Source organism: Sphingobium sp. V4, from assembly GCF_029590555.1.
Lineage (GTDB): Bacteria > Pseudomonadota > Alphaproteobacteria > Sphingomonadales > Sphingomonadaceae > Sphingobium.
The window spans coordinates 221,133-276,832 of sequence record NZ_CP081001.1; the positions used below are offsets into that span (position 1 = coordinate 221,133).

58 protein-coding genes (2 of these 58 cut by a window edge) are annotated in these 55,700 nt (G+C 66.2%); 41 read left to right on the top strand and 17 right to left on the bottom strand.

What is annotated here, in order from left to right; all coding sequences use genetic code 11:
- The 17 genes from K3M67_RS01140 to cobA all read left to right on the top strand — a co-directional run.
- Positions 1–753 carry the end of an RNA degradosome polyphosphate kinase gene (locus K3M67_RS01140; RefSeq protein ID WP_066863947.1) on the top strand. Its footprint begins 1,386 nt before the window's first position, so 753 of the gene's 2,139 nt are visible here — the last part of the coding sequence; the start codon falls outside the window, past its left edge; its stop codon occupies positions 751–753.
- A 5-nt stretch (positions 754–758) separates the two neighbouring features.
- Complete coding sequence (locus tag K3M67_RS01145; protein ID WP_066863944.1) at positions 759–2,276, top strand: Ppx/GppA family phosphatase; 1,518 nt, start codon at positions 759–761, stop codon at positions 2,274–2,276.
- 129 nt (positions 2,277–2,405) lie between these two features.
- Entirely contained in the window at positions 2,406–3,077 is a 672-nt protein-coding gene (locus tag K3M67_RS01150) for a queuosine precursor transporter (RefSeq protein ID WP_066863941.1), read from the top strand.
- A 243-nt stretch (positions 3,078–3,320) separates the two neighbouring features.
- Positions 3,321–4,238: an acetylglutamate kinase gene (gene argB / locus K3M67_RS01155; RefSeq protein ID WP_066863938.1), complete on the top strand. Its 918-nt coding sequence runs from the start codon at positions 3,321–3,323 to the stop codon at positions 4,236–4,238.
- Positions 4,239–4,246: 8 nt separating this feature from the next.
- Positions 4,247–4,813: a DUF1993 domain-containing protein gene (locus K3M67_RS01160; RefSeq protein ID WP_066863935.1), complete on the top strand. Its 567-nt coding sequence runs from the start codon at positions 4,247–4,249 to the stop codon at positions 4,811–4,813.
- Between the two features lie 150 nt (positions 4,814–4,963).
- A complete protein-coding gene (locus K3M67_RS01165) occupies positions 4,964–5,254 on the top strand; it encodes a YggT family protein (RefSeq protein ID WP_066863932.1) in 291 nt (96 codons plus the stop codon).
- A complete protein-coding gene (locus tag K3M67_RS01170) occupies positions 5,251–5,574 on the top strand; it encodes a DUF167 domain-containing protein (protein ID WP_066863928.1) in 324 nt (107 codons plus the stop codon). The genes K3M67_RS01165 and K3M67_RS01170 overlap by 4 nt, the downstream gene beginning before the upstream one ends.
- Positions 5,571–6,467, top strand: a complete 897-nt coding sequence (folD, locus tag K3M67_RS01175; protein WP_066863925.1) for a bifunctional methylenetetrahydrofolate dehydrogenase/methenyltetrahydrofolate cyclohydrolase FolD — start codon at positions 5,571–5,573, stop codon at positions 6,465–6,467. Before K3M67_RS01170 ends, folD begins: the two co-directional genes overlap by 4 nt.
- A complete protein-coding gene (locus K3M67_RS01180) occupies positions 6,464–7,135 on the top strand; it encodes a YybH family protein (RefSeq protein WP_285832048.1) in 672 nt (223 codons plus the stop codon). Before folD ends, K3M67_RS01180 begins: the two co-directional genes overlap by 4 nt.
- A complete protein-coding gene (locus K3M67_RS01185; protein ID WP_066863920.1) occupies positions 7,132–7,752 on the top strand; it encodes a MarC family protein in 621 nt (206 codons plus the stop codon). Before K3M67_RS01180 ends, K3M67_RS01185 begins: the two co-directional genes overlap by 4 nt.
- Positions 7,753–7,884: 132 nt before the next feature.
- Positions 7,885–8,466 carry an ANTAR domain-containing response regulator gene (locus tag K3M67_RS01190; protein ID WP_066863917.1) on the top strand — a complete coding sequence of 194 codons (582 nt, stop codon included), beginning with the start codon at positions 7,885–7,887 and terminating at the stop codon, positions 8,464–8,466.
- Positions 8,463–9,677, top strand: coding sequence for an ABC transporter substrate-binding protein (locus tag K3M67_RS01195; RefSeq protein ID WP_285832049.1), 1,215 nt, complete (start codon positions 8,463–8,465; stop codon positions 9,675–9,677). Before K3M67_RS01190 ends, K3M67_RS01195 begins: the two co-directional genes overlap by 4 nt.
- Positions 9,678–9,892: 215 nt before the next feature.
- On the top strand, positions 9,893–11,137 hold the full coding sequence (locus K3M67_RS01200; RefSeq protein ID WP_066863911.1) for a nitrate/nitrite transporter: 1,245 nt from the start codon (positions 9,893–9,895) through the stop codon (positions 11,135–11,137).
- Positions 11,138–11,398: 261 nt separating this feature from the next.
- Positions 11,399–13,906: a nitrite reductase large subunit NirB gene (nirB, locus tag K3M67_RS01205; RefSeq protein WP_285832050.1), complete on the top strand. Its 2,508-nt coding sequence runs from the start codon at positions 11,399–11,401 to the stop codon at positions 13,904–13,906.
- 5 nt (positions 13,907–13,911) lie between these two features.
- Positions 13,912–14,247, top strand: coding sequence for a nitrite reductase small subunit NirD (gene nirD / locus K3M67_RS01210; protein ID WP_066865199.1), 336 nt, complete (start codon positions 13,912–13,914; stop codon positions 14,245–14,247).
- A 112-nt stretch (positions 14,248–14,359) separates the two neighbouring features.
- On the top strand, positions 14,360–16,978 hold the full coding sequence (locus K3M67_RS01215; RefSeq protein WP_285832051.1) for a nitrate reductase: 2,619 nt from the start codon (positions 14,360–14,362) through the stop codon (positions 16,976–16,978).
- Positions 16,965–17,747 (top strand): uroporphyrinogen-III C-methyltransferase, encoded by a 783-nt coding sequence (gene cobA / locus K3M67_RS01220; RefSeq protein WP_066863901.1) that lies wholly within the window; start codon positions 16,965–16,967, stop codon positions 17,745–17,747. Before K3M67_RS01215 ends, cobA begins: the two co-directional genes overlap by 14 nt.
- A gap of 53 nt (positions 17,748–17,800) precedes the next feature.
- Here the strand turns inward: cobA and mobA are convergent, their stop codons facing one another.
- Positions 17,801–18,337, bottom strand: coding sequence for a molybdenum cofactor guanylyltransferase (mobA, locus tag K3M67_RS01225; protein WP_066863898.1), 537 nt, complete (start codon positions 18,335–18,337; stop codon positions 17,801–17,803).
- 60 nt (positions 18,338–18,397) lie between these two features.
- On the opposite strand from mobA, the gene K3M67_RS01230 reads away from it, so the two are divergent.
- The 6 genes from K3M67_RS01230 to fdhD all read left to right on the top strand — a co-directional run bounded on the left by K3M67_RS01230 (position 18,398) and on the right by fdhD (position 25,336).
- The gene (locus K3M67_RS01230) at positions 18,398–19,300 is read left to right on the top strand and encodes a LysR family transcriptional regulator (protein WP_066863895.1); all 903 of its coding nucleotides are present in this window, start codon (positions 18,398–18,400) and stop codon (positions 19,298–19,300) included.
- Positions 19,301–19,410: 110 nt separating this feature from the next.
- Positions 19,411–19,863, top strand: a complete 453-nt coding sequence (locus K3M67_RS01235) for an NAD(P)H-dependent oxidoreductase subunit E (protein WP_285832965.1) — start codon at positions 19,411–19,413, stop codon at positions 19,861–19,863.
- Positions 19,860–21,434: a formate dehydrogenase beta subunit gene (locus K3M67_RS01240; protein ID WP_285832052.1), complete on the top strand. Its 1,575-nt coding sequence runs from the start codon at positions 19,860–19,862 to the stop codon at positions 21,432–21,434. The genes K3M67_RS01235 and K3M67_RS01240 overlap by 4 nt, the downstream gene beginning before the upstream one ends.
- Positions 21,431–24,292, top strand: a complete 2,862-nt coding sequence (gene fdhF / locus K3M67_RS01245; protein WP_285832053.1) for a formate dehydrogenase subunit alpha — start codon at positions 21,431–21,433, stop codon at positions 24,290–24,292. Before K3M67_RS01240 ends, fdhF begins: the two co-directional genes overlap by 4 nt.
- Positions 24,293–24,302: 10 nt before the next feature.
- The gene (locus K3M67_RS01250) at positions 24,303–24,536 is read left to right on the top strand and encodes a formate dehydrogenase subunit delta (protein ID WP_066863886.1); all 234 of its coding nucleotides are present in this window, start codon (positions 24,303–24,305) and stop codon (positions 24,534–24,536) included.
- Entirely contained in the window at positions 24,533–25,336 is an 804-nt protein-coding gene (fdhD, locus tag K3M67_RS01255; protein WP_285832054.1) for a formate dehydrogenase accessory sulfurtransferase FdhD, read from the top strand. Before K3M67_RS01250 ends, fdhD begins: the two co-directional genes overlap by 4 nt.
- Before the next feature lie 66 nt (positions 25,337–25,402).
- Here the strand turns inward: fdhD and K3M67_RS01260 are convergent, their stop codons facing one another.
- Positions 25,403–25,822 carry a GtrA family protein gene (locus K3M67_RS01260; RefSeq protein WP_066863884.1) on the bottom strand — a complete coding sequence of 140 codons (420 nt, stop codon included), beginning with the start codon at positions 25,820–25,822 and terminating at the stop codon, positions 25,403–25,405.
- A gap of 45 nt (positions 25,823–25,867) precedes the next feature.
- Between K3M67_RS01260 and K3M67_RS01265 the strand changes: the two genes are divergently transcribed.
- Positions 25,868–27,766, top strand: coding sequence for a hypothetical protein (locus K3M67_RS01265; RefSeq protein ID WP_285832055.1), 1,899 nt, complete (start codon positions 25,868–25,870; stop codon positions 27,764–27,766).
- Here K3M67_RS01265 and K3M67_RS01270 read toward each other — a convergent pair.
- Positions 27,728–28,186, bottom strand: coding sequence for a nucleoside deaminase (locus K3M67_RS01270; protein WP_066863879.1), 459 nt, complete (start codon positions 28,184–28,186; stop codon positions 27,728–27,730). The genes K3M67_RS01265 and K3M67_RS01270 overlap by 39 nt on opposite strands.
- Before the next feature lie 176 nt (positions 28,187–28,362).
- Positions 28,363–28,584, bottom strand: a complete 222-nt coding sequence (locus K3M67_RS01275) for a hypothetical protein (RefSeq protein ID WP_066863877.1) — start codon at positions 28,582–28,584, stop codon at positions 28,363–28,365.
- A 145-nt stretch (positions 28,585–28,729) separates the two neighbouring features.
- Here K3M67_RS01275 and rpmB point away from each other — a divergent pair, with 145 nt between their 5' ends.
- On the top strand, positions 28,730–29,023 hold the full coding sequence (rpmB, locus tag K3M67_RS01280; RefSeq protein WP_066863875.1) for a 50S ribosomal protein L28: 294 nt from the start codon (positions 28,730–28,732) through the stop codon (positions 29,021–29,023).
- 74 nt (positions 29,024–29,097) lie between these two features.
- Here rpmB and K3M67_RS01285 read toward each other — a convergent pair whose 3' ends face one another.
- The gene (locus tag K3M67_RS01285) at positions 29,098–30,081 is read right to left on the bottom strand and encodes an esterase-like activity of phytase family protein (RefSeq protein WP_285832056.1); all 984 of its coding nucleotides are present in this window, start codon (positions 30,079–30,081) and stop codon (positions 29,098–29,100) included.
- A 190-nt stretch (positions 30,082–30,271) separates the two neighbouring features.
- On the opposite strand from K3M67_RS01285, the gene K3M67_RS01290 reads away from it, so the two are divergent.
- On the top strand, positions 30,272–30,700 hold the full coding sequence (locus tag K3M67_RS01290) for a glycine zipper 2TM domain-containing protein (protein ID WP_066863869.1): 429 nt from the start codon (positions 30,272–30,274) through the stop codon (positions 30,698–30,700).
- Between the two features lie 51 nt (positions 30,701–30,751).
- Here the strand turns inward: K3M67_RS01290 and K3M67_RS01295 are convergent, their stop codons facing one another.
- Positions 30,752–31,000, bottom strand: coding sequence for a hypothetical protein (locus tag K3M67_RS01295; protein WP_285832057.1), 249 nt, complete (start codon positions 30,998–31,000; stop codon positions 30,752–30,754).
- A gap of 74 nt (positions 31,001–31,074) precedes the next feature.
- Positions 31,075–31,290: a circumsporozoite protein gene (locus tag K3M67_RS01300; protein ID WP_066863864.1), complete on the bottom strand. Its 216-nt coding sequence runs from the start codon at positions 31,288–31,290 to the stop codon at positions 31,075–31,077.
- Positions 31,291–31,505: 215 nt separating this feature from the next.
- On the opposite strand from K3M67_RS01300, the gene K3M67_RS01305 reads away from it, so the two are divergent.
- The 5 genes from K3M67_RS01305 to K3M67_RS01325 all read left to right on the top strand — a co-directional run bounded on the left by K3M67_RS01305 (position 31,506) and on the right by K3M67_RS01325 (position 37,740).
- Positions 31,506–32,477: an ArsR/SmtB family transcription factor gene (locus tag K3M67_RS01305; RefSeq protein ID WP_066863862.1), complete on the top strand. Its 972-nt coding sequence runs from the start codon at positions 31,506–31,508 to the stop codon at positions 32,475–32,477.
- Positions 32,474–33,397 carry a methylenetetrahydrofolate reductase gene (metF, locus tag K3M67_RS01310; protein ID WP_285832058.1) on the top strand — a complete coding sequence of 308 codons (924 nt, stop codon included), beginning with the start codon at positions 32,474–32,476 and terminating at the stop codon, positions 33,395–33,397. The genes K3M67_RS01305 and metF overlap by 4 nt, the downstream gene beginning before the upstream one ends.
- A complete protein-coding gene (locus K3M67_RS01315) occupies positions 33,394–34,440 on the top strand; it encodes a homocysteine S-methyltransferase family protein (RefSeq protein WP_066863856.1) in 1,047 nt (348 codons plus the stop codon). Before metF ends, K3M67_RS01315 begins: the two co-directional genes overlap by 4 nt.
- Positions 34,441–34,548: 108 nt before the next feature.
- Entirely contained in the window at positions 34,549–37,149 is a 2,601-nt protein-coding gene (gene metH / locus K3M67_RS01320; RefSeq protein WP_285832059.1) for a methionine synthase, read from the top strand.
- 156 nt (positions 37,150–37,305) lie between these two features.
- Entirely contained in the window at positions 37,306–37,740 is a 435-nt protein-coding gene (locus tag K3M67_RS01325; RefSeq protein WP_285832060.1) for a DUF488 domain-containing protein, read from the top strand.
- A gap of 79 nt (positions 37,741–37,819) precedes the next feature.
- On the opposite strand, the gene K3M67_RS01330 is transcribed toward K3M67_RS01325, so the two are convergent.
- The 3 genes from K3M67_RS01330 to K3M67_RS01340 all read right to left on the bottom strand — a co-directional run bounded on the left by K3M67_RS01330 (position 37,820) and on the right by K3M67_RS01340 (position 40,595).
- Positions 37,820–39,544 carry an ATP-dependent nuclease gene (locus K3M67_RS01330; protein WP_285832061.1) on the bottom strand — a complete coding sequence of 575 codons (1,725 nt, stop codon included), beginning with the start codon at positions 39,542–39,544 and terminating at the stop codon, positions 37,820–37,822.
- A 225-nt stretch (positions 39,545–39,769) separates the two neighbouring features.
- Positions 39,770–40,006, bottom strand: coding sequence for a hypothetical protein (locus K3M67_RS01335; protein WP_066863847.1), 237 nt, complete (start codon positions 40,004–40,006; stop codon positions 39,770–39,772).
- Between the two features lie 280 nt (positions 40,007–40,286).
- Positions 40,287–40,595, bottom strand: a complete 309-nt coding sequence (locus K3M67_RS01340) for a hypothetical protein (RefSeq protein ID WP_285832062.1) — start codon at positions 40,593–40,595, stop codon at positions 40,287–40,289.
- Between the two features lie 99 nt (positions 40,596–40,694).
- On the opposite strand from K3M67_RS01340, the gene K3M67_RS01345 reads away from it, so the two are divergent.
- The 3 genes from K3M67_RS01345 (at position 40,695) to K3M67_RS01355 (ending at position 42,472) form a co-directional block, all read left to right on the top strand.
- Positions 40,695–40,994 (top strand): terminase small subunit, encoded by a 300-nt coding sequence (locus tag K3M67_RS01345; RefSeq protein ID WP_066863842.1) that lies wholly within the window; start codon positions 40,695–40,697, stop codon positions 40,992–40,994.
- A gap of 300 nt (positions 40,995–41,294) precedes the next feature.
- On the top strand, positions 41,295–42,233 hold the full coding sequence (locus K3M67_RS01350; protein ID WP_285832063.1) for a right-handed parallel beta-helix repeat-containing protein: 939 nt from the start codon (positions 41,295–41,297) through the stop codon (positions 42,231–42,233).
- Between the two features lie 44 nt (positions 42,234–42,277).
- The gene (locus K3M67_RS01355) at positions 42,278–42,472 is read left to right on the top strand and encodes a hypothetical protein (protein WP_066863839.1); all 195 of its coding nucleotides are present in this window, start codon (positions 42,278–42,280) and stop codon (positions 42,470–42,472) included.
- A gap of 36 nt (positions 42,473–42,508) precedes the next feature.
- Here K3M67_RS01355 and K3M67_RS01360 read toward each other — a convergent pair whose 3' ends face one another.
- Positions 42,509–43,528, bottom strand: a complete 1,020-nt coding sequence (locus K3M67_RS01360) for a class 1 fructose-bisphosphatase (RefSeq protein ID WP_285832064.1) — start codon at positions 43,526–43,528, stop codon at positions 42,509–42,511.
- A 213-nt stretch (positions 43,529–43,741) separates the two neighbouring features.
- Between K3M67_RS01360 and K3M67_RS01365 the strand changes: the two genes are divergently transcribed.
- Complete coding sequence (locus K3M67_RS01365) at positions 43,742–44,527, top strand: TerC family protein (protein WP_285832065.1); 786 nt, start codon at positions 43,742–43,744, stop codon at positions 44,525–44,527.
- A gap of 58 nt (positions 44,528–44,585) precedes the next feature.
- On the opposite strand, the gene K3M67_RS01370 is transcribed toward K3M67_RS01365, so the two are convergent.
- The 4 genes from K3M67_RS01370 to K3M67_RS01385 form a co-directional block, all read right to left on the bottom strand.
- Entirely contained in the window at positions 44,586–46,271 is a 1,686-nt protein-coding gene (locus K3M67_RS01370) for a putative bifunctional diguanylate cyclase/phosphodiesterase (protein WP_066863830.1), read from the bottom strand.
- 96 nt (positions 46,272–46,367) lie between these two features.
- Positions 46,368–46,898, bottom strand: coding sequence for a Smr/MutS family protein (locus K3M67_RS01375; protein ID WP_285832066.1), 531 nt, complete (start codon positions 46,896–46,898; stop codon positions 46,368–46,370).
- A 10-nt stretch (positions 46,899–46,908) separates the two neighbouring features.
- A complete protein-coding gene (gene mltA, locus K3M67_RS01380; RefSeq protein WP_066863824.1) occupies positions 46,909–48,156 on the bottom strand; it encodes a murein transglycosylase A in 1,248 nt (415 codons plus the stop codon).
- 19 nt (positions 48,157–48,175) lie between these two features.
- Entirely contained in the window at positions 48,176–48,829 is a 654-nt protein-coding gene (locus tag K3M67_RS01385) for a Tim44/TimA family putative adaptor protein (RefSeq protein WP_285832067.1), read from the bottom strand.
- 185 nt (positions 48,830–49,014) lie between these two features.
- Between K3M67_RS01385 and secB the strand changes: the two genes are divergently transcribed.
- The 5 genes from secB to K3M67_RS01410 all read left to right on the top strand — a co-directional run bounded on the left by secB (position 49,015) and on the right by K3M67_RS01410 (position 53,671).
- Positions 49,015–49,521, top strand: a complete 507-nt coding sequence (gene secB, locus K3M67_RS01390; protein WP_066863817.1) for a protein-export chaperone SecB — start codon at positions 49,015–49,017, stop codon at positions 49,519–49,521.
- Between the two features lie 138 nt (positions 49,522–49,659).
- Positions 49,660–51,237: a murein biosynthesis integral membrane protein MurJ gene (gene murJ, locus K3M67_RS01395; protein ID WP_285832068.1), complete on the top strand. Its 1,578-nt coding sequence runs from the start codon at positions 49,660–49,662 to the stop codon at positions 51,235–51,237.
- Between the two features lie 15 nt (positions 51,238–51,252).
- Positions 51,253–52,290 carry a tryptophan--tRNA ligase gene (gene trpS / locus K3M67_RS01400; protein WP_066863812.1) on the top strand — a complete coding sequence of 346 codons (1,038 nt, stop codon included), beginning with the start codon at positions 51,253–51,255 and terminating at the stop codon, positions 52,288–52,290.
- Between the two features lie 207 nt (positions 52,291–52,497).
- Positions 52,498–53,148 carry a DUF4136 domain-containing protein gene (locus K3M67_RS01405; RefSeq protein ID WP_066863809.1) on the top strand — a complete coding sequence of 217 codons (651 nt, stop codon included), beginning with the start codon at positions 52,498–52,500 and terminating at the stop codon, positions 53,146–53,148.
- A gap of 244 nt (positions 53,149–53,392) precedes the next feature.
- Positions 53,393–53,671, top strand: coding sequence for a hypothetical protein (locus K3M67_RS01410; protein ID WP_285832069.1), 279 nt, complete (start codon positions 53,393–53,395; stop codon positions 53,669–53,671).
- An 85-nt stretch (positions 53,672–53,756) separates the two neighbouring features.
- Here the strand turns inward: K3M67_RS01410 and K3M67_RS01415 are convergent, their stop codons facing one another.
- Positions 53,757–55,166, bottom strand: coding sequence for a helix-turn-helix domain-containing protein (locus K3M67_RS01415; RefSeq protein WP_285832070.1), 1,410 nt, complete (start codon positions 55,164–55,166; stop codon positions 53,757–53,759).
- A gap of 141 nt (positions 55,167–55,307) precedes the next feature.
- Here K3M67_RS01415 and K3M67_RS01420 point away from each other — a divergent pair, with 141 nt between their 5' ends.
- On the top strand, positions 55,308–55,493 hold the full coding sequence (locus K3M67_RS01420) for a hypothetical protein (RefSeq protein ID WP_066860619.1): 186 nt from the start codon (positions 55,308–55,310) through the stop codon (positions 55,491–55,493).
- A 58-nt stretch (positions 55,494–55,551) separates the two neighbouring features.
- Here the strand turns inward: K3M67_RS01420 and K3M67_RS01425 are convergent, their stop codons facing one another.
- Positions 55,552–55,700, bottom strand: the 3' end of a protein-coding gene (locus K3M67_RS01425) for an inorganic phosphate transporter (protein WP_066860511.1). Its footprint extends 850 nt past the window's final position; 149 of the gene's 999 nt are visible here — the last part of the coding sequence; the start codon falls outside the window, past its right edge — the gene reads right to left on this strand; the stop codon is at positions 55,552–55,554.

Here is a 55,700-nt window from a genome sequence, read left to right on the forward strand (position 1 = left end):
TATCATCCGGTGACCGCGCGCATCTATACCGACCTCAGCTTTTTCACCGCCGATCCGGCCTATGGGCGCGATGCGGCCGCCCTGTTCAACTATATCACCGGCTATGTCGAGCCGCAGCGGCTGGAGAAACTGGTCATGTCGCCCCGCGACCTGCGCAACACGCTGTGCGCCTGCATCGATGCGGAGATCGAGCATGTCCGCGCCGGGCGGCCTGGAACCATCTGGGCCAAGATGAATAGTCTGGTGGACCCGGCGATCATCGAGAAACTCTATGCGGCCAGCAACGCGGGCGTCCAGATCGACCTCATCATCCGCGGCATATGCTGCCTGCGGCCTGGCGTGCCGGGCATGTCGGAGAATATCCGGGTGAAGTCGGTCGTCGGCCGCTTCCTGGAACATAGCCGCATCGCCGTGTTCGGCAACGGCAAGGCGCTGCCCAACAATGGCGCGAAAGTCTATATCAGCTCGGCCGACTGGATGCCGCGCAACTTCGACCGGCGCGTCGAATTTCTGGCGCCGGTGGAAAATGAGACGGTCCATGACCAGATATTGGACCAGGTCATGGTGGCCAATCTGATCGACACCGAACAGAGCTGGTCGCTGGACCGGGACGGCCATTATACGCGGCTGGAGCCGGGCGAAAAGCCGTTCAACCTGCATCGCTATTTCATGACCAACCCGTCGCTGTCCGGGCGCGGTGCCGCGTTCGACAATGAAGCGGTGCCGACCCTGCGCCTGCGCGGGAAAGCCTGACGCCCATGAACTCGATGCTGAGCCGTGTCCGCGCCGTCGCCGAACAGATGGCGACATCGCCCGAACCGGCCCATGCGCGCACCGCCATCATCGACATCGGTTCCAACAGCGTGCGCCTGGTCGTCTATGACGGGCCGCGCCGCATCCCCTTCATCCTGTTCAACGAAAAGGTGATGGCGGGGCTGGGGGCGTCGCTGGCCAGAACCGGCGCGATCGAGCCGGAGGCGATGGATCGCGGCCTGCGGGCGATCGGCCGCTTCGCCCATCTTTGCCGCGCGATGAAGGTGACGGCGATACGCTGCGTCGCCACGGCGGCGGTTCGGGATGCCACCAACGGCGCCGAATTCATCGCCCGCGCCGCGGAGATGGGCCTGACCGTCGAGCTGCTGACCGGCGCGCAGGAAGCGATCGGCGCGGCGATGGGCGTGCTGTCGGGCATTCCCGACGCCGACGGGATCGTCGGCGATCTGGGCGGCGGCAGCCTGGAACTGGCGCGGGTGCGGGGCGGGGTGGTCCAACAGACGATCTCCCTGCCGCTGGGCGTCCTGCGGCTGCCGCAGATACGCGCCAAGGGGCCGCGCGCGCTGGAGCGCACCGTCGCCAAGATGCTGGACAAGGCCGGGTGGAAGCCCGAGCCGGGGCTGCCCTTCTACCTGGTCGGCGGGTCGTGGCGGGCGCTGGCGCGGTTCGACATGCAGCTGACCCATTTCCCGCTGCCCGTGGTCCACCAATATGAGATGACGGCGGCGCGCGCCGAGCAGCTGACCCGGATCGTGTCCCATGTCGACCGGGTGCGGCTGAAGCAGATCCCGGCCATGACCGGATCGCGCGTGCCGACCCTGCCCGACGCGGCGGCCCTTCTGTCGGTGGTGGTCCGGCAGCTCAAGTCCAGCCGCCTCGTCGTGTCGGCCTATGGCCTGCGCGAAGGGCTGCTCTACGAGGATCTGCCGGAGGATATTCGCGCCCATGACCCGCTGCTGGTCGCGGCCGAGGCGGAAGGGGAGGCGCAGGCGCGCTTTCGTGGCCATGGCGACCGCATCGACCGTTGGATCGCGCCGCTCTTTCCCGATGATGACGCCGCCGCCCGGCGCATCCGCCGCGCTGCCTGCCTGCTCGCCGACGTGAGCTGGCGCGCCAACCCGGACTTCCGCGCCGAACGTGGCGTGGAAATCGCGCTGCACAGCAACTGGGTGGGCATAACCGCGGCGGAACGGGCGATGCTGGGGCAGGCGCTGCACAGCCATTTCGGCGGCGGCCTCAACATGCCGCCGGGGATCGACCGCATCGCCAGGCCGGAGGCCGTCCGCCGCGCCGCGCTCTGGGGGCTGGCCATCCGCCTGGCCCAGCGTCTGTCGGGCGGCGTCGAAGGGCCGCTGGCGGTGTCGCATCTTGCGCGGGTGGGCGATCGGATCGACCTGCACATGCGCGGCGAGGACGCCGATCTCTATGGCGAGGCGGTGGAGCGCCGGCTGCGCAACCTGGCGCAGGCGATGGGCGTGAAATATCAACTGCTGGGCGTGTAGGGCAGGCCGATCGGCGGGTTTCGGGGACGGGCAGGGAGCGAGCGCAACGTCTCGATCCGGCGCACGCTTGGCGCCCCACCCCTGAACCCCCATCTTCCCCCGCCCTGCAATTGCCGTTAAGGGCGGCAGATGACTTCCACGCCCGCGCCCATCAGCCGCTCGCTCTTCGTCTTTTCCATCTTCTATGGCGGCATGGTCTGTATTGCGGGCGTGCTGGGGAACAAGCAGGTCGCGCTGGGGCCGCTGTCGGGCATCGGGCCGATGGTCGGGCTGGGGCCGCTGGCGGTGGAGGCGGGGATCTTCGCCTTCCTGCTGCTCGTCACCATTTCCAGCGCGGTCGCCGAACTCCATGGCCGCGCCGTCGCCAGCCGGCTGGTGCAGATCGGCTTCCTGCCGCTGATCGCGTCGATCTTGCTGTCGATCGTCGTGCTGGCCGCACCGGCCGCGGGGGACATGGACCCCAAGCGTGCCGAAGCCTTCGCGATGATGATGGGCGGCACGCCGCGCATCTGGCTGGGCGGGATCATCGCCTATGGCATTTCACAGACGCTGAACGTCACCCTGTTCGCGGCGCTCAAGGGGCAGGAGGGTAGCCAACTGCTGTGGCTGCGCGCGGCCGCGGCCAGCATATTGTCGCAGATCGTCGACACCCTGCTGTTCGTCACCATCGCTTTCTATGGCGTGTTTCCGATCGGCGAACTGCTGCTGGGCCAGATGATGGCCAAGGTGCTGTTGTCCGCCCTGCTGGTGCCGCCGGTCATCTATCTGCTGGTCGGGCTGGGGCGGCGGCTGGATCGCTGAGCGCGCCAGGGCGACAGCGAACTGGACAGCTGGTTCGACATGGCGCCTTTTCATTGCTTAGCTAACTAATTTTAGAGTGTCGCCGGCGTTGTAACGGGGGGCGGGACTTCCGCCTTCCTGCCGAAAAATACGTGCCTTGCGCGCTCCGCTTCCCGACCGCGCGCGAAGCGGACGGCGTGGGCCGCCAGCCTCGCGCGGGGCGGCGGCGGCGCGCAAAACTTGCGATGCGGGGCATATGGTCTTATGCGCGCGCGCATGAACAGCAAGCACGCGCCCGATCCGGCCCTCCTCGCCAAGGCCGAAACCCTCGTCGAAGCCCTGCCCTACATGCAGCGCTATGCGGGCAAGACCTTCGTCGTCAAATATGGCGGCCACGCCATGGGCGACCCCGAAGCCGCCCGCGATTTCGCCGAGGATGTCGTGCTGATGAAGGCGGTCGGCATCAATGTCGTCGTCGTCCATGGCGGCGGGCCGCAGATCGGCGCGATGCTGAAGAAGCTGGGCGTCGAATCGCAGTTCGTCGGCGGCCTGCGCGTGACGGACGCGGAAACCGCCAAGATCGCCGAAATGGTGCTGGCAGGGTCCATCAACAAGGAAATCGTCGGCTGGATCGCCGGCGCGGGCGGCCGCGCGGTCGGCATTTCGGGCAAGGACGGCGGGCTGGTCGTCTGCGAGAAGGTGCTGGGCAAGCGGGAGGCGGACCCCAATTCGGGCATCGAGCGCAATGTCGACCTGGGTTTCGTCGGCGATCCCGTCTCGGTCGACCGCTCGATCCTCGACACGCTGGCGCAGAACGGCATCATCCCGGTCGTCGCGCCGGTGGGCATCGGCACCGACGGCCATACCTATAATGTCAATGCCGATACCATGGCCGGCGCGATCGCGGCGGAACTGAAGGCCGCGCGCTTCTTCCTGCTGACCGATGTCGCGGGCGTGCTCGACAAGCAGGGCCAGTTGCTGACCGACCTCGACCCCGCCGCCATCCATGTGCTGGAAGAGGATGGCACGATCAGCGGCGGCATGATCCCCAAGCTGGAAACCTGCGTCCGCGCGGTCGAGGGCGGGGTGGACGCCGCGGTCATCCTGGACGGGCGGGTACCGCACGCGATGCTGCTGGAAATCTTCACCGATCGCGGCGCGGGCACGCTGGTGCGGAAGTAGGTGCCGTCATGACGCTCACCACATTTCTCGTGCCGACCTATGTGCAGATGTTGAAGACGCTGTCGGGTTGGCTGGACAAGGCGCAGGCGCAATGTTCTGCCGCCGATGCGGAGGCTTTGCTGTCGGCGCGGCTGGCGCCCGACATGTTTCCACTGTCCACGCAGATCCGCTTTGCCTGCGTGCAGGCGTGGGAAGCGGTGTGTCGATTGCAGGGCGAGCCGTTTCCGGCATCTCTGGACGCGCTGTTGAACGAAGGGCGCGACGCGGGGGAACGCCCCGGTTCGATCGTCGACGCCAAGGCCCGGATCGCCGAAACCGTCGCCCTGCTGGAAGGACTGCCGACCGACGCGTTGGACATGGATGCCAGTGCGGCGATCGCGCACGCGCTGCCCAACGGCATGGTTCTGGACCTGACGGCCGAACAATATGCGCGGGACTGGACGCTGCCCCAATTCTACTTCCACCTCATGACGGCCTACGCGATCTTGCGGGCGCAGGGGGTGGCGCTGGGGAAAGCCGACTATGTAACACATATGTTGGGCCATGTCCGGCCCGGCACGCTTCCCGCAGCCTGATAGCCGCAAGCGGGGGTGGCCCGGCCCCGGCGGCAGAATTTGTCCTGTCGTTGGTGGATTTTGCGTCGCACCATTGTTGCGACACGCTAGGCTTGTGGCGAGGTGGCTGCCTCGGCTAGAGCGGCGTCCAAGCATCCTACGGAGACCTGTGTGTCCTACGCCCTCTATCAGATCATCGTCATCCTTCTGGATGTGCTGTGGTGGATCATCATCATCCAGGCGATCATGAGCTGGCTGATCGCCTTCAATGTCGTCAACATGGGCAATGATTTCGTCCGCACCGTCATGGTCGCGCTCGACCGGATGACCGCGCCCATCTATAACCCCATCCGCCGGGTGATGCCGGACCTCGGCGCGCTCGACCTGTCGCCGATGGTCGTGCTGCTCGCCATCCTCATCATCCGCCAGGCCATATTGCCGCCGCTCTTCGGAATGGTGTGACCGTCTGGACGCAGGCCGGCAACGACCTGCTGCTGAGCGTCCGGCTGACCCCCGGAGCGGCGAAGGATGACTTGGGCGGCGGCTGGACCGACGCGCACGGCGCGCGCTGGCTGTCGGCCCGCGTGCGCGCGGTACCGGAAAAGGGCAGGGCCAATGGCGCGTTGATTGCCCTGCTGTCGAAACGGCTGGATTGGCCCAAAGGGGCGATTTTGCTGGAATCGGGCGACACCAACCGGCTAAAGCGGCTGAGGATCATCGGCGGAGGACGCGCGTCGGCGCGCCTCGTCGCCCTTATCGATACATGGGTAGAAAAGACATGACCATCGGCAAGCTCATTGACGGCAAGGCCTTCGCGGCGGGACTGCGCGACAAGATTGCCAGCGGCGTCACGGACTTCACCGAACGGACCGGCCGCAAGCCGGGCCTGGCGGTCGTGCTGGTCGGCGAAGACCCGGCAAGCAGCGTCTATGTCCGCTCCAAGGGCAAGATGACCGTCGCGGTCGGCATGGAGAGCTTCGAGTTCAAGCGCCCCGACAGCATCGGCGAGGACGACCTGCTCGACCTGATCGAGGAGCTGAACCATGATGAGCGGGTCGATGGCATCCTGGTCCAGCTGCCGCTGCCCCGGCATATAGACGAGGCCGCGGTGATCGGCGCGATCGACCCGGCCAAGGATGTGGACGGCTTCCATGTCGTCAATGCAGGACGGCTGGCGACCGGGCAGGAGGCGCTGGTGCCCTGCACGCCGATGGGCTGCATCATGTTGCTGAAGGATGAGCTGGGCGACCTCAGCGGCATGGAGGCGGTGGTCGTCGGCCGCTCCAACATCGTCGGCAAGCCGATGGCGCAGCTGCTGCTGGCGGAAAACTGCACCGTCACCATCGCGCACAGCCGCACCCATGACCTGGCGAGCGTCGTCCATCGCGCCGACATCGTCGTCGCCGCCGTCGGCCGCGCGGAAATGGTCAAGGGCGAATGGATCAAGCCCGGTGCGACCGTGATCGACGTCGGCATCAATCGCGTCGCCGATACCGAGGAAGAGGGCAGGAGCCGCATTGTCGGCGACGTCGCCACCGCCGAGGCGCTGGCCCATGTCCGCGCCATCACCCCGGTGCCCGGCGGGGTCGGCCCGATGACGATCGCGGTGCTGCTGCGCAACACGCTGGTCGCCGCCCATGCCCGCGCCGGACTCGCGAAGCCGGAGGGGCTGTGAAGGGGCGGCTGGCGCTCCTGACCGCCAGCCTCTTCGCGCTGGTCGCCGCGAAACCCCCGATGCGCTTCCAGCCCGATCCCAGTTCGGTGATCGCGGCGGAAATCGCCTTCAACCGGCTGGCGCAGGAAAAGGGGCAATGGACCGCCTTCCGCGCGACGGCGGCCGACGACGCTGTGATGTTCGTGCCGCAGAAGGTGCTGGCCAGGGACTGGCTGAAGACGCAGGCCGACCCGCCCGCATCGGTGAGCTGGGCGCCGTCCATCGTCCATGTCTCCTGTGACGGCAATCTGGCCGCCAGCACCGGCAACTGGACGCGGCCGGACGGATCGGCCGGCTATTTCACGACGATCTGGCGGCGCGACAGGAAGGGGCGCTGGCAGTGGATTCTCGATCATGGCGACCGGCTGGCCGCGCCCCGCCCCGTGCCCGAGTTCCTGACGGGCAAGGTCGCCACCTGCAAGCGCGGCGCCCGCCCGGACGGACCGCCGCCGGGCGCAAAGCCGGGGAAGGGGAGCGACATGCCGCCGCCGCCCGACGAGAGCCTGGTCTGGAGCGCCGATGTCGCGCCCGACCTGAGCCGCCGCGTCACGGTGAAGATGTGGACCGGCGAAACCTATGAAACCGTGATCGACGACAGGGTGCAGGCGAGCGGAGTGGCCGGATCATGATCGCACTTTTCCTTTCCGCCTTCGTCACCCTGTTCGTGGTGATCGACCCGCCGGGCTGCGCTCCCATCTATGCCAGCCTGACCGCCGGCGCGAGCCAGGCGCAGCGCCGCGCGATGGCGATCCGCGCGGTCGGCATCGCGGCGGCGATCCTGCTGGTCTTTGCGCTGTGGGGCAAGCAGCTGCTGGGCGTGCTGGGCATCGCGCTCGACAGTTTCCGAATCGCGGGCGGCATCATGCTGTTCATCATCGCGATGGACATGGTGTTCGAAAAGCGCACCCAGCGGCGCGAGGACCGGGCGCAGAAGCTGAACGCCGAAGAGCCGCATGTCGAGGATGTGTCGGTCTTTCCCATGGCAATGCCGATGATCGCCGGGCCGGGATCGATCGCCACGGTCATGCTGCTGATGTCGCGCGCCAATGGCATCGCCGAACGCGGCGTCGTGCTGGGCGCGGTGGTGTTGACGCTGGCTTTGATGCTGGGATCGCTGCTGGCGGCTGGGCCGCTGATGGCGCTGCTGGGGCGGAAGATCGAGGCGGTCATCACGCGGCTGCTGGGCGTTCTGCTGGCGGCGCTGGCGGCGCAGTTTGTGATCGACGGGATCAAGGCGAGCTTCTAGGCGGCGCGGGGCGCCGGGCCTGGAGACGGGGAACCGGGGCGTGGACGGGGACAGGGGTGGCTTCGCATTCCGCCGCGCCGATTGACGCGGCGCAGCATCGCGGTCAGTTACGGGGCGAGAGAGGCAGGGTAGATGCGAATCGTCATCATCGACGACAGCGGGCTTCGCGCGACCGTCCTGGAGGAGGGGCTGCGCGAGGCGGGCTATGACGATATCCACATCGTCCCGCCGCGTGGCGCCTTCGTCGCGCGGCTGGAGCGCATGGCGCCCGACGTGGTGCTGATGGACCTGGGCAGCCCCAGCCGCGACACGCTGGAGGAGATGCTGACCGTCAGCCGCGCGCTCGCCCGGCCGATCGCCATGTTCGTCGACCAGTCGGACGACAGCATGATCGGCGCGGCGATCGACGCGGGCGTGTCTGCCTATGTCGTCGACGGCCTGCGCAAGGAGCGGGTGAAGCCGGTGCTGGAACTGGCGGTGCGGCGCTTCAACGCCTTCGCCAAGATCCAGACCGAGCTGGACGAGGCCCGCACCGCGCTCAGCGACCGCAAGATCATCGACCGCGCCAAGTCGATCCTGATGAACCAGCGCGGCCTTTCCGAACAGGATGCCTATGCGCTGCTGCGGTCGAGCGCGATGAACCAGGGCAAGAAGATCGTGGACGTGGCGCAGGCGCTGATCACCGCCAGCGACCTGCTGGGAGGAGGGCTATGACGACCGAACTGAAGATCGCCTTCCTGCCGCTGACCGACGCCGCTGTCCTGATCGCAGCGCGCGAGCAGGGCTTTGCCGAGGCGGAGGGGCTGGCGCTCCAGCTGGTGCGGACGACCAGCTGGGCGACGCTGCGCGACCGGCTGGTGTTCGGGCAGGTCCATGCCGCGCACATGCTGGCGCCGCTGGCGGTCGCCGTGACGCTGGGCCTCAGCCAGCAGGCCGCGCCGCTGGCCGCGCCCTACAAGCTGAACGTCAACGGCAACATGCTGGTGATGGCGACCGATTTCGCCAAGGCGCTGGAGCCGGACGTCGCCGCGCGGCTGGCCGACCCGCTGGGCACCGCGCATGATTTCGCCGCCGCGATCGGCCTGTGGCGGCGCAAGCCGGTGATCGGCGTCGTCCATCGCTTTTCCAGTCATGCGATCATGCTGCGCTACTGGCTGGCGAGCGCGGGGGTCGACCCGGACAAGGATGTGGTGCTGCGCGTGCTGCCGCCGTCGCTGACGGTGGAGGCGATGCGTGCGGGCGAGATTGACGGCTTCATCGCGGGCGAGCCATGGGGCAGCGCGGCGGTGGAGGCGGGGCTGGCGGAGACGGCGGCGATCGGCGAGCGCATCTGGCGGCGCGGCGTGGAGAAGGTGCTGGCCTTCCGCGAGCCCTGGCTGGAGGAAAATCCCGATACTGTCGACCGGCTGCTGCGCGCGCTGGCGCGGGCGGCGGCCTGGTGCGACGATCCGGCGAACCATGCGGCGCTGGCCGAGCTGATGGCGGCGGCGCGCTATGTCGACCAGCCCGCCGAGCTGATCCTGCGCGCGCTGGGCGGCCGGATCGTCGCGCGGGCGGGCGAGCCGGCGATCGCCAATCCTGATTTCATGCTGTTCAGCCGCGAAGCGACGCCCTTTCCGTGGCGCAGCCAGGCGCTGTGGATCTATTCGCAGCTGGTGCGCTGGAACATGGTGGCGCATGACGCCGCGACCGCGGCGAAGGCCGGGGCGGTGTTCCGTCCGGACATTTTCCGCCGTGCGCTGGCGGACAGCGACATGCCGATGCCCGGTGCCAGCATGAAGCTGGAAGGGGCGGTCGACCTGCCCTTGGCGGTGGGATCGCGCCGGGGCGAACTGACCCTGGGGCCGGACCGGTTTTTCGACGGGCGGGTGTTCGATCCGGAAAAGATCGACGATTTCCTGGCGGGGTTCGCGCAGCCGCGCTGAGCGGCCTTGATTTTTGTGCCTTGCAACATGGCGCGAATCGCGAGATACTATCGGAGTCGCGCGATGAAGCGCACGTAAATCGGATGCGCCGTCCCAAGGTGGGGATCGCGTTTCCTCACCAGATTTTACAGCAAAGCCGCTGACCGGGCTCACCCCATGGTGATGTCCGGCCTGCGGCTTTTTTCATGTCCATTCGCTTTAATTGGGGACGTAGCATGGCAACCGCTTATTGGGATCGCGAGGAAGAGGGCCGGGCGCCCGCGCCCGCGACGAGCTTCTGGAAGGCCGGCCACACGCCGACGCTGATCGCCGCCTTTCTCTATTTCGACCTCGCCTTCATGGTGTGGGTGCTGCTGGGTCCGCTGGCGCCGATGATTTCCAAGACGCTGGCCCTGACCCCCGCCGAAAAGGGGCTGATGGTCGCGACGCCGACGCTGGCCGGCGCGCTGCTGCGCGTGGTCAACGGCCTGCTGGTCGACCGCATCGGCCCGAAAATGTCGGGCGCCATCAGCCAGGTGATCGTGATCGCCGGGCTGTTCACCGCCTGGATGGCGGGGATCGACAGCTTCGCCGGCACGCTGGCGCTGGGCGTGATCCTGGGCTTTGCCGGGGCGAGCTTCGCGATCGCGCTGCCGCTCGCCAGCCGCTGGTATCCGGCCGAACATCAGGGCAAGGCGATGGGTCTGGCCGGCATGGGCAATTCGGGCACGGTGCTCGCATCGCTGTTCGCGCCGGGGCTGGCCAAGCTGTTCGGCTGGAATTCGGTGCTGGGCCTGGCCTGCATCCCGCTGACGATCGTGTTCATCGCCTATATGGTGATGGCGAAGGACGCGCCCAACGCGCCCGCGCCCAAGAAGCTGGTCGATTATTTCGCGCCCCTGAAGCAGGCCGATGCCTGGTGGCTGATGGCCTTCTACGCGGTGACCTTCGGCGGTTTCGTGGGCCTCGCCGCCAGCCTGCCGATCTACTTCACCGACCAGTTCGGCCTGACCCCGGTGGTCGCGGGATATTGCACCGCAGGATGCGTGTTCGCCGGGTCGCTGGTGCGGCCGATGGGCGGCGCGCTGGCCGACCGGATCGGCGGCGTCAAGGCGCTGATGATGGTCTATGTCGTCGCCGCGCTGGCGCTGGCGGGTGTCGCCTATTCGACCACGCTGGTCGGTGCGCTCGGCCTGTTCGTGATGGCGATGCTGGCGTTGGGCACCGGCAATGGCTCGGTCTTCCAGCTCGTGCCGCAGCGCTTCCAGGCGGAAATCGGCATCATGACCGGCCTGGTCGGCATGGCGGGCGGCATTGGCGGCTTCTACCTGGCCAGTTCGCTGGGCATCGCCAAGCAGTTCACGGGCAGCTTCGCGCCGGGCTTCCTGATCTTTGCCGGCCTTGCGATCCTGGCCTTTGCGGGCGTCGCGCTGGTCAAGACCAAGTGGCGTGCGACCTGGAATACCGGCGCGCGCATCTGAGTTGGAGAGGAGGGCGGCGGCCGTTACGGACCGCCGCCCCAGCTTTTTCGCCAGCGCGGCGTGGAATCGCTTGAGCTGGCCGACGATTCGCTTTATGTTGCAGTGCAAAGGACGAGGTTGTCCTTCCTACCATAGCCGCACTGGTCCAGGGACGGATCAGCAAGGCGCAAATGATGGCAAGGCCGCCATCCAGACTTTCGGTTTTCGAACCGGGGGTCCGGATGGCGGCCTTTTTGTTTTTTCTTTTCCGGAGACGCAGGGATGGAGTTTCAGGTCAAGGACGAGGATCGGACGGAGGCGCAGGACGACATCCTGGTGCCGTTCGAGGATGTCCGTGAACATTTGGTGGTCGTGGGCAACGGCATGGCCGGTTGCCGGGCGGTCGAGGAACTGCTGGCGCGGGATGCGGGACGCTACCGCGTCACCATCTTCGGCGCAGAGCCTTATGTGAACTATAACCGCATCATGCTCTCGCCGGTGCTGGCCGGCGAAAAGAGCTTCGACGACATCATCATCAACACGCGCGAATGGTATGCCGACAATGGCATAGAGCTGATCGCGGGTGATCCGGTTACGGCGATCGACCGCACCGCCAAGACCGTCACGAGCCACTCGGGTCGCACCATGGGCTATGACAAGCTGCTGATCGCCACCGGCTCCGATCCCTTCATCATCCCGGTTCCGGGCAAGGATCTGCCCGGCGTCATCAGCTTCCGCGACATGAAGGATGTCGACACCATGCTTGCCGCCGCCGATGCGGGCGGGGACGCGGTCGTGATCGGCGGCGGCCTTCTGGGCCTGGAAGCCGCGCATGGCCTGACCCTGCGCGGCATGAAGGTGACGGTCATCCACCTGATGGACACGCTGATGGAGCGGCAGCTCGACGAGGCCGCCGGCTGGCTGCTCAAGAGCGCGCTGGAGGCACGCGGCCAGACCATCCTGACCGGCGCCAACACCGAAGCCATCTATGGCGACGGCAAGGTCGAGGGCGTCCGGCTGAAGGACGGGCGCGAGATTCCGGCGAGCCTGGTCGTCATGGCGGTGGGCATCCGCCCGTCGACGGCGCTGGCCCGCGAAGCGGGGCTGGAGGTCAATCGCGGCATCAAGGTCGACGATCACATGGTCACGAGCGACCCCGACGTGCTGGCGGTCGGCGAGTGTGTCGAGCATGACGGCAATGTCTACGGCCTCGTCGCGCCGCTCTGGGACATGTGCCGCAGCCTCGCCGACGGTCTGACCGACCAGCACACGGGCTACAAGGGTTCGGTCACCTCGACCAAGCTCAAGGTCGCCGGGCTGGACGTTTTCTCCGCCGGTGACTTCTCCGGTGGCGAAGGTTGCGAGGATATCGTCCTGCGCGATGCGTCGCGCGGCGTCTACAAGCGCGTCGTGGTCAAGGAAGACCGGATCGTCGGCGCGGTGCTCTATGGCGACACGGCGGACGGCGGCTGGTATTTCGACCTGCTGAAGCGCGAAGAGGATGTCAGCGACATTCGCGACCTGTTGATCTTCGGCCAGGCCTTCGCCTCGGGAGGGGGCGCGCTGGACCCTAAGGCGGCCGTTGCGGCGCTCTCGGACGATGCCGAGATCTGCGGCTGCAACGGCGTCAGCAAGGGCCAGGTCGTCGCCTGCATCGAAGCGGGCAATTGCTCGCTCGACGCGGTTCGCGCCGGGTGCAAGGCGTCGGCCAGCTGCGGCAGCTGCACCGGTCTGGTCGAGAATCTGCTTAGCGTGGTGCTGGGCGACGAGGTGAAGTCCGGCCCCAAGACGATGTGCAAATGCACCAGCTTCACCCATGACGATGTCCGTCGCGAGATCGTGGCGCAAAATATGCGCTCGATCCCGGAGGTGATGCAGTTGCTGCACTGGTCGACCCCGGACGGCTGTTCCTCCTGCCGCCCTGCGCTCAACTATTATCTGCTCTGCGCGCTGCCGGGCGAATATCAGGACGATCAGCAGAGCCGCTTCGTCAATGAGCGGATGCACGCCAATATCCAGAAGGACGGCACCTACTCGGTCGTCCCGCGCATGTGGGGCGGCCTCACCAACCCGCGCGAGCTGCGCGCGATCGCGGACGTGGTCGAGAAATATGACGCCCCGATGGTGAAAGTCACCGGCGGCCAGCGCCTCGACATTTTCGGCATCAAAAAGGAAGACCTGCCCGCCGTCTGGGCCGACCTCAATGCCGCGGGCATGGTGTCGGGCCATGCCTATGGCAAGTCGCTGCGCACGGTGAAGACCTGCGTCGGGTCCGAATGGTGCCGCTTCGGCACGCAGGATTCGACCGGCCTTGGCGTCAAGATCGAGCGGATGACCTGGGGGTCGTGGATGCCCCACAAGTTCAAGATCGCGGCATCGGGCTGCCCCCGCAACTGCGCGGAGGCGACGATCAAGGATTTCGGCGTGGTGTGCGTCGACTCGGGCTATGAACTGCATGTCGGGGGCAATGGCGGCATCCATGTCCGCGCCACCGACCTGCTCTGCAAGGTCGCGACCGAGCAGGAGGCGCTCGATTATTGCGCCGCCTTCATCCAGCTCTATCGCGAGGAAGCGCGCTATCTGGAGCGCACCGCGCCCTGGATCGAGCGGGTCGGCGTCGACTATATCAAGAGCCGGATCGTCGAGGACGAGGCAGGCCGGGAAGCACTGCGCGCCCGCTTCCTCTATTCGCAAAGCTTCAGCCAGGACGATCCCTGGGCCGAGCGTGCCGCCGGCCAACATGCCGAGCTGCATCAGCATCTCCAGCCCATCTCCATCGCAGCGGAGTGAACGACATGACCGACTGGATCGACATCGGAACGCTGGCCGACATTCCCCAGCGCGGCGCCCGCACGGTGCAGATCGAAGGGCAGAAGGAAATCGCCGTTTTCCGCACCGGCGACGACCAGATCTTCGCGCTGGTCAACGAATGCCCGCACAAGAAGGGGCCGCTGAGCCAGGGCATCGTCCACGGCCACAGCGTCGCCTGCCCGCTGCACAACTGGAACATCGCGCTCAAGACCGGCGAGGCGCAGGGCGCGGACGAGGGCTGCACCCCGACCATCGCGGTCAGGCAGGATGGCGACCGCATCCTCATCGCTCGGCCCGCCGCGCTGAAGGCGGCGGCATGAGCTTTCGGTCCCTGTCGCTGGCGGCAGGGGCCGGGGTGGAGGATGGGTGCCGGCCATCCCTTGCGGCACGCGCCTCCACCCAGTTTTCCCTTTTCGGATCAAGAGGTAAGGCATGACAGAGGCCATCCGCACCACCTGCGCCTATTGCGGCGTCGGCTGCGGCATTTCGGCCACGCCGACCGGGCCGCGATCGGTCATCATCAAGGGCGACGAGGCGCACCCGGCCAATGGCGGGCGCCTCTGCTCCAAGGGCACGCATCTGGGCGAAACGGTGGGGCTGACCGGTCGGCTGCTGCATCCCATGATCGGCAACAAGCGCGCCAGCTGGGACAAGGCGCTGGACCTGGTCGCGAAGAAATTTCGCGAAACCGTCGAACGGTACGGCCCGGACAGCGTGGCCTTCTATGTCTCCGGCCAGTTGATGACCGAGGATTATTATGTCGCCAACAAGCTGATGAAGGGCTTTATCGGTTCGGCGAACATCGACACCAATAGCCGCCTGTGCATGTCGAGCGCGGTCGCCGGGCATAACCGGGCATTCGGCGAGGATGTGGTGCCCGCCAGCTATGACGATCTGGAAGAAGCGGACCTGATCGTCCTGGTCGGGTCCAACACCGCCTGGTGCCACCCGATCGTCTATCAGCGCATCCAGGCCGCCCGTGCCGCGCGCGGCACGAAGCTGGTCGTCATCGACCCGCGCCGCACCGAAACCTGCGAGGGCGCGGACCTGCATCTGGCCGTGAAGCCCGGCACCGACGTCGCGCTGATGAACGGGCTGCTCGCATGGGTAGCGGCGCAGGGCATCACCGATCCGGCCTATATGGCCGATCATGTGAACGCCCCCGAAGGCTTCTGGGAGCATATCCGCGACGGCCACGATCTGTGGACTACGGCGAAAACCTGCGACATCGCGCCCGCGCTGCTGGAACAATTCTACAAGCTGTTCGCCGCCACGCCGCGCACCGTCACCCTGTTCAGCCAGGGCATCAACCAGTCGATCCGCGGGACCGATCAGGTCAATGCGATCATCAACGTCCACCTCGCCACCGGCCGCATCGGCAAACCGGGCGCGGCGCCCTTCTCGATCACCGGCCAGCCCAATGCCATGGGCGGGCGCGAGGTCGGCGGCCTTGCCTCGACGCTGGCGGCGCATATGGACTTCGCGCCCGACAATGTCGCGCGCGTCGGCCGCTTCTGGGCCGCGCCGACGATGGCGACCAAGCCGGGGCTGAAGGCGGTCGACCTGTTCCGCGCGATCAACGAAGGGCGGATCAAGGCGCTGTGGATCATGGCGACCAACCCCGCCGTTTCTCTGCCTGACGCTGGCCGGGTCCGCGAGGCGCTGGAGGCGGTTCCCTTCCTCGTCGTGTCGGACATCATGGCCGATACCGACAGCTCGACCCATGCCGATGTCCGCCTGCCCGCCGCCGGGTGGGGCGAGAAGGACGGCACCGTCACCAATTCGGACCGCACCGTCAGCCGCCAGCGCCCCTTTTTGGCGTTGCCCGGCGAGGCCAAGCCCGACTGGTGGATCGTCACGCAGGTCGCGCGCCGCATGGGCTGGCGCAACGCCTTCGCCTATGACCGGCCCGCCGACATCTGGCGCGAACATGCGCGCCTGACCGCCTATCAGAATGATGGCGCGCGGCTGCTCAACCTGCGGGCGCAGGCCACGATCGGCAATGATGCCTATGACGCGATGGAGCCGTTCCGCTGGGGCGGGGAGAAGCCCTTCGCAAAAGGCGGCTTCACCACCCCAGACGGCAAGGCGCGGCTGGTGCTGACGAAGCAGATGGACATTCAGGAGCCGCTGAAACAGTGGCCGATGACGCTCAACACCGGGCGCTATCGCGACCAGTGGCACACGATGAGCCGCACCGGCCTGGCCCCCAAGCTGGCGCGCCACCGCGAGGAGCCGCTGGTGGAAATCCACCCGCGCGACGCCGAGGAACTGGGCATCGTCGACCGCGATCTGGCGCGGGTCCAGACCGCGCAGGGCAACAGCATCTTCCGCGTGCGCGTGAGCGACGGCCAGCGGCCGGGCGAGATCTTCACCCCGATCCACTGGACCGACCAGACCAGCAGCGGCGGCCGCACCGGCCTGTTGCCGCGCCCGTTGGTCGATCCTCATTCGGGCCAGCCGGGTTTCAAGTCGACCCCGGCCAGCGTCGAGAAGGTCGCGACCGAATGGAAGGGCTTCCTCATCCTGCGCGGGTCGGAGCCGGTGAAGCTGCCCTGCCTCTGGGCGACGAAGATCAGCGTGCCGGGCGGCGCGCTCTACGAGATCGCGGGCAATGGCGATCCTGCGCGGCTGGAGGCGTTCCTGCCCAAGGGCGACCGGGTCGAGGCCATGGACATGACCCGTGGCACCCGCCGCGTCGCGATCATCAGCGAGGGCAGGCTGCGCGGCGTGCTGTTCGTGACGCGCACCGGCCTGCTGCCCTCGCGCGACTGGCTGATCCGCCAGTTGGAGGTCGAAGGGGTGGGCGGCTCGGTGCTCGCCGCGCGCGGGCCGGGCAGCCAGCCGGACAAGGGCGCGACCATCTGCGTCTGTTTCGACATCGGCCTCAACCAGATCGTTGCCGCGATCCGCGACCAGCAACTGGTCGACGTGCCCGCCGTGGGCAAGGCGCTGGGCGCCGGGACCAATTGCGGATCGTGCCGCCCCGCCATCGCCAATATCCTCGCTCAAGCCCAATCCACGCAGGAGACGCTCCATGCAGCCGAATGACCTTATCGCGCCGGGTGAAGTCTGGCTGGTGGGCGCGGGACCGGGCGATCCGGACCTGCTGACCCGCAAGGCGGAAAAGCTGATCGCCGCCGCCGACATCATATTCTACGACGCGCTGGTGGGGCCGGGCGTGCTGGACCTGATCCCGACGGGTGTCGAACAGGTGAGCGTCGGCAAGCGTTCGGGCCGCCACTCCAAGGCGCAGGACAGCATCAACGACCTGCTGCTGGCGGCGGCGAAGGCGGGCAAGCGCGTCGTGCGGTTGAAGGGCGGAGACCCATCGGTGTTCGGCCGCTCGGCGGAGGAGATGGAGCATCTGGCGCGCGACGGCGTGCGCTTCCGCATCTGCCCCGGCATCACCACGGCCAGCGCGGCGGCAGCGAGCGGCCATGCCTCGCTCACCCTGCGCGGCGTGGCGCGCGGGTTGACCTTGGTGACGGCACATCTCAATGCCGGGGAGCCGCTCAAGCTGGACTGGGCAGCGCTGGCGCGGCCGGGCGGGACGCTCGGCATCTATATGGGCCGGGCGGCGGCGGGCGAGATCAGCCGGTCGCTGATCGCCGCCGGGCGCGATCCCGAAACGCCGGTGATGGTGGCGGTCAATGTCTCGCTGCCCAGCGAGCGGCTGATCCGGGGGAAGCTCTCTGCGCTCGCCTTCCTGGTGGCGACGATCAGTGACGAAGACCCGACCCTGCTGCTGATTGGGGAGGCGGTGGCGGGCACGCACTGCCCGACGGACGTGGCAGCGAGCGTGGCGTTGCCGGCTTAGCGCCGACTTCAAGTCCGTTTCGCCCTGTCGGCGCAGGCTCAGCCCGAATGGAGTCAGGAGGAAAGGCTAGCCAGATCCTCCGGCCGGTTGATGTTGGGCAGGACCAGTCCCGGCATCTCCACCACCCGCACATGGATGCGGTCCAGCCACCCGGCGATGGAGCGGTTATTCTCCTCGCCCAGATGGGCGTCCAGTTCGAACGCCAGCGAGGTGGGCCACCAGCCGAGCAGTTGCTGGCCTTGCAGGATCGCGGCGCCGTCGCCGATCAGCGCGGCGGGGAGGTCGGCGGGATAATAGGGCATGTCGCAGCCGGTGGTCAGCACGCCGACGAAACCGTGGCTGAGCGCATGGTGCAGCGCCGCGTTGAGGCCGCCCAATGGTCCCATGTCGGAATGCGGCCGGTCGGCCAGCCCGGCGCCTTCGGTGTCGGGGCGACCGCAGATCACCACCTCCGCCACATGGGGCGCCAGCCCCGCCACGGCATGGTCGAGCAGCCTTTTTCCGTCGAGCAGGGCCAGCGCCTTGTCGCTGCCGAAACGGCTGGAGTGTCCACCGGCCAGCACGGCGCCCAATATCGGTCCGTTGCGCATATCCGCCTCCGTGATAGTCGCCCTCTATAAAGACGGGACTGGCTGCACTATAGCAGATATATGCAGACCCGCCTCGTCGAATATTTCCTGGCGCTGGAGCGCGAAGGCCATTTCGCGCGGGCGGCGGCCCAATGCCATGTGTCGCAACCGACCCTGTCGGCCGGCATCGCCACGCTGGAGGCGCAACTGGGCAAGCGGCTGATCCGCCGGGACCGCAAATATGCCGGGCTGACGGCGGAGGGAGAGGCGATCCTGCCCTGGGCGCGGCAACTGGTGGCGGCGGCGGAGGCGCTGGGGCAGGCCGCGGAAACGGCGCGCGGGCCGTTGAAGGGCGAACTGCGACTGGGCGCGATCCCGGCCGCCATGCCCGCGATCGGCTGCCTCGCCGCAGCGATGCTGGCGCGGCATCCGGGGCTGAATATTTCGGTGCGGGCGCTGACATCCCGGCAGATCGAGCGCGAACTGGCGGCGTTCGAGCTGGACGCGGGGTTGACCTATCTCGATTTCGAGCCGCCCGCCCATGCCCTCTCCGTCCCGCTCTATGTCGAGCGGACCATGTTGGTGAGCGCGGTGACGGGCGTGCCCATTCCCGACCCGCTCGACTGGGCGGCTCTCGCCACGCTGCCGCTCTGCCTGCTGCATCAGGGGATGCAGAACAGGCGGATTCTCGACGCACGGCTGGCCGAGCGTGGGCTGGCGCTGCGACCCCTGGTGACGGCGGACAGCTATGTCGCGCTGCTCGGGCTGGTGCAGCAGGGGCGGCTCTGCTCGATCATTCCGGACAGTCATGCGACACTGCTGGAGGGGCTGGCCTGGGCGCGCACGCGCCCCTTGCCGGATATGGGGGAGGGCAGCCGGGTCGGCGTGATCGTGTCGGACAGCGCGCCGATGGGACCGCTGGCGCAGGCGGTGCTGGGAGTCGCGCGCGAACTGCGCCTGCCGCCGGGATTTCGGGTCGGTTGATAGGATTCTTCTATCAGCCATGGCAGGCTTCGATTTGACCCCTCGGCCGCGCGGGCGCAGGATCGCGGCCAAAATCGGGCCAGGACAGCAGGCCAGGGATGCAGGATATGATGGAAGATTTTGTCACGGAGTGGACCGCGCGCCATGGCGCGACGCGCGATCGGCTGTTGCCGCTGCTTCATGCAGTGCAGGCGGAGGCGGGGCATATCGACGATGCGCTGGTCCCGGCGATTGCGAAGGCACTGAACCTCAGCCGCGCGGACGTCCATGGCGTCGTCACCTTCTATCATGATTTCCGCCGCGCGGCGCCCGGCCGCCATGTGGTGAAGCTGTGCCGCGCGGAAAGCTGCCAGGCGCGCGGCGGCGCGGCGATCGAACGGACGGCGGCGCAGCGTCTGGGCGTGGCGATGGGCGAGACGCGCGGCGACGGGCAGGTGGCCCTGGAGCCGGTCTATTGCCTGGGCCTGTGCGCCATCGGCCCCAATGCGCTGGTCGACGGCCGACCGGTGGCGCGAATCGACGCCGCCGCGCTGGAGCGGATCGCGCTGGAGGTGGCGGCATGAGGGTGTTCGTGAGTCGCGACATGGCCTCCGTCGCGCTCGGCGCGGACGATGTGGCACGCGCCTTCGTCGACGCCGGCTGCAATGTGGTGCGGACCGGGTCGCGCGGGCTGTTCAGCATCGAGCCGCTGGTCGAGGTGGAGACGGACGAAGGCCGCATCGGCTTCGGTCCCGTCGGGCCGGGGGATGTGGCGGCGATACTGGATGGCACGCACGCGGCGCGGCTGGGCCGGGTGGAAGCGCTGCCCTTCTTCGCCTCGCAGCAGCGTTTCACCTTCGCCCGCTGCGGCATCACCGATCCGCTGAGCCTTGCCGACTATGCCGCGCATGGCGGCTGGCAGGGGTTGGCCGCGGCGCGGGCGCAGTCGCCACAGGCCGTGATCGACGCCGTCAAGGCGTCGGGCCTGCGCGGGCGTGGCGGCGCGGGCTTCCCCACCGGCATCAAGTGGCAGACGGTGTTGGATGCGCCCGGCGCCGAGAAATATATTGTCTGCAACGCCGATGAGGGCGACAGCGGCACCTTCGCCGACCGGATGCTGATGGAAGGCGATCCATTCTGCCTGATCGAGGGCATGGCGATCGCAGCCCATGCGGTGGGTGCGGGCCATGGCTATATCTATATCCGCTCCGAATATCCCTATTGCATCACGACCATGCGCGCGGCGATCGACGCGTCGGCGCATCTGGTCGCGCCCTTCGTGCTGGAGGTGCGCGAGGGTGCGGGCGCCTATGTCTGCGGCGAGGAAACGGCGCTGCTCGACAGCATCGAGGGCAAGCGAGGCCAGGTACGCGCCAAGCCGCCCCTGCCGGCGCTGCAAGGTCTGTTCGGCCAGCCGACCGTCATCAACAATGTGCTGAGCCTGGCGGCCGTGCCGTTCGTCCTGGCCCAAGGAGCAGACGCCTATGCGGCGGTCGGTTTCGGCAAGTCGCGCGGCACCATGCCGGTGCAGCTGGCGGGCAATGTGAAGCATGGCGGCCTCTACGAGATCGGCTTCGGCATCACCCTTGGCGAGCTGGTGAACGACATCGGCGGCGGCACGGCGAGCGGTCGCCCGGTGCGCGCGGTCCAGGTGGGCGGGCCGCTGGGCGCCTATTTCCCGCCGTCCATGTTCCATCTGCCCTTCGATTATGAAGCGTTTACGGCTGCGGGTGGCCTCATCGGCCATGCCGGGATCACCCTGTTCGACGACAGCGTGGACATGGCGCATATGGCGCGCTTTGCGATGGAGTTCTGCGCGGTGGAAAGCTGCGGCAAATGCACCCCCTGCCGCATCGGATCGACCCGCGGGGTGGAGATCATGGACCGGATCATCGGTGCGCGCGATGCCGCACCGTCAGGCGCGGGTGGAGCGGTCGGCGGCTATCTCGACAAGGCGCTCTATTCCCGTTCCCCCGCTCGTATCGACACCTCGCTCGACGCGCAGACCGCCCTTCTGCGCGACCTGGCCGACACGATGAAATATGGCTCGCTCTGCGCGCTGGGCGGTTTCACGCCCTATCCGGTGCTGAGTGCGCTCGACCATTTCCCCGAGGATTTCGGCGCTTCTGCGCCTTTGAAGGAGGCCGCGGAATGAGCTTTTCCCGCGAAACCGACCATGGCACCCCACCGGCGCTCGCCACCGGCAACAGCGTCACCCTGACCATCGACGGCCAGAGCGTCACCCTGCCCGAAGGCACCAGCATCATGCGCGCCGCCTCGCTGCTGGGCGGCTCCATCCCGAAACTCTGCGCGACCGACAGCGTCGAAAGTTTCGGCTCCTGCCGCCTCTGCCTGGTCGAGGTGGAGGGGCGCAATGGCTATCCCGCCTCCTGCACCACGCCGGTCGCGCAGGGCATGGTGGTCCGCACCCAGAGCGATCGCATCAAGCAGCTGCGGCGCGGGGTGATGGAACTCTATATCTCCGACCATCCGCTCGACTGCCTGACCTGCGCCGCCAATGGCGACTGCGAATTGCAGGAACAGGCCGGCGCGGTCGGGTTGCGCGACGTGCGCTACGGCTATGACGGCGCGACCAACATGGGGCAGGCGAAGGACCAGTCGAACCCCTATTTCGATTTCGATCCCAGCAAGTGCATCGTCTGTTCGCGCTGCGTGCGGGCTTGCGAGGAGGTGCAGGGGACGTTCGCCCTCACCATCGAGAACAAGGGATTCGAATCCAAAGTCGCCGCTTCGCAAGGCGAGGATTTTCTCGGCTCCGAATGCGTGTCCTGCGGCGCCTGCGTTCAGGCCTGCCCGACCGCCAGCCTGATCGAGAAGGCGGTGGTGGAGGTCGGCACGCCCGACCGCGCCGTCGTCACCACCTGCGCCTATTGCGGCGTCGGCTGCACCTTCCGCGCGGAAATGCGGGGCGAGGAACTGGTGCGGATGGTGCCGTGGAAGGAAGGCAAGGCCAATCGCGGCCATAGCTGCGTCAAGGGCCGCTTCGCCTGGGGCTATGCCCAGCATCAGGACCGTATCCTCAACCCCATGATCCGCGCATCGGTGGACGAGCCGTGGCGCGAAGTGTCGTGGGAGGAGGCGATCGCCCATACCGCGTCGGAGTTCCGCCGCATCCAGGCGCAATATGGAACGCGCAGCATCGGCGGCATCACGTCCAGCCGCTGCACCAACGAGGAAACCTTCCTCGTCCAGAAGCTGATCCGCCAGGGGTTCGGCAACAACAATGTCGATACCTGCGCCCGCGTCTGCCACTCGCCGACCGGCTACGGCCTCAAGACTACCTTCGGCACGTCGGCGGGGACGCAGGATTTCGACAGCGTGATGCAGTCGGACGTGATCCTGGTGATCGGCGCCAATCCCACGGACGGGCACCCGGTATTCGCGTCGCGCATGAAGAAGCGCCTCCGTCAGGGCGCGAAGCTGATCGTCGTCGATCCGCGCCGCACCGATCTGGTCAAGTCGCCCCATATCGAGGCGGAGCATCACCTGCCCCTGCGCCCGGGCACCAATGTCGCCATGCTGACGGCGATGGCGCATGTGATCGTCACCGAGAAACTCTATGACGAGGCGTTCATCCGCGCACGCTGCGACTGGGACGAGTTCGTGGACTGGGCGGACTTCGTGTCGCAACCCGCCCGCTCTCCCGAAGCGATCGAGCCGCTGACCGGGGTGAAGGCCGACGCGGTGCGCGCCGCCGCGCGGCTCTACGCGACCGGGGGGAACGGGGCGATCTATTATGGCCTTGGCGTCACCGAACATAGCCAGGGCAGCTCGACCGTCATGGCGATCGCCAATCTCGCCATGGCCACCGGCAATATCGGGCGCGAGGGCGTGGGCGTGAACCCGCTGCGGGGCCAGAATAATGTGCAGGGCGCCTGCGACATGGGCAGCTTCCCGCATGAATATAGCGGCTATCGCCATGTGTCGGACGATGCCACCCGCAAGCTGTTCGAAACCGCCTGGGGCGTTGCCCTCGACAGCGAGCCGGGCCTTCGCATCCCCAACATGCTCGACGCGGCGACCGACGGGACGTTCAAGGGGCTGTTCATCCAGGGCGAGGACATCCTCCAGTCCGACCCCAACACCCATCATGTCGCGGCGGGCCTCGCGGCGATGGAATGCGTGGTGGTCCAGGACCTGTTCCTCAACGAAACCGCCAATTACGCGCATGTCTTCCTGCCCGGATCGACCTTCCTCGAAAAGGACGGCACCTTCACCAACGCCGAACGCCGCATCCAGCGCGTGCGCAAGGTGATGGCGCCACTCAATGGCCCAAATGGCCAGGGCTATGCCGACTGGGAGATCGTGCAATTGGTCGCGAACGCCATGGGCCTCGACTGGACCTACGATCATCCTTCGCAGATCATGGACGAGATCGCCGCGCTCACCCCGACCTTCGCCGGCGTCCATTATGACCGGCTGGACGCGGAACGATCGCTGCAATGGCCCGCCAATGATGCCGCGCCCGACGGCACCCCGACCATGCACATCGACGGCTTCGTGCGGGGAAGGGGCAAGTTCGTCGTGACCGACTATGTGCCCACGGATGAAAAGACCGGGCCGCGCTTCCCGCTGCTGCTGACCACCGGGCGCATCCTCAGCCATTATAATGTCGGCGCGCAGACCCGGCGCACCGCCAATACCGCCTGGCACCCGGAGGACCGGCTGGAAATCCATCCCAGCGACGCCGACAATCGCGGTCTCAAGGATGGCGACTGGGTGACGTTGCGCAGCCGGGCGGGGGAAACGACGCTGCGCGCGATCCTCACCGAACGGGTCGCGCCCGGCGTGGTCTACACCACCTTCCACCATCCCGAAACGCAGGCCAACGTCATCACCACCGACTATTCGGACTGGGCCACCAACTGCCCGGAATATAAGGTGACGGCGGTGCAGGTGTCGGCGTCCAACGGGCCGAGCGACTGGCAGCGCGACTATGCCGAGCAGGCCCGCCACAGCCGCCGCATTGCGCCGCTGGAAGCAGCCGAATAGGATCGCGGGGATGAGCGACGAAAATGATGTCATGTCGACCGGCGACCGGCTGATCTACATGGCCAACCAGATTGCCCGCAACCTGGCGGCGCAGGGCGAGGCGGAAGCGGTCGCGGCGACGGCGGACCATATCGCCAGCTTCTGGGACCCGCACATGCGCGCGCGCATCGGGCTGCTCGCGGCGGAGAAGCCCGATGCGCTGTCGCCGATCGCGGCCGCGGCCGTCCGCCGGATCGCCCGTTGACCGATCTGCTGGAGCAGGAAACGGCGCTTGTCCGCCTGTCCTTCGATCGGCTGACGCCCGATGGCGCGACGCAGGCGGTCGAGCGCGCGCTGGCGGAAGAAGTGCCGGTCGCGATCGAATTCAACGGCATTGGCTATGCCGTGCTGATGGCGACGCCGCAACATCTGGACGATCTGGTGCTGGGCTTTGCGCTGGCCGAACGGCTGATCGGGCGGGAGGATGCGCCGTTCGATGTCGACGTGCATCGCACCGCGCAGGGCATCATCGCCCGCGCCACGCTGCCGCCCGAACGCACCGGCGCGCTGCTGGACCGGGTGCGCCACCGGGCGACCGACAGCGCCTGCGGCCTGTGCGGGATCGAGAATCTTGAGCAGGCGATCCGGCCGCTGCCGCGCGTGAGCGCGGCGACGCGAGCGGATCGCGCGGCGATTTTCCGCGCGCTGGCGGCGCTGGGCGATCATCAGCCGTTGAACGCCGCCACCGGCGCGGCCCATGCCGCTGCCTGGGTCGGGGCGGACGGGACGATCCGGCTGGTGCGGGAGGATGTCGGCCGGCACAATGCGTTCGACAAGCTGGTCGGCGCGATGATGCGCGCCGGCGCGGGCTGGGACGGCGGCTTCGCGCTGCTGTCCTCGCGCTGCTCCTATGAACTGGTGGAAAAGGCGGCGTTGGCCGATTGTCCGCTGCTCGTCACCATTTCCGCGCCGACGCGGCTGGCGGCCGATCGGGCGGCGGAAGCGGGTCTGCCGCTGGTGGTGCTGGCCCGGTCCGATGCCCTGCTGGCGCGGGAGCCGGGGTGAAGGGCTGAAAGCCAGGCAAATATTCGTCATTCCCGCCTTCGCGGGAATGACGGTAATGGTACGGGTCTAGCGAAACACCCATTGCCGGTTGAGCAGGAAGACGATCCCCGGCGTCACGAAGATCATGGGGGGGATGGGCGACCATGCGGGCCAGCCCATATGGGTGACGCACAGCCAGACCCAGAGCGCGTTGAGCGCATAGCTGACCAGCGAGACGGCGACGAACCGCGCCCCGCGCGCGGCGTGGCCGTCATCGGCCTGGCCATGGCCGCGAAAGGTGATGGCGCTGTGCGAGACATAGCCGATGCAGACCGCCGCGCCATAGCCGATCAGGTTGGCGATCTGGACATGCAGCCCCGCAAGCGCGGCGAGGCACCAGTAGATGCCGGCCTGGCAGGCGGTGACGAACAGGCCGGTCAGGCCATAGCGGACGATCTGCCAGAACAGCGCCCGATGTTCGGGCGACAGCCGCTGCGCGAATTTCATGATGGTCCCCGTTGCGCTTTGACGCGCAGCCTCTAATCCACGCGCATGACCTTGCATAGCGGTGAAACCCTGCGCGCGCGCGCCTGCCGGCTGGCGGCGCTCCTGTCCGTCCATGGCGCGCGCCACTGGAAATGGCTGACCTTCCTGCTGTGGATCATCGTCGCCGTCACCTTCGTGGCGACGCGCTGGCCGGCGGTCCACTGGCTGGTGCTCAGCGATACCGACGACAATATCCGCTATGTCCAGGTGAAGGACTGGCTCGCGGGGCAGGGCTGGTACGACCTGCGCCAGTATCGGCTCGATCCGCCGGGCGGGGCCGACATCCACTGGTCGCGCATCGTCGACATCCCGCTGGCCGGGCTGATCCTCTTCTTCCGCGCCTTCGTCGACCAGGGGCTGGCTGATCGCCTCGCCTGCGCCATCGCGCCGCTGCTGCCGCTGCTGCTGCTGATGCTCAGCCTGGGCTTCATCGGGCGGCGGCTGGCCGGTCCCAATGGCTGGGCGCTTGCCGTCCTGGCGCCGCTCGCCGCGCAGATGGGCCTGGGCATGTATGCGCCGATGCGGATCGACCATCATGGCTGGCAACTGGCGCTGGCGCTGACCATGCTGGCGGGCGTGATCGACGCCAACCGGCTGCGCGGCGGGGTGATGGCCGGGGTCAGCAGCGCGCTGTCGATCGCGATCGGCATGGAAATGATCGTCTATCTGGCGGCGGGCGGCGGCCTCATCGCGCTGCGCTGGGTGTTCCGGCCGGGCGCGGAGCGGCGGATGCTGCCCTATGCGCTGAGCCTGGCGGGCGCGACCTCGCTCTTCTACCTGCTCTTCGCCAGCTACGCCAACCGGGCGATGGTCTGCGACGCGCTGTCGCCCGTCTGGGTGGCGGTGTTCGGCGCGGCGGGCGCGGGGATGGTGATCCTGTCGCTGGCGCCCCTGCGTGGCTGGCCGGTGCGGCTGGCCGCGGGCGCGGTCGTGGGCGGGGCGGTGGCGCTGTTCTTCTGGATGAACTGGCCGCAATGCCTGCGCCCCTATCAGATTTCGCCCGAACTGGAGCGGCTGTGGCTCGCCAATATCCGGGAAGCCAAGCCGATCACCGCGCAGGCGCAAAGCCTGGTCGTGCCGCTGCTGGCGATCCCGGCGGCGGGCCTTGTCGGCCTGCTCTGGGCGCTGTGGGATTCGCGGCGCGACGCGGAACGGCTTTGGGCCTGGGCGACGGTGGGGCTGATGATGCTCTTTTCGACCGCCTTGCTCTTCTGGCAGCTGCGCGCCGGGCCGGCGGCGCAGTTGCTGGCGATCCCGCCCGCCGCGTGGGCCGCGCACCGGCTGGTCGCGGCGGTGCTGACGGGCAGCCGCAGGGCGCGGATCGCGGCGGGCACGGGCGTGGCGCTGCTGGGCCTGATCGCCTTCGCCTATCCGCTCTATCCGCAGGCTGTGACGCTCTGGCAGGAGGCGACGGGCAGCAAGCCCCGGCCATGGCGGCCCTCCGCCATCGCGCGGAACGACGCGATCAAGAAGGCCAATGGCCGTTGCCGCACCCTGCCGGCGCTGGAACAACTGGACCAGCTGCCTGCCGCGACCATCTTCACCATGGTGGACCTCGGCCCGCGCATCCTGGCGACCACGCATCACAGCGCGCTGGCCGGTCCCTATCATCGCAACGGCGCGACGATCCTCGACATCCACCATGCCTTCGACGGTCCGGCGAGCGGCTTCCGCGCGATCGCCGCGAAGCATCATGCCACCTATCTGCTGGTCTGCCCCAATTTTCCCGAAGGCACCATTTATCAGGCGCGCAGCCCGCGCGGCTTCTATGCTGACCTGATGCGCGGCGAGCGGCCCGACTGGCTGGTCCCGGTGGCGCTCAAGACCGGCATGACCATGCCCTATCAAGTCTACCGGATACTCTATTCACCGTCGGGCGAGAAAGAAGGCCCGCAGCAGCGCTGAGGCCTCGGCCTCGGCGATGCCGCCATAGACATCGGGCCGATGCAGGCATTGCGGCTGGGTGAAGAGGCGCGGCCCCTGCTCGATCGCGCCGCCCTTGGGATCGGCGGCCGCATAATAGAGCCGCGCGATCCGGGCGTGCGATATGGCGCCCGCGCACATCGGGCACGGCTCGAGCGTGACCCAGAGGTCGCAGCCGGTCAGCCGGAAATCGCCGAGCCGCGCCGCTGCCGCGCGCATCGCGACGATTTCGGCATGGGCGCTGGGATCATGGTCGCGCCTGTTGCGATTCTCGCCCTCGCCGATGATCGCGCCGTCCTTCGTCACCACCGCGCCGATCGGCACCTCGCCCGCCGCCTCCGCCGCGCGGGCGAGGTCGAGCGCGCGGCGCATGGGCGCGGGCAGGGGAAAGGGCGGAGCCATCCCCCGCCGTTACAGGATGATGCAATCGGGTGAAAGGATTGGGCGACATTAGGCGCGCACGCGATGCAGAGCCGGCCCGATGCCCCGCTCGGCCACCCAACGGCAATATTATATGGGTGGTCGGGTGGGGGGAGCGGGCCGGTGCCGCACCGCGCCGACGGCGCATCAGACAGCGTTCACGGCTTCTTCACGTCCACCGTGGGCACTTCGACCGTTTCGTTGCGCGTGCCGACCTCGACCTTGGCCACGCTCGCTTCATATTTGGGCAGCGCGCCTTCCTTGACCGCGATTTCGGGCAGGCGGCCCTCCTGCGTCTTTTGCAGGTCGATGAAGCCCGTGGCGATGCCGCCGGCCAGCACGAGCAGAATGATGAGCAGCAATCCACCAATGATTCGCATATCCGCCTCCCTTGGGCTAGTTGCCCTTTCAACGCGCTGGACCGCCAAGGGTTGCGATCCAGCCTTGCTGCGGGTTGACGGGGACAGGGAATCCCGTTATCGGCGCGGCTTTCCGAACGAACCCGAATTCAAAGGTTGATTGACTATGTCGCGCATTTGCGAGCTGACCGGCAAGGGTCGCCAGGTGGGTCACAATGTTTCCCACGCCAATAACAAGACCAAGCGTGTGTTCCTGCCCAACCTGCAGAACGTCTCGCTGATCTCCGAAGCGCTGGAAACCAGCGTCAAGCTGCGCGTGTCGACCCATGGTCTGCGCTCGGTCGAGCATAATGGCGGGCTGGACAACTGGCTGCTCAAGACCAGCGACGACAAGCTGTCGCTGAAGGCGCGTCGCCTGAAGCGCGACATCGCCAAGAAGAAGGCCGCCGTCGCGGCCTGATTCGTTTCGATTCGTTTCGGCATAAGGAGCGGCCCCTCACCGGGCCGCTTTTTTGCGTTCAGAATGGGGCCGGGTCAGTCCAACCCGAATTTCAGCAGCAGCGTGCGCTGGAAAAATTCGTGATTGTCGTCGGAAATAACCCAGAGGACCGGCCGGCCGGCCTCGCGGGTCAAGGCCATGCCTTCGAAATTGTCGGCTAGCAGCGGCGGCGCGAGGCGGGCGAGGGTGCGCGCCTTGAGCAGCGCGCCCGGTTCCATCCGCTCGGGCAGGTCGACGATCGCGATCGTCGCGGTGAACAATTCCTGCAAGGTCAGCCGGCGGTTCAGCACCAGCAGGTGCCGCGCATCCAGCGCCACCACGTCGGTCGGGCGATAGCCCTGCGGCGGCGCATAGCGCAGATGAATGGGGTCGGCCGTGCCATGGTCGGCCGGATCGCCGGGGAAGAGCAGCACCTCGTGCCGCCCGTCCGGCGTCATCCCCATCTCCCCGATCGCCAGGAAGCGGCCGTCCGGCAGGCGGGAGAGCGATTCGATCGACCCGGTCTTGGGCCAAGCGACCAACTCGGGCCAGGTCCGGCATCCCTCGACGCGGGCGAAGCCGGGGGAATAGCGGCAGATGGCCTGCTCCAGTTCGAAGCCGACCCAGTAGCGGTCGCTGGCAGGGTCATGAGTGATCGATTCGGCATCCCATGCCCACCAGGGGCGGTGTCGGTCCTGGGCGCGTACCGGCAGCGGGGCGATGAAGGGCCGTCGCCGTGGCGGGCCGGCCCCGACATGGAATCCCATCAGCACACCGGAATCGCTCAGGCCCAGCAGGTCGCCCGTCGGCGACGCCAGCAGCGCGGAAATGCCGCCGAAGCCCGGATTGGCGCTGCGCAGCTCCCAGCCGCCCAGATAGCGGAGATCCCCGGCCCGCCGCGCCGCCGGATCGCCGGCATTCAGCGCGAGCGGGCGCGCCGTGACCAGCAGCGCGCCGGGGTGCACGCCTTCCGGTTTGCCGGGGGGAGGGGCTGGCAGCAGCAGGATGGCGAGCGCCAGCACGATCAGGATTCGCGTCATTATCCCGTGCCATAGGCGATTATCCGGCAGGACGCAGCAAAGCAGTGGCAGGCCGTTTGCAGGTGAACGGCGGCTGACGGCGACATTCAGGCGCGGCTCAAGCTGAATCGCCCATAAGGACGTCAATCAATGGCGAATCCCGTTTTCCGGACCCTCGCCCATGATGATGGCTTATGGAAGGAGCAACGCCATGAAGATGAAGTTTCTAGTGAATATGGGAGCCGCTCTGGCGATGGGCGCTGCTTCCCTGGCCGTCACCGCCACGCCGGCCATGGCCCGCGACGGCTATTATCGCGGCTATGAGCGCGGCGATTATTATCGTGGTGATCGCGGCTACCGTGGCGATCGCGGCTATCGCGGCGACTATTATCGCGGCTACCGCGGCGATCGTTATTATCGCAACAATTATTATCGCGGTGACCGCTATCGTGGCGGCTATCGCTGCCGGGACAATGGCACGGGCGGCACCATCATCGGCGCGATCGCCGGTGGCCTGCTCGGCAATGAAGTCGGCAAGGGTTCGGGCCGCTATGGCCGCCGGGGCGATGGCACCACAGGTGCGATCATCGGTGCCGGCGTGGGCGCGCTGGCCGGCCGGGCTATCGACCGCAACTGCTGAGCCGATGCGACGCTGAACAACGGGAAGGGCCGTTCCGCAAGGAGCGGCCCTTTATCGTGCCGCTGTTTCGGGGATGGGCGTGGGCACCATGCGGCGACGATCGGCCGCCGCTGCCGCCCGCGCTGCGGGATTCAGCCCCGCCTCGTCTCGCGCCGCGCCGCTCCGGGCGTCGAGCAGGGCGGCGGCTTCGTTCAGCGCGCGCGCCTCGCTGGCGCTGACGCCGCCGACGCCATCGTCCGGCTCCGCGCCACATCCGGCCAGGGCGACCAGCGCGCAAAGGATCGCCCGTCGGCCGTGCATCCTGTCTCTCCCATGAAAAAGGGCCGCACCGTTGCCGGCGCGACCCTTTTCCGAAATCTTCCCGAAAACGGGACTTACATCGCGTTGGCGACGTTGTTGGTCGCGTTCGACGCAGCGTTCGCGGCATTGTCGGCAGCGTTCAGCGCGGCGTTCATGGCGTTGTCGGCAGCGTTCGAAGCATTCTCGGCGGCGTTGGCAGCGTTGTTCGCGGCGTTTTCCGTGCCGCCCGAGCAGGCAGCGAGGCCGAGCGAAGCGGCGAGAACGAGCGAAAGAGCAATCGACTTGGTCATGGGCAACAACCCCTCTCTGAGAAAAAAAAGATGCAGACCACTCTCGGAGAAAAGCTCACCCCCCATTGCGCCTGCGTCGCGATTCGTAATGCTTTGGAAAGAGCAAGGCAATCCCATTCATGCAAATCGGGGTGGTTGCGCTACCTCCTTTGGCTCGCGAGTCGCGGAAATGAGGAGCATTGACGCATATAAAGATTTCTTTATATGATGGCGCCATGCTGTCCGCTCTCGACATTTTCCGCGCTCTGGGCGACCCGACGCGGCTGCGGATCGTCCACCTGCTGCGGGCGATGGAACTGGCCGTGGGCGAGATCGCGCAGGTCGTGGGGCAGAGCCAGCCGCGCGTGTCGCGCCATGTCCGCATCCTGGCGGAAGCCGGGCTGGTCGAACGCCGCAAGGAGGGCAATTGGGTCTTCCTGCGGCTGGGCCGGGGCGGGGAGGTCGCGCCCTTTCTGGACCTGTTCGACCGGTTGACCCCGTCTGAGGGCGAGAAATTGTGGCAGGCGGCGGACCTGGCCCGGCTGGCGGCGGTCCGGGCCGACCGCGCCAGCGCGGCCGAAGCCTATTTCGCCGAACATGCCGAGGAATGGGACGCGATCCGGTCGCTCCATGTGCCCGAGGCGCAGGTGGAGGCGGCGATACGCAGCCTGCTGGCGCGCGAGCCGATCGGCCATCTGCTGGACGTCGGCACCGGCACTGGGCGGATGATCGAACTGCTGGGCGACGCGGCGGATCAGGTGACGGCACTTGATCGCAGTCCCGACATGCTGCGGCTCGCCCGTGCCAAGCTGCCGCAGGATGCGGGCGACAAATATGCGCTGCTGCTGGGGGATTTCCTGGACCTGCCGTTGGCGCCCGGCAGCATCGACACGGTCGTGCTCCACCAGGTGCTGCATTATGCACAGGCGCCCGAGGTGGTGATTGCCGAGGCGGCGCGTGTGACGGCAGCGCAGGGGCGGGTGCTGATCGCCGATTTCGCGCCGCATGAACGCGAAGAGCTGCGCGTGCGCGACCAACATGCGCGGCTGGGCTTTGCCGACGAACAGATCGAACGCTGGTTCGCGCAGGCGGGCCTGGAACTGGAACGGGTGGAAACGCTGCCCGGCCAGGAACTGACGGTGCAACTCTGGCTGGGCCGGCGCCGGAGCGCGCGCGTCCTGCCCATCGAAGGACGGATTTCCGCATGACCCTCAATGATCCTGCTGCACCGCTTTACGCGGATCTGGCCGGCGACTGCCATGTCAGTTTCGAATTCTTCCCGCCCAAGACGGAGAAGATGGAAACGCAGCTCTGGTCGGCGATCGAAACGCTGACGCCGCTGGCGCCCAAATTTGTGTCGGTCACCTATGGCGCGGGCGGTTCTACGCGCGAGCGCACCCACAACACTGTCGCCCGGATCGCGCAGGAAACGCCGCTGGCGGCGGCCGCCCATCTGACCTGCGTCGCCGCCAGCAAGGGCGAGATCGCAGAGATCGCCGACGCCTATTGGGAGGCGGGGGTGCGCCATATCGTCGCGCTGCGTGGCGATCCGCCCGAAGCGGGCGGCCGGTTCGAGCCTCATGCCGACGGCTATGCCGGCGCGGCCGAACTGGTCGAAGGGCTGATGAAGCAGCATCCGTTCGAAATTTCGGTGTCCGCCTATCCCGAAGTCCATCCCGAAGCGGCGAGCGCGCAGAGCGACCTCGACAATCTCAAGCGCAAGCTGGACGCCGGGGCGACCCGCGCCATCACGCAATTCTTCTTCGCGCCCGAAACCTATTTCCGCTTCCTCGACCGGACGGCGGCGGCGGGGATCAGCGCGGACATCGTGCCGGGCATCATGCCGGTCAGCAATTTCGCCGCGACCCAGCGCATGGCCGCCATGTGCAACACCGACGTGCCCAGCTGGATGGCGCGCCTGTTCGAGGGGCTGGACGATCATCCCGCCGCCCGGCAACTGGTGTCGGCCACGATCGCGGCGGAACTCTGCCGCAAACTCTATGAAGGCGGCGTGCGCGACTTTCATTTCTACACGCTCAACCGGGCGGAACATAGCTACGCGATCTGCCACCTGCTCGGGCTGCGGCCCAATGCAGCGGCGGTCGCCCAATCGGAGAAGGCAGCATGAGCGCCGAAGCACAGTTGCGCGCCCTGGCGGCGGAAAAGATCCTGATCTTCGACGGCGGCTATGGCACGTCGATCCAGAAACATGGCCTGACCGAAGCCGATTATCGCGGGTCGCTGGACCTGGCCAAGGACCAGAAAGGCAATAACGACCTGCTCTGCCTGACCCGGCCCGACATCGTCGAGGGTATCCACACCGCCTATCTCGACAATGGCGCCGACATGATCGAGACCAACACCTTCTCGTCCACCAAGATCGCCATGGCCGATTATGGCTGCGAACATCTGGTGTGGGACATCAACGTCGCCGCCGCGAAGATCGCCCGCAAGGCGTGCGAGGCTGCGACCGCGAAGGACGGCAAGCCGCGCTTCGTCTGCGGCTCGATCGGCCCGACGAACAAGACGCTCAGCATCTCGCCCGACGTCAACGATCCCGCCTATCGCGAAGTCGATTATGATACGCTCAAGGCCGATTATCGCGAGCAGTGCGACGCGCTGATCGCAGGAGGCGTCGATTTCCTGCTGGTCGAAACCTGCTTCGATACGCTCAATGCCAAGGCGGCGGGCATGGCGGCGCGCGAGGCGGAGGCAGCGGCGGGCCGCGCCGTGCCGCTGATGCTCAGCTTCACCATCACCGACATGTCGGGCCGCAACCTGTCGGGTCACACGATCAACGCCTTCTGGTATTCGCTGCGGCACCTGAAGCCGCTCACCATCGGCGTGAACTGCGCCTTCGGTGCGGACCTGCTGCGGCCTTATTTGAGCGAATTGTCGAAGAACGCCGACACGCTGATCCTGGCCTATCCCAATGCCGGCCTGCCCAACGAACTCGGCCAATATGACGAGCTGCCGGAAACCACCGCCAGCCTCATCCGCCAGTGGGTGGATGAGGGGCTGGTCAACATGGTCGGCGGCTGCTGCGGCACGACGCCCGCGCATATCGGCGCGGTGGCCAAGGCGTTGGCGGGGCACAAGCCGCGTGTCGTGCCGGAACTGCCCGTGGTGACAAGGCTCGCAGGCCTCGAACCGATGCACATCGCGGCCTGACCATAGTTCCCCTCCCTTCAGGGAGGGGTTAGGGGAGGGCCTGTAAACGCTTGCTCTCCGACATGCCCTCCCCCGACTCCTCCCTGAAGGGAGGGGAGAGAGAATCAGATGACCCAGAAATCGACCGCCACCTTCGTCAATATCGGCGAACGCACCAACGTCACCGGCTCGGCCAAGTTCAAGAAGCTCATCATGGCGGGCGACTATGCCGCCGCCATCGACATCGCGCGCGAGCAGGTGGAAAATGGCGCGCAGATCGTCGACGTCAACATGGACGAAGGGCTGCTCGACGCGGTCGAGGCGATGACCACCTTCCTGAAACTCATGACATCGGAACCGGACATCAGCCGCGTCCCCGTCATGATCGACAGCTCAAAATGGGAAGTCATCGAAGCCGGGCTGAAATGCGTCAGCGGCAAGCCGGTCGTCAACTCGATCAGCATGAAGGAGGGCGAGGAGGCCTTCCTGCATCATGCGAAACTCTGCATGGCCTATGGCGCCGCCGTGGTCGTCATGGCCTTTGACGAGACCGGCCAGGCCGACACGAAGCAGCGCAAGGTCGAGATTTGCGAGCGCGCCTACAAGCTGCTGATGACCATCGGTTTCCCGCCGGAGGACATCATCTTCGATCCCAATATCTTCGCCGTGGCGACGGGGATCGAAGAGCATAACAATTACGGCGTCGACTTCATCGAGGCGTGCCGCGAGATCAAGGCGCGCTGCCCGCACGTCCATATCTCGGGCGGCCTGTCCAACTTCTCCTTCTCCTTCCGCGGCAACGAGCCGGTCCGCCGCGCGATGCACAGCGTCTTCCTCTACCACGCCATCCCCGCCGGGCTCGACATGGCGATCGTCAATGCGGGCCAGCTCGACGTCTATGACGCGATCGACCCCGCCCTGCGCAAGGCGTGCGAGGACGTCCTCCTGAACTCCGACCCCGAAGCCGGCGACCGCCTCGTCGCGCTCGCGGAATCCTTCAAGGGCAAGGACGCCGCGTCGGAAAAGGCCGCGCAGGAATGGCGCGGCTGGCCGGTCGCCAAGCGGCTGGAACATGCGCTGGTCAAGGGTATCGACATGTATGTGGTCGAGGATACGGAGGAAGCCCGCCTCGCCGCCGAAAAGCCCATCCAGGTGATCGAAGGCCCGCTGATGGACGGCATGAACGTCGTCGGCGACCTGTTCGGCGCGGGCAAGATGTTCCTGCCCCAGGTCGTGAAATCCGCCCGCGTCATGAAGAAGGCGGTCGCCCATCTCCTTCCCTATATCGAGGCCGCCAAGGAACCCGGCGCCAAGGGCAAGGGCAAGATCATCATGGCCACGGTCAAGGGCGACGTCCACGACATCGGCAAGAATATCGTCGGCGTCGTGCTGCAATGCAACGGCTTCGAGGTGGTCGACATGGGCGTCATGGTGCCCTGGCAGGACATCCTCAAGGCCGCGAACGATCATGACGCCGACATGATCGGCCTCTCCGGCCTCATCACCCCCTCGCTGGACGAGATGGTGACGGTGGCGGTCGAAATGCAGCGCGCGGGCATGACCATGCCGCTGCTGATCGGCGGCGCCACCACGTCGAAGGTCCATACCGCGCTGCGCATCGACCCCGCCTTCACCGGCCCGGTGGTGCATGTGCTGGACGCCAGCCGCGCCGTCGGCGTCGCCACCGCGCTCGTCTCCGAAACGCAGAAGGAGGATTTCGTCCGCAAGACCAAGGACGATTACGACCATGTCCGCAAGGCGCGCGAGGGCAAGGGCCAGAGCCAGCTGCTCAGCATCGAGGATGCCCGCGCCAACGCCTTCGACATGGACGAAAGCCTCAAGGCCCCGCGCCCCCTGCTGCCCGGCGTCCATACATTCCCCGACTGGGATCTGAAGGATCTGGTGCAGTATATCGACTGGACCCCCTTCTTCCGCGCCTGGGAACTGGCGGGCAATTATCCTGCCATCCTGGACGATGCGGTGGTGGGCGAAAGCGCCCGCAGCCTCTTCGCCGACGCGCAGAAGATGCTGGACCGGATCGTCAGCGAAAAATGGCTGACCGCGCGCGGCGTCGCGGGCCTGTGGCCCTGCCGCCGCGAAGGCGACGACATCGTCGTCCATGTCGAGGACGAGAAACATTATCGCCTCCCCATGCTGCGCCAGCAGATCGCCAAGCGCGAAGGGCGGGCCAATATGTGCCTCGCCGACTTCATCAGCCCGAACGGCGACTGGATGGGCGGTTTCGCCGTGTCGATCCACGGCATCGAGCCGCATCTGGCCCGGTTCAAGGCGGCGATCGACGATTATTCGGACATTCTGCTGAAGGCGCTGGCCGACCGCCTCGCCGAAGCCTTCGCCGAGCGTCTCCACCATTATGTCCGCACTGCGCTCTGGGGCTATGCGGAGGGGGAGCAGCTGACCAACGAGGCGCTCATCAGGGAGCAATATCGCGGCATCCGCCCCGCGCCCGGCTATCCCGCCTGCCCGGAACATAGCCTCAAGCCCATCCTGTTCGACATGCTGGACGCCCATCACGCCACCGGCATCACCCTGACCGAAAGCTTCGCCATGCTGCCGACGGCGGCGGTCAGCGGCTTCTATTTCGGCCACGCCCAGGCCGAATATTTCGGCGTCGCCCGCGTCGGCCGGGACCAGATGGAAGATTATGCGCAGCGGCGCGGCATCGACCTCGACACGGCGGAACGCTATCTGCGGCCCAATCTGGACTGATCCCTCTTTACGCCCCTCCCGTTTCCGGGAGGGGCAGCGAGCCTTGCGCGCTTAGCGCGCTGGTCGCAGCGGGGTGGGCCATGCGCCCCGCGATAAAGCGCATCGCCGTCGGCAAAAGAGACTGGCGGTCCGTCCCCCAATCCCTATCTCCCCTCGATGAAGATCTTCACCATCGGCTATGAAGGCGCGACGCAGGCGGAACTGATCGCGACGCTGACGCAGGCGGGCGTGCGCCTGCTGGCCGATGTCCGCGCTGTGCCGCTGTCGCGGCGGCCCGGCTTCTCGAAGAACATCCTCGCTGCCGGCCTGCGCGAAGCGGGGATCGACTATGTCGGGCTCAAGGCGCTGGGCACGCCGGCCGAAGGGCGGGAGGCCGCGCGCAAGGGCCACCACGCCCGCCTCGCCGAAATCTACGCCCGGCAACTCGACCTGCCGGAGGCGATCGTGCAGGCGGAACAGCTCAAGGACATGGCGGCGGAAACGCCCACGGCCCTGCTCTGCTTCGAACGCGATCCCGCAGCCTGCCACCGCTCGCTGCTGCTGGACGCGGTGCTGCCCGACGCGGAGCGGGTGGATTTGTTTGTGGGGTAGTGGCCGTTAATGGCCGATTGCGGAATGTCGGCTTTCCGCCTCACCTTGGCAAAAACTCTCTTACGACGATCTCAATCCGTCAGTGCGGCATACCGCGACGTTCAGGGTCATCGATCCAGAGACGGGCTGTTTCAATGAACTCCCATACGTCGTCGTCTCCCGCATTGACATAAAACGCATCGTCAGGATCGGCTCCCATGGCTTCAAACATAGCGAACAACCAATTTTTCTTCGACACCTGTTCTTGCATTTGCGATTTTAGCCAACACTCTAATTCACCAACTGGCACAAACATTATGCCAAAAGATGCAAATTTTTTAAGCAAAGTGATTGCATCGATCTTATCGATATCTAACGCATTAACACCAAGTTTTTTGCAATTATCGCGTCCAATATTTTCCATCGCAGCTTTGATTAATGCTCGTTCATTTTGCATAATATGCAGGTCGGCTACGTCCAGATTCACCAGAGACCAAATTGGTCCAAATTCTTCGCTCATAAGAACATCGAAATCGAATATTGCGAGCGCGGGCACGCCTAAACGTCGCAGAGGCTCAACCAATCTAGGTATCGTTTGCCAGTTCTGCGCGTTCATAAAGATACAATCTTCGATACCTCGCTCGGCAGCACTCATGCGCGAATTGATTTCTTCGTAGAACGCGCGGTCCGCATCGGCTTCGCAGACAATTGCGCCGCGATGAAAAAGCGCCCTTAAACTGTGCGCGGAGCGAAGAAGCGGATCATTCATCAACTGGCGGATTTCCGCAGGGTCGAGGGAACGCGCGCTTGCCAATCCGCCGGTATAGGTCAGTCTCACAATTCGAAGATTGGGTTCAGATTGCATGCAACCTAGCAACAACTCTGAGCTATGGCTCGCAATGATCAATGAGGCATCGCGATCTCGGGCCGCTTTTGCGAGCACTTTGCCAACACGCCGAGCGAGGGTTGGATGCAGAAATGCCTCGGGTTCGTCGATCAAAATAATTCTATCCGGCAACGCTAAGACAGCGGCAACAAGTCCTACTGACGTTTGGACGCCGTCACCAAGCGACTGGATGACTGGTGCATCTCCGTGAAACCGACGGGCGTTATCATCGACCGCCTGTTCCTCCGTTTCGTTTGCAGGCGCTCGGTTGCTTAAGCGGACACGGAAAGTAGTCATGGCCGTTGGATCAACGACAAAAAATTTTCCGAAAGCCTGTTCGGTGAATTTGCGAACCGCTTCGCGAATAGGCTTGGACATGAAAAGATGCCACAGTAAATTCTCAGGCGCCTTCTCAAGGTCTCCTGTAGGTTTTGGATCAATCAGTTCAAATCTAGTTCGACCGTCTAGGCGCGTTGTAAAGAATCGGACGAAATACTTACGAAGAGCGTCAAAGTTTCCATTGTTATGCCAATCAACGAAACTTGTTTTTGGTATCTGAATTCGGAGTTCTTGCTCATTATTTCGCGAGCGGGGGCGAAAGAACCAGATATTTCCGGGCTGCATTACTTGCCCTTGCGGAGATTCCGTCTGGTATATCTTCATCATTCGATCGACGGCCTCGCCGTCCTGAGGCATAGTAATTTCAATTTTTTCTAGAAGCGCGGATGGCGCTTCCAAGCCCGAGCAATGGGCCTCAATTTCGCGCAGAGTCTGACTTTTTCCCGCGCTGTTCGGTCCAACCAATATAGTGACATTCGGACATTCAATTTCGAGAGGGGGCTGGCTAGGAGCACTACCCGCTGCAAATCGAAGACGACCAATCCGTAAAGTATCTTGCATTTGGTTTTCCCACACTATCCGGCTTGCATAGATCATCATCTATAGAGCGTCGGCAACAGTCTTGGTTTCCAAGTTTCCAAATCACAAATTTTTAAAAAGATGACAGTTTGCGAGGTTGGCGGCAGGCAGTTCAACGTCAGCAAATGGCATCCTCGGGAATGTCCGTTTATGGGAGTGGAGATTGGGACGCCAAGCGACCGCAAATGGCGCAATCCGGCGTGTAATCCATACCTGCCGCCATTTTGCAGGCGGCAGGTCAGAAGCTCAGATCCAGTTACGGCCATCCACCGAGCAACCATAGGGGGGCAACTGGCCCGGGAACCGCGATTGCATCTTGTGGCAGCCCCAATCCCGCAAAGGCGCAGGCATATAGCCATTCAAAGCGACGCCAACCTCGTCGTAAGGACTGCTGCCTTGCGCCACATACATATACCATCGGCCGCCGAACATCACGATCACAGCCACGACGACAACGATTATAACCCTAAGTAATTTTTGCATTTCTCATCCGAACCAAGTGGGAGGATCAACGGCCTTTGCCTCCCACGGCAATCACTATCAAGCGCCTTGCCAGTCGATTCATCCGATTGATGCCCGGCGCCGGGCTGCTCCCGACCACCGGGCGCTGCGATCCGGTGACAGTGGCCGCATGCTGCTTGGCCGCCAACGCCCCCTTACGGAACTTCCATGCCACCGGTTTAGGCAACCGCCCTGCCTGGCGTGCCATGAAGCGATCCACGGCATGGCCGCGAATGGGCGATACACCAAAGCCGGAAGCCGACTAGGATATCAAAGCGAAATCACCGCCAGGGTCAGGATCGCAAGCGAGGACGATATCGTCCTCCTCGGCGACAATGATAACCCGCCTTGGCACCGGCTTGGGGATGCTTCCGGGGAAGCGCGCGTCACCATCAATCTCGACGAGGTAATGCTCGGTCAAAGCCGCTCTCATCTCATCTGGTTGCTGCACAAACCATGCGGCGGGAAGTGCCTCTCCTAACTGGTCAGGACGCGGCGTCGGCACCACGAAGGTTTCGATTTCCGTCGCCACCTGCCGCCTGGCATCGGCAACAGGAATGCGCGCGTCCATATTCCCGAATGTTCGTCGAAGGCGCTGCGGTAGCAAGGTCCGCTCCCCAAAATCCTATTCCTCTTCCAAAATAGGATTTCATCTGATCTATCCTTGTCGATGGACCAGCAGCCCGACCCCAATCCGCCCGCAGCCGACCGCGTCCGCTGGACGCCGGAGCGGCAGCGCCTTTTCCTCACCACCCTGCTCGCGACCGGCAATGTGACGCAGGCGGCGCGGGCCGCAGGCATGTCGCCCGCCAGCGCGCATCGGTTGCGGCGGCGGCTGGCGGGGACGGTGTTCGACCGGACGTGGACCAGCGCGCTCGCGCTCCATGCGCAGAGCCTCGCCGATCCCTTCGCTGCCCATTCCGGCCGGCCCGCCGTCCCGGCCGATGTGACCCGGCCGGCGCGTCGCTGATGCGCGGGGGGCGCGTCACTATGACCCTCGCGGCGCGTCATTGTGACCCGACAGGCGCGTCGTCGTCGCGTCGGGGGCGCGTTCCCGGCGCGTCGCTGGCGCATCCGGCGCGATTTCGCCGCGAATATGGAACCAGCGACACCGTGAACTTCGCGGGCGTGACCCGGTGATGACCGTCCAGCCGCGCCCGTCGGCCGCGTCCTTCATCCACCCGCGCGCACCTGTCCCATATCGGGCCAGCGCGCCATTAACCCCGTTCCCGCCTTGGTCCTGCAATCGGCCGGGCCTATCGTCCGCGCCATGCGTATCCTCTCCACCAGCCTCCTCGTCTCCGTCGCGATCGGCGCCACCGCGCTGGCGCAGGGCAACGCCGCGCCCTTCACCGTTACCGAAACCGGCCGCACCTTTGCGTCGCTGGGCGACGCGCTCGCCGCAATCGGCGACGGGCGCGGCACGGTGCTGGTGGCGCCCGGCACCTATCGCCAGTGCGCGGTGCAGCAGGGCGGCGACGTCACCATCCGCGCCGCGACGCCGGGCACCGCCATCTTCGACGGCGTGCCGTGCGAGGGCAAGGCGGCGCTGGTGCTGCGCGGCCGGTCCAGCACGGTCGAGGGGATCATCTTCCAGAATATCCGCGTGCCCGACGGCAATGGCGCGGGCATCCGCCTCGAAAGCGGCAACCTCGCCGTCCGCAACAGCCTGTTCCGCAACAGCGAGGAAGGCATATTGACCGGCGATCATGGCGACGGGCAGGTGGTCATCGACAAGTCGACCTTCCGCCATCTCGGCCGTTGCGACCGCGATCTCGACTGCGCGCACGGCATCTATATCGGGCGGCTCGCCAGCCTCTCCGTCACCAACAGCCGCTTCGACCAGGGCGATGGCGGCCATTATCTGAAAACCCGCACCGCCCGCGTCACCATCACCGGCAACAGCTTCGACGACAGCGGCGGGCGATTGACCAACTACATGATCGACCTCAGCAACGGGGCGAGCGGGGTCATCAGCGGCAACGAAATGGTGCAGGGCAAGGACAAGGACAATTGGTCCGCCTTCATCACCGTCGCGCCGGAGGGCCGCGAACAGTCGAGCGCCGGACTGGTGATCGATGGGAACCGGGCGGGTTTCGTGCCGGGGGTCGAGCGCAATTCGACCTTCGTCGCCAATTTCACCGATGATCCGGTCCGGATCGGCGCGAACGAACTGGCGCCGTCGATGAAGGTCAAGGACCGGCGTTAAGGGAGGGCGCTGACTTTTCGGGGCCGTTCTGCTAGGGCAGGGGGATGCGAACCACCTATGACAGCGCGACCGTCCGCCTCTATCATCTGGGCGATGACGGGGCCGCGATGACCATCATGTACGGGCCATTGTCCCAGGCGCTCCACGTCGCCGAACAACAGCCCGCCGAAGTGCAGGACGGCCTCTTCCTGGCGACCGACAATGACGTGGTCGCCTATCTCGACCTGATCGAGGGGTAGGTTGAGCCGGCATCGGCCGACCCAACCGTGCGGGGATCAGGCCGCGGCCTGTTCCTCCCGGCCATAGGCGACCACGGCCTCCACTTCGGCCGTATCGCCCAGCACCACGCCGACCCGCTGGTGCAGCCCCCTGGCGGGCACGTCCATGATCGGCATGAAGCCGTCGCTCGATGCGCCGCCCGCCTGCTCGATCAGGTAGCTCATCGGATTGGCCTCATACATCAGCCGCAGCTTCGCCTTGCCGGGGCTGCGGTGGTCATAGGGATACATGAAGATGCCGCCGCGCTTCAGGATGCGATGCACGTCCGCCACCATGGATGCGGTCCAGCGCATGTTGTAATCCTTGCCGCACGGCCCCGCCGCGCCCAGGACGCGCTCGTCGACATAGCGGGTGACGGCGGGCGACCATTGGCGGCGGTTCGACATGTTGATGGCGAACTCGCACTTGCCCTGGGGCATCTGCATGTTGGCGTCGGTCAGGACCCAGCTGCCGACCTCCCGGTCGAGGGTGAATTCATGGACGCCGGTGCCCACGCTCAGCACCAGGATCGTCTGGGGACCGTAGATCGCATAGCCCGCCGCGACCTGCTGGCGGCCGTCCTGGAGGAAATCCTCCTCCGTCACGTCCCGTCCGGCGCAGCCTTCGGGGGCTTTCAGGACGGAAAAGATGGTTCCGACCGACAGGTCGACGTCGATGTTGCTGGACCCGTCGATCGGGTCGAACAGCATCAGATACTCGCCCTTGGGATAGCGGTTGGGGATGGGATAGATGGTCTCCATCTCCTCCGAGGCCATGGCGGCGAGGTGGCCGCCCCATTCATTGGCGTCGAGCAGCAGTTCGTTGGCGATCACGTCCAGCTTCTTCTGCACCTCGCCCTGCACATTCTCGCTGTCCAGGCTGCCCAGCACCTCGCCCAGCGCGCCCTTGCCCACCGAATGGCTGATGGTCTTGCAGGCGCGGGCGACGGTTTCGATCAGCAGGCGCAATTCGGCCGGAAGGGCATTGGCCTGGCGCTGCTGTTCGATGAGGAAGCGGGTGAGGGTGGTTCGAGCCATGAAACGCCTTTCGCGAATGGGTCGGGAGATCGCGGCCGGGGCCGGACCGGGGATGACACGCCCTCGCTACGGGAGAGAAACGCCCTAGTCCAGCCGGACGCGACGTCCCGTGTCCCTGTTAGCGTTGTCATGTGACAAACTATGTATGGCGGAACGAGAGGCCGCTCCTGTCGTTGCGCTGGCGTGCCAATGGGCACGACAAAGAGGAACATCATGGACAGTCTCATCGCCGCCTTCACCGATCCCACGGCCCTTGCCGCGCTCATCGCGCTGGTGGTGATGGAGGTCGTGCTGGGCATCGACAATCTCGTCTTCATTTCCATCCTCACCAACAAGCTGCCGGAGGCGCAGCGGCCGAAGGCGCGGCGGATCGGCATCGGCCTGGCGCTGGGGATGCGCCTCGTCCTGCTGTCGATGATCGCCTGGATCGTCGGGCTGACCCAGCCGGTGTTCGACCTGGGCCTCAGCGGCCCGCTCGACACGCATGGCGCGCCGACCTTCGAAACCGAATTTTCCTGGCGCGACATCATCCTGATCGGCGGCGGCCTGTTCCTCATCTGGAAGGCGACGAAGGAAATCCATCATAATGTCGACCCGTCCGGCAGCGACGATATGCTCGACAAGCGGAGCGTTGCGACGATGACCTTCGGCGCGGCGATCGTGCAGATCATCCTGCTCGACATGATCTTCTCGCTCGATTCGATCCTGACGGCGGTGGGCATGACGGACAATCTGGCGGTCATGGTGATCGCGGTGGTCGTGGCGGTGACGGTGATGCTGCTGGCGGCGGACCCGCTCGCCAACTTCATCGCGCGCAACCCGACCGTGGTGATGCTGGCGCTGGGCTTCCTGCTGATGATCGGTGCGGTGCTGATCGCCGATGGTTTCGGCGTGCATGTGCCCAAGGGCTATATCTACGCGGCCATGGCCTTTTCGACGCTGGTCGAGTGCCTCAACATTTTCGCCCGCCGGGCGAAGGTGCGGCGCGGGGTGGAATAGCAGCGGCGGCTCCGGGGCCGGGCAGGAGCGGGGCGGCAAAGCGCCGCTCCACTCGCCTTCACACGCTGCGCATGTCCAGCACCGCCAGCGCAGGCGCGAAGCGGTCGAGATAGGCCCGCTCGCGGCTGGGCCTGGCGAGATGATAGCCCTGGAACAGCGAGCAGCCGATCACCCGCAGCACGTCCATCTGGGCCTCGCTCTCGATCCCTTCGACCACCACTTCCATGCCCAGCCCCTGGATCAGGCCGACGACGGCGCTGCATATGGTCCGCGCTTCGGCCGAGGTGGCGATGTCCCGCACCAGGCTGCGGTCTATCTTCACCCGGTCGACGGGCAATTCCCGGAGGCGCGCGAGATTGGAATAGCCGGTGCCGAAATCGTCTATCGCGATGCGGACGCCATCGTCCCGCAGCGCGCGCAACTGGGTCAGGATGCGCGGCTCCATCTCCATGGCGAGCGATTCGGTGATTTCCAGTTCCAGCATGGCGGCGGGCGTCTCATGCGTCGCCATGGCGTGGCGCAGGCGAAGGAAGAAATCGGCCTGCGCCAGTTCGCGCGTGCTGATGTTGATGGCGATGCGCTGCGTCATGCCGGCCTTCGCCCAGCGCGCGGCGGTTTCGCACACCCGGCTCATCACCCAGTCACCCAGCGCGACGATCGCGCCGCTTTCCTCGGCGACCGGCACGAACGCGCCGGGCATCACCAGGTCGCGTTCGGGATGCGCCCAGCGCACCAGAGCCTCGGCGGCGACGGCGTCACCGGTGACGATGTCGATCTGCGGCTGGAATTCCAGCAGGAATTCCTCGCGCTGGAGCGCCAGCAGCAATTCGCGCTCCAGTTCGGCCCGGTCGGCCGCTTCCAGCGCCAGTTCGGCGGTGTAGATTTCCGCGCGTCCGCGCCCCTCATGCTTGGCATGATACATGGCGATGTCGGCGGCGCGCAGCAGGGCGGACAGCGTGTCGCCATGGTCGGGATAGCAGGCGATGCCGATCGACGCGCCCAGCTCTACATGCTGGCTGCCCAGGTCGAACCGCTCGCTCAGCGCGAACTGGATCGCGCGCGCGATCCGCGAGGCTGCGCTGCGACCCGTGAGGGTGGGGAAGAACATGGTGAATTCGTCGCCGGCGAGGCGGCCGATCACGGCGTCGCCGGTGCCGTTGCTGACCTGCGCCATCACCACTTCGCGCAGCCGCCCGGCAACGCGTGCGAGCAACTGGTCGCCTGCGGCATGGCCCAGCGTGTCGTTGACGCCCTTGAACCCGTCCAGGTCGATGAAGAAGAGCGCGGCCATGCCGGCGTCGGTCCGCTCCGCCAGATGGCGTTCCACCTGGCGGCAGAAGCTGGTGCGGTTGGCGAGGCCCGTCACCTGGTCGAACAGGGCGAGCGCCTGCACATGATCGAGATTGGTGCGAACCTGACTGAACAGGCTTTCCATCGCGACCGACAGGTCGGGCAGTTCCTTTGCGATTTCGCTGGGAACGGGCGATTGCAGGTCGCCATGCGCGGCGCACACCAGCCTCTCGGTTGCGACATCGATTGCGGTGGCGGTGGCAGCCATGGACCGGCGGGCCGACGCCCAGCTCATCGTGCCGCACAGGATCGCGATGATCAGGGCGCGCCCGATCCGCAGCAGGTCGTCCTCCTGCCCCGCCGTATAGCCGAGCATCATCGAAAGGATGAACACCAGCGCCCCCGCGGCGCAGGCGAAGGCAGTGGCGCGGCTCTTCAAGGTAACGCCCTGCATTCGCCTCCTGCCCGATAGCCGCCCCATATGGAGCCCCGATCCACCGGATATGAAGGACAGTGGTTAAGAAAATATCAGCAACCGGCGGGATCGGCGCTATTTTTTGCGACGCAATATAAGATAGATGGCGCCGTCGCCGCCATGGCGCGGATGGGCGATCCGGACGCTGGCAATACGGTCCGCATAGGGGCTGGTTTCCAGCCAGTGGCCGATTTCTCCCCGGATGGCGCCGCGCCGTGCCGTGCCTGCTCCACCCGCATTTTTGGGTGGCTTTCCGGTTACGACCAACATGATGCGGGCATCCTGGGCCAGCGCCTGGGCCAGCGCCTGGTTAAGCCTGTTGTGCGCTGCGGCGAGACTGTGGCCGTGCAGGTCGATGCTCATTTCGGGGGTCAGGCTGCCGCTACGGATTCGGCGTTCCCAGCTTGAATCGAGCGTGGCGGCGGGCGTCGCGACGGGCTTGGCCGGGGTGGCGGGGCGGAGCGGCGGCGTTAACCCTATTTTCGGTGTCGGCGTGGGCGTGGCGACCGGCGCCGGCCGTCGCTGGCCCGGCCGCAGCGGCCGTACCGATCGTGTCAGCGCGTCCCAGAGCGCCTCTTCATCGATTGTGAGACGGCGCCGGACCATGGCCCGACCGTCAGGGGCGCGCGAGCCGCGCCGCCGATCCGATCGGCAGCAGGATGAGGGCGCTGCCCCGCGCCGACATGCCCCCGGCGATACCGCGCGCCCGCGCGCCTGCGCCCCAGAAGCTGTCAAAGCGGTTGGCGCCCTTGATCGCCCCGCCCGTATCCTGCGCGATCCAGATGCCATTGGGTTCGGCCCGGTCGAGCGAGAGCAGCACCGGTGCGCCCAGCGGAATGAATTTCGGGTCGGCCGCGACTGTCGCTTCCGGCGTCACCGGCACGCCGAGCGCGCCCAGTGGCCCGGCGCCGGTCAGTTCGCGGAAGAAGACGAAGCTCTTATTCTCGTTCATGATCGCGGCGCCCTCGACGGGGTTGGCGCGCAGCCAGGCCATGATGTCCTGCATCGACCCGGCCTGAATCAGGCCGCGATCCTTCATCAGCTTGCCGATACCGGTATAGTCGCGGCCATTCTGTCCGTCATAGCCGATACGCATGACGCCGCCGTCTGGCAGGTTCAGCCGGCCGCTCCCCTGCACCTGGAGAAAGAAGAATTCCACCGGATCGGCGGCCCAGGCCAGTTCCAGCCCGCGCCCCGCGAGCGATCCGGCCACTATCCGGCTGCGCTCGTCATAGGGGATGAACTTCGTCCCTTGCACCTTGCCCCGGATCGACTTGCCTTTCAGGCTCTCGCTGAACTGGCCGAGATCGACATCGATGAGGTCGGTCGGACGGCGATAGATGGGCACGTCATAGCCGGGCTGGCGGACGCGCGATCCGCTGATCTCCGGCTCATAATAGCCGGTGACGAAGGCCGTGCCCTCGCCCACCTGCACCGCTTCGAAATAGCGGGAGAAAAATTCGCTGGCTGAGGCTTCGGGCCAGCTCGATGCGGCGGCGCAGCTATTGTTCCAGTCGGCCCCCCTGGTCAGGCCGCTCTGGTCGGTGCGGCGCATCAGCGTCGGGCAGGACAGGCGGAAGGCCTGGAGCGCGAGGCGGGCACGCTCGCCCGAGGGTATCAGTCCGGCAATGTCCGGACCCTTCGTCACGCCCAGTCCGGCGGCGGTGCTCTGGTCAAGCGCTGGTTCGACAGGCGGTTGGACCGGCAGGGCAGGGCGGGGGGTAGCGGGACTGGGGCGGGTTGCCGTCTCGCCGGAAGGTCGTGTCGGCGCCGGACCGCCGGCGGACGGAGGGATCACGCCGCCCGCGCAGGCCGACAGCAACAGTGCTGCGGCCAGTACGCCGCCCGATTGCCGGAAATTCATGCCCCGATCGCGCCCCAGATCACGCTTCGTCGGTTTCGCTGAGCTTCCAGTTCGGGTCCGCGCTGCGAATGTCGCGGCTGAAGGTCCAGATGTCCTTGGTGCCGATCGCATCGGTCAGCGAGCCGGCGACGACATTGCCGTCCTTGTCGCGCGTGACGGCGGCGATGTCCGCTTCGAAGCGCAGCGCCACCTCGGCGATGCGGTCCTTGATCGACGCCTCGACGATCTGCACCTTCTCGATCCGCACCAGCCGATTGTCGAGGACATGGCCCTGCGCCGCGCGCGCGGCGATCGCTTCCTCGAAGGAAGCGAGCACGTCGGTGTCGCACAGCCAGGCCAGTTCGTCGCGGTCGCCGCGCCAGAAAGCCTCCAGCACCATCCGGTAGGCGCTCTTGGCGCCCTCCACGAACTGGGGCACGTCGAAGCTGCGATCGGCGGCGATCAGCGCGCGCACGCCCGTTTCCGCGCCCGGCGCGATCAGCCCTTCGGCCAGCCGCACCGAATCACCGCTATTCTGCGCGACCGGGCCGGGTTGCAGCACCGTCACCTTGGCGCGATCCTCCGCCGGGCGCAGTGCAGGCTCCTGTTCGTGCCCGGTACGCTTGCCCAGCACAGAATAGAGCCGCAGGGCCAGGAAGCCGGCGATCATGGCGAGGATGACGATCACATACACGGGGGCTAATACCCTTTGTTCAAAATCAGGTTCCATCGACAACATAGGCATGTTTGCCCGCAACTTCAAATGGCGGGTTGACGGCGGCGCCATTGCCCTCCTCCAGCGCCCCTGCTAAGCGCGCGGGTCATCATATTCCGGGGGCGAGCCGCCGCCGGCCAACAGGGAAAGTCAAGGTAGAGAGCATGGCCGACGAAGCCGACACCAGCACCACCATCAACGTCCAGCCCAATGGCGCCGACACCGCGCCGCAGATCGCGCTGATCAGCCAATATGTGAAGGATCTCTCCTTCGAAAACCCCAACGCGCCCGCCGTCTACCAGTGGCCGGACCAGCCGCAGATCGACGTCCAGTTCAACATCGGCGCCGACCGCGTGGGTGAGGAAGTGTTGGAAATCGCGCTGAAGATCGACGTTAAGGCGGTTGCGCCGCAGGGCACCGCCTTCGCCGTCGAGCTGCTCTATGCGGCGCTGTTCGGGATGCGCAACGTGCCCGAGGATCAGGTCCAGCCCTTCATGCTGGCCGAAGCGCCGCGCCTCATCTTCCCCTTTGCCCGCCGCGTGCTGGCTGATGCGATCCGCGACGGGGGCTTCCCGCCGCTGCTGCTCGAGCCGATCGACTTCGGCGCGCTCTACCTGCAACAGGCGCAACAGATGGAAGCGACCGCAGGCGAGCCGGCCGGTCACGCCTGATATAAGGATGTCCCTGGCCTTCGTTCGCCCTGTTCAGGCGAGCCACGCGTCTCGCCCGAATGTCGAAGCGTCGCTCTTTCTTGAAGAAAAGAAAAGGGCTTCGACAAGCTCGGGCCGAACGGGGGAAGGGATCATTTGATGAAACTCGTCCGCGCTCTCGGTTCGGTCGGCGGGCTGACGCTGGCCAGCCGCATCCTGGCGCTAGTGCGCGATTCGCTCGCGGCGCGTTATGTCGGCGCGGGCTTCGCGTCGGACGCGTTCAACGGCGTCGCCTTCCGCCTGCCCAACATGTTCCGCGCGCTCTTCGCTGAGGGCGCCTTCGCCGCCGCCTTTGTGCCATTGTTCAACCGCAAGGCGGCAGGGGAGGGCGGGCTGCCCGCCGGCTTCCATTTCGCCGAGCGCGCGCTGGCGGTACTGCTGCCGGTCCTGATCCTGTTCACCGCGATCCTGATCGCCGCCGCCTGGCCCGTGACCTGGGCGCTCTCGGGCGGCTTTTCGCGCCAGAATCCAAGCGCCGAGCAATTCGCCTTCGCTGTCGCCCTCTCGCGCATCACCATCCCCTATCTGGCGCTCATCAGCCTCGCCTCGCTGCTGGGCGGCATCCTCAATTCGCTCGACAAATTCTGGGTCAACGCCGCCGCCCCGATCCTGCTCAACCTCAGCATGATCGCGGGCCTGTGGCTGTTCCACGGCGCGGACGAATATGAGACGGCGCGAGTGCAGGCGATGTCGGTGACGATCGGCGGCGCGCTGCAACTGCTGTGGCTGATCTGGGCGTGCCGGCGCGCGGGCGTGTCGATGAAGCTGCGGCGGCCGCGCCTCGACGCCGACGTGAAGCAATTGCTCCGCCTGATCGTTCCTGCCGCCGCCGGGGCGGGCGCGTCGCAGATCAACCTGCTGATCTCCACCGCGCTGTCGGGCTGGCTGCTCGCCTCAGGCTCCATCACCTATATCTATTATGCCGATCGCCTGAACCAGTTGCCGCTGGGCCTGATCGGTATCGGCCTTGGCACCATCCTCCTCCCCACGATCTCGCGCATGTTGTCGAAGGGCGAGGAGCAGGCGGCGATGGAGACGCAGAATCGCGGCATCGAACTCGCCTTGTTCCTGACCCTGCCCGCCACCGTGGCATTCCTGGTCGTGGCGGAGCCGATCGTGCGCGGCCTGTTCCAATATGGCCGTTTCACGCCCGAGGATGCGATGCGCTGCGGCTGGGCGCTGTCGGCCTTCTCGATCGGCCTGCCCTCCTATGTCCTGGTGAAGGTGCTGACACCCGGCTATTATGCGCGCGGTGATACGAAGACGCCGGTGCGCTTTGCGATGGTCTCGATCGTCATCAACATCGTCGGGAACCTCGCGATGATCCCCACCCTCGGCCATATCGGGCCGCCGCTCGCCACCGCCTTGTCCTCCACCGTCAATGTCGCGATGCTCTATGCGACGCTGGTGAAGCGCGGTCATTTCGCGGCCGATGCCGGGTTGCGCCGGCGTATTCCCCGCCTCGCCCTCGCTGCGCTCATCATGGGCGGCGCGCTGTGGGCGGGGGAGGGGCTGCTCGACCCCTGGCTGACCGGCGCCATGCTCCAGCGTTATGTGGCGCTCGCCTTGCTCGTCGGCGCGGGCGTGACGCTTTACGGGCTGGCGTCCTTCATCACGGGCGCCTATCGGCTCTCCGACATCAAGGCGCTTATGCGCCGCAAACACGCAACCTCATAAGAACGGATCAGTCACATGCGCGTCCTTTCCGGCATCCAGCCGACCGGCAATCTGCACCTGGGCAACTACCTCGGCGCGATCCGCAACTGGGTGCGGATGCAGGATGAGATGGACAGCGGGGCGGCCAACACGGACACGCCGACGAAAACGCCGGGCCAGTGCTTCTTCTTCCTCGCCGACATGCATTCCATCACCGTGCATGAAGGACGCGAGCAGCGCATCCGCAACGTCCGCGACATGGCCGCCGCTCTGGTCGCCGCCGGGATCGACCCCGATCGCTCGGTCCTGTTCAACCAGGCGCGCGTGCCGGCCCATGCGGAACTCTGCTGGCTGCTGAACGGCACGGCGCGCATCGGCTGGCTCAACCGCATGACCCAGTTCAAGGACAAGGTCGGCAAGGACCGCGAGGGCGCCTCGATCGGCCTGTTCGTCTATCCGGTGCTCCAGGCGGCCGACATATTGCTCTACAACGCGACCCATGTGCCGGTGGGCGAGGACCAGAAACAGCATCTGGAGCTGGCGCGCGACATCGCGACCAAGTTCAACACCGATTTCGGGGTCGAGTTGTTCACGCTGCCCGACCCGATCATTCCGAAGGAATCGGCGCGGATCATGTCCTTCCGCGACGGCACCGCGAAAATGTCCAAGTCCGACCCGAGCGACATGAGCCGCATCAACCTGACCGATGACGATGACGCCATCATGCAGAAGGTGAAGAAGGCCAAGACCGATCCCGAACCGCTGCCCGAAACGGCGGAAGGGCTGGCGGGCCGCCCGGAAGCGAACAATCTGGTCGGCATCTTCGCCACCCTGCGCGGCACCACGCCGGACGCGGTCTGCGCCGAGTTTGCGGGCAAGGGCTTCGGCGCGTTCAAGCCGGCGCTGGGCGAATTGCTGGTCGAGACGCTGCGCCCGATTCGCGAGCGCTTCCTGGAATTGCGCACTGACGACGCGGCGCTGGACGCGATCCTGGACAAGGGCGCGGCCAAGGCGGCGGCGGCGGCCGAGCCGACGCTGCGCGCGGCCTATGACGCGATGGGCCTGATGCGCTGATAACGAAGGGGCAGGCGCGCGCGCGAAAAGGGCGCGCCCCACGTCTGCCCGGTACGGGTTCGGTCTCCGGGCGTCGTCCTTGAGGGCGAGAACATGGTTTGCGCCCATTCGGTCCGATCGTGCGTTCAAACGATGTTCAGTTGCCTTTTGCTAGCGAAGGGCGCAAGAATGAACCCAGGCTCAACGCCTGTCACAGGACGCAGAAAAATGACCCGTTTCAAGATGTTCGGCCTGATTGCAGCGCCCGCACTGGCGCTGGTGGCGTTGTCGGGCTGCGCCACGTCGTTCAAGGCTGATGTCGCCCGTTTCCAGCAACTCCCCGCCCCGGCAGGCCAGAGCTATACCGTCGTCGCCGACGATCCCCGGCTCGCCGGCGGACTGGAGTTCGCCCATTATGCCGATCTGGTCGGGCAGCGCCTGACCCAGACCGGCTATGTTCCCGCCAGCGACCCGGCGCGTGCCGACCTGATCGTCCGGGTCGCCTATGATGTCGACAATGGTCGCGAGAAGGTCCGCTCTTCCGGCTTTGGTGGTGATCCCTTCATGTATGGCGGCGGCTGGGGCTGGCGCGGCCGCTGGGGCCGCCCCTGGGGCTATGGCTTCTATGATCCGTGGCTGTTTGGCGGCGCGGGCTATAATGACGTGTCGAGCTACACTGTCTACACCAGCGACCTCAGCGTGAAGATCGACCGCGCGGCTGATAATCGGCGTCTGTTCGAAGGCAAGGCGAGCGCCCAGTCGCTGTCGAACAAGCTGACCTATCTGGTTCCGAACCTGATCGACGCGATGTTCACCAACTTCCCCGGCCAGAATGGGGAAAATGTGAAGATCACGCTGCCGCCCGAAAAGAAGGGCTGACAGACAAAGCGTACAAGGGGCGGCTCCCGGCCAGACCCTGACATGACCCGGCGCTTCGGCAGGAGCGCCGGGTTTTCTTTCGGGATCGCCGTGTCGTTTCGCGGCGCGCGGGTGAACGGCTGTTTGGGGTGGGGAGCGGACTGTCAGGTTGCGGTGAAAGTCCGAGCCGTTTTACACGAAACTGCTATGAATATGGCTTCGATATTGCTCGGCAGAATGGCATTTTGTGATGGAGAGGCATCCTATGCCGATCGGCTTCTTTTTGTTTGGTGCCCTCGCGTTTCTGGCGGTCTATTTTGGTATTGCTAGCAATATTGCGAGGAATCGTGCATGGAAAGTCGGGGCACTCTGCGTCCTCGTCCCAGCCGTTGTTGGCTCTTCGTATCTGCTTGTTTTGTATACTAACTACGGCAGCGGACGTGGTGTGTTCGGGCTTGCTATTGTAATTGTGCTTGGTCTGGGCGGCCCTGTATCTCTGTATGGTGTGGGGCTTCTTATTCGAGCTATCAGTTTGCCGAGATAGCTTCCAAAGTCCGCTTGCGGGCAATCCTCATAGACTCGTGAGTGTCCATTTTTGGTCGCTTCCAGACTGTCCCGATGCTGCGGCACTAAACCCGCCGGAACGGATAGGGCGCGATCGTGCGTTCGTAGCTGTGCAGGTCCAGCGCGCGCGTCACCGGCGGCAGCGCCCGGTCGGGGCAGTCGCGCCGCTCGCACAAATGGCATGTGGGGCCGACGCCGGTCGCCTCGTCCTTCTCTGTGTCGAGCCCGTCGGCGTGGACGATGCGTCCGGCATGTTTGGCCTCGCACCCCAGCGCGATCACCGGGCTTGCCCGGCCGCCGTCCGGCCGATGGGGCAGCGCCATGGCCAGCGTGACGAAGCGGCGGCCGTCCAGCGTCTCGATCAACTGCGTTTCGACCCGGTCCGGTGCGCGCGCGTCGCACGCGTCCCAGCGCGGGCACAGGCCGCCATAGCGGGCGAAGGGCCATGCCTCGCCGTCGAAGCGCTTGGAGATGATGCCGGCGCGGTCGATCCGGACCATGAAGAAGGGGATGCCGCGCGCGCCGGTGCGGTTGAGGCTGGTGAGGCGGTGGGCGACCTGCTCGGTGGACATGCCGAACCGGTCGCGCAGCAGGGCGATGTCGTGGCGGCCCTGTTCGGCCGCCTGGCGGAAGCGGTCATAGGGCATGAGGAGCGCGGCGGCGGCATAGTTGGTGAGCGCGATGCTGGCGAGGCGGCGGCTGTCCTCGTCGGGCGGCGCGGCGCGGGCGATCTGTGCCGCGATCGAATCGGCCAGTTCCTGCGCGCACAGATGGTAGGCGATGGCGAACAGCCGCCCCGAAGCGGGCAGCCGCTCGCTCAGCATCAGCCGTCGCCGGTGCATGTCATAATGGCGCAGCGTTCCCGCCAGCACGTCACCCCGCACCAGTTGGACGCTCATGCCGTGCCGATCCTTCAGCCGCGCGCGCAATTCCGCCTGCAACAGTGCCGGATCGTCGGGCAGGCCGGCGGCCAGGCTTTCCGCGCCCGCGTCGATCTCGGCGAAATGATTGCCCGCGCGCGCGATCGTCTCGCGCAGCCAGTCGACAGGCGCCACCAGCGGGCCGGGGCTGCTGCGGTCGAGGGCGTCGCCCGGCAGGCGGCGCAGGTCGCTCAGCGCGCGGTAGAAGCGGGCGATCGCCTCGCTGACGCCCGGATAATTTTCCGCCACCTCCAATATTTCGTCGCGTGCGATGCCGATGTCGCGGACCAGCGCATCGGACAAAATCTCGCTCAGTTCGCCGGGGCCGCCCTCGGCCGGGGTGGCGGTGAAATCGCGAATGTCGATGTCATAGGTATTGGCCAGCCGCAGCAGCATCTGCGCGGTCAGCGGGCGCTGGTTGCGCTCCAGATGGTTGAGATAGCTGGGGGATACGCCCAGTTCCTCCGCCATGCGCGTCTGGTTGAGGCCCAGTTCGCGCCGCAGCACGCGCAGTTTCGGGCCGAGATAGAGTTTGCGATCGGTCAGCTCTGCCATATGGTCATAATGTCATAGAATGACAAAATGACCAAATCTGATTATGACTGGAGGCCACTCATCGGCCTTACGCAAGCGCGTTTGGCTGTCTATTTCGCTGTCCATAGCCCGATCAATGGGCCAGCGATGAAGGACAAGAGGATGACCACCGATACGATCGAACAGACCCACGGCCACCCCCAGCCCGCTCGCTCCCGTGCGGTGTTCAGCCAGGAGGATTTCGGCCTGATCCGCACCGCCATCGCCCATTATCTGCGCGAGGTTCAGGACCAGCCGGAATCGGTCAAATATGCCAATCTCTATCACCGGCTCGGCCGCGTGGCCTGAACCGTCAAGGCGAGGGGAGGAAGGGCGCGGCGGGCAACCGACCGCGCCCTCACGCTGTTCAGAACAGGCGGGTCAGCCCGTAGAAGGCCGCGCCGATGATCGCGGCGGCGGGCAGGGTGACGACCCAGGCGACAATGATGCTCGACGCCACGTTCCAGCGCACCGCCGACAGGCGGCGGGACGCGCCCACGCCGACAATCGCGCCGG

Bases quoted from the DNA above. Each gene is read 5' to 3' on its own strand.
- K3M67_RS01145 (WP_066863944.1), top strand. From the start codon at position 759: ATGAACTCGATGCTGAGCCGTGTCCGCGCCGTCGCCGAACAGATGGCG.
- K3M67_RS01150 (WP_066863941.1), top strand. From the start codon at position 2,406: ATGACTTCCACGCCCGCGCCCATCAGCCGCTCGCTCTTCGTCTTTTCC.
- argB (WP_066863938.1), top strand. From the start codon at position 3,321: ATGCGCGCGCGCATGAACAGCAAGCACGCGCCCGATCCGGCCCTCCTC.
- K3M67_RS01160 (WP_066863935.1), top strand. From the start codon at position 4,247: ATGACGCTCACCACATTTCTCGTGCCGACCTATGTGCAGATGTTGAAG.
- folD (WP_066863925.1), top strand. From the start codon at position 5,571: ATGACCATCGGCAAGCTCATTGACGGCAAGGCCTTCGCGGCGGGACTG.
- K3M67_RS01185 (WP_066863920.1), top strand. From the start codon at position 7,132: ATGATCGCACTTTTCCTTTCCGCCTTCGTCACCCTGTTCGTGGTGATC.
- K3M67_RS01190 (WP_066863917.1), top strand. From the start codon at position 7,885: ATGCGAATCGTCATCATCGACGACAGCGGGCTTCGCGCGACCGTCCTG.
- K3M67_RS01195 (WP_285832049.1), top strand. From the start codon at position 8,463: ATGACGACCGAACTGAAGATCGCCTTCCTGCCGCTGACCGACGCCGCT.
- K3M67_RS01200 (WP_066863911.1), top strand. From the start codon at position 9,893: ATGGCAACCGCTTATTGGGATCGCGAGGAAGAGGGCCGGGCGCCCGCG.
- nirB (WP_285832050.1), top strand. From the start codon at position 11,399: ATGGAGTTTCAGGTCAAGGACGAGGATCGGACGGAGGCGCAGGACGAC.
- nirD (WP_066865199.1), top strand. From the start codon at position 13,912: ATGACCGACTGGATCGACATCGGAACGCTGGCCGACATTCCCCAGCGC.
- K3M67_RS01215 (WP_285832051.1), top strand. From the start codon at position 14,360: ATGACAGAGGCCATCCGCACCACCTGCGCCTATTGCGGCGTCGGCTGC.
- cobA (WP_066863901.1), top strand. From the start codon at position 16,965: ATGCAGCCGAATGACCTTATCGCGCCGGGTGAAGTCTGGCTGGTGGGC.
- mobA (WP_066863898.1), bottom strand. From the start codon at position 18,337: ATGCGCAACGGACCGATATTGGGCGCCGTGCTGGCCGGTGGACACTCC.
- K3M67_RS01230 (WP_066863895.1), top strand. From the start codon at position 18,398: ATGCAGACCCGCCTCGTCGAATATTTCCTGGCGCTGGAGCGCGAAGGC.
- K3M67_RS01235 (WP_285832965.1), top strand. From the start codon at position 19,411: ATGGAAGATTTTGTCACGGAGTGGACCGCGCGCCATGGCGCGACGCGC.
- K3M67_RS01240 (WP_285832052.1), top strand. From the start codon at position 19,860: ATGAGGGTGTTCGTGAGTCGCGACATGGCCTCCGTCGCGCTCGGCGCG.
- fdhF (WP_285832053.1), top strand. From the start codon at position 21,431: ATGAGCTTTTCCCGCGAAACCGACCATGGCACCCCACCGGCGCTCGCC.
- K3M67_RS01250 (WP_066863886.1), top strand. From the start codon at position 24,303: ATGAGCGACGAAAATGATGTCATGTCGACCGGCGACCGGCTGATCTAC.
- K3M67_RS01260 (WP_066863884.1), bottom strand. From the start codon at position 25,822: ATGAAATTCGCGCAGCGGCTGTCGCCCGAACATCGGGCGCTGTTCTGG.
- K3M67_RS01265 (WP_285832055.1), top strand. From the start codon at position 25,868: ATGACCTTGCATAGCGGTGAAACCCTGCGCGCGCGCGCCTGCCGGCTG.
- K3M67_RS01270 (WP_066863879.1), bottom strand. From the start codon at position 28,186: ATGGCTCCGCCCTTTCCCCTGCCCGCGCCCATGCGCCGCGCGCTCGAC.
- K3M67_RS01275 (WP_066863877.1), bottom strand. From the start codon at position 28,584: ATGCGAATCATTGGTGGATTGCTGCTCATCATTCTGCTCGTGCTGGCC.
- rpmB (WP_066863875.1), top strand. From the start codon at position 28,730: ATGTCGCGCATTTGCGAGCTGACCGGCAAGGGTCGCCAGGTGGGTCAC.
- K3M67_RS01285 (WP_285832056.1), bottom strand. From the start codon at position 30,081: ATGACGCGAATCCTGATCGTGCTGGCGCTCGCCATCCTGCTGCTGCCA.
- K3M67_RS01290 (WP_066863869.1), top strand. From the start codon at position 30,272: ATGAAGATGAAGTTTCTAGTGAATATGGGAGCCGCTCTGGCGATGGGC.
- K3M67_RS01295 (WP_285832057.1), bottom strand. From the start codon at position 31,000: ATGCACGGCCGACGGGCGATCCTTTGCGCGCTGGTCGCCCTGGCCGGA.
- K3M67_RS01300 (WP_066863864.1), bottom strand. From the start codon at position 31,290: ATGACCAAGTCGATTGCTCTTTCGCTCGTTCTCGCCGCTTCGCTCGGC.
- K3M67_RS01305 (WP_066863862.1), top strand. From the start codon at position 31,506: ATGCTGTCCGCTCTCGACATTTTCCGCGCTCTGGGCGACCCGACGCGG.
- metF (WP_285832058.1), top strand. From the start codon at position 32,474: ATGACCCTCAATGATCCTGCTGCACCGCTTTACGCGGATCTGGCCGGC.
- K3M67_RS01315 (WP_066863856.1), top strand. From the start codon at position 33,394: ATGAGCGCCGAAGCACAGTTGCGCGCCCTGGCGGCGGAAAAGATCCTG.
- metH (WP_285832059.1), top strand. From the start codon at position 34,549: ATGACCCAGAAATCGACCGCCACCTTCGTCAATATCGGCGAACGCACC.
- K3M67_RS01325 (WP_285832060.1), top strand. From the start codon at position 37,306: ATGAAGATCTTCACCATCGGCTATGAAGGCGCGACGCAGGCGGAACTG.
- K3M67_RS01330 (WP_285832061.1), bottom strand. From the start codon at position 39,544: ATGATGATCTATGCAAGCCGGATAGTGTGGGAAAACCAAATGCAAGAT.
- K3M67_RS01335 (WP_066863847.1), bottom strand. From the start codon at position 40,006: ATGCAAAAATTACTTAGGGTTATAATCGTTGTCGTCGTGGCTGTGATC.
- K3M67_RS01340 (WP_285832062.1), bottom strand. From the start codon at position 40,595: ATGGACGCGCGCATTCCTGTTGCCGATGCCAGGCGGCAGGTGGCGACG.
- K3M67_RS01345 (WP_066863842.1), top strand. From the start codon at position 40,695: ATGGACCAGCAGCCCGACCCCAATCCGCCCGCAGCCGACCGCGTCCGC.
- K3M67_RS01350 (WP_285832063.1), top strand. From the start codon at position 41,295: ATGCGTATCCTCTCCACCAGCCTCCTCGTCTCCGTCGCGATCGGCGCC.
- K3M67_RS01355 (WP_066863839.1), top strand. From the start codon at position 42,278: ATGCGAACCACCTATGACAGCGCGACCGTCCGCCTCTATCATCTGGGC.
- K3M67_RS01360 (WP_285832064.1), bottom strand. From the start codon at position 43,528: ATGGCTCGAACCACCCTCACCCGCTTCCTCATCGAACAGCAGCGCCAG.
- K3M67_RS01365 (WP_285832065.1), top strand. From the start codon at position 43,742: ATGGACAGTCTCATCGCCGCCTTCACCGATCCCACGGCCCTTGCCGCG.
- K3M67_RS01370 (WP_066863830.1), bottom strand. From the start codon at position 46,271: ATGCAGGGCGTTACCTTGAAGAGCCGCGCCACTGCCTTCGCCTGCGCC.
- K3M67_RS01375 (WP_285832066.1), bottom strand. From the start codon at position 46,898: ATGGTCCGGCGCCGTCTCACAATCGATGAAGAGGCGCTCTGGGACGCG.
- mltA (WP_066863824.1), bottom strand. From the start codon at position 48,156: ATGAATTTCCGGCAATCGGGCGGCGTACTGGCCGCAGCACTGTTGCTG.
- secB (WP_066863817.1), top strand. From the start codon at position 49,015: ATGGCCGACGAAGCCGACACCAGCACCACCATCAACGTCCAGCCCAAT.
- murJ (WP_285832068.1), top strand. From the start codon at position 49,660: ATGAAACTCGTCCGCGCTCTCGGTTCGGTCGGCGGGCTGACGCTGGCC.
- trpS (WP_066863812.1), top strand. From the start codon at position 51,253: ATGCGCGTCCTTTCCGGCATCCAGCCGACCGGCAATCTGCACCTGGGC.
- K3M67_RS01405 (WP_066863809.1), top strand. From the start codon at position 52,498: ATGACCCGTTTCAAGATGTTCGGCCTGATTGCAGCGCCCGCACTGGCG.
- K3M67_RS01410 (WP_285832069.1), top strand. From the start codon at position 53,393: ATGCCGATCGGCTTCTTTTTGTTTGGTGCCCTCGCGTTTCTGGCGGTC.
- K3M67_RS01415 (WP_285832070.1), bottom strand. From the start codon at position 55,166: ATGGCAGAGCTGACCGATCGCAAACTCTATCTCGGCCCGAAACTGCGC.
- K3M67_RS01420 (WP_066860619.1), top strand. From the start codon at position 55,308: ATGACCACCGATACGATCGAACAGACCCACGGCCACCCCCAGCCCGCT.